The following is a 41,449-nucleotide window of genomic DNA, read 5'->3' as shown; positions in this document are numbered from 1 at the left end:
TGGGACGGGAGATGCCCATCTCGGCGGCGACATGGGCGACGGGACGGCCGGAGCGGACACGCTCGACCAGCAGCCGCCTGCCGTGAACGGTCAGGCGGGCATTACGGTGGGACACGAAGGCCTCCGTACGGTGAAGATTCGACACCTCCACCACACACGGGGGCCTTCGCCATGATCAAGTCCGACCCCGCGTTAACAACGCTCGTGATCAATACAGCTAGTGCCGCGGCAGGCAACGTTTGCCCGTCAAGGAGCGGCGTCCGGTGCGTGCTCTCGGCGTGCCGGCCGAAAGCCCTCGTACTGGACGTACTTGGGCCTTCGACCGGTGCGGCGAGTGGGGGTCCCCCCTGCTCGAAGAGCTTGGGGGAGCGTGCCGGACGCCGCGCCGGGGCGAACGTTGCCTGCCGCGGCACTAGATCCGTCAGCAGCGTGAGCGCGGGCGTTGCCGGCAGATCAGTACGCAGGGTGAGGATCGCTTCGTGGATGTCGTCTCGTCGAAGGCCAGGGCCGGGAACGGCGGCCGTGGCAGAATGCCGGCATGGTTCTGATCCGAAAGGGCGATGCCGCGTAGGCGCCCGAGGGCCGTCCGCGCCGAGCGGTGGCGGCCACCCAAGCACATGCCGGTCCGTCGGATTCCGTCCGTGTCAGCTCGAACTCGGGCAGCGGTACGGCGCGTTGAGGCCGACCATCTGTGGCCCGATGCCGTCGCTGACGCTCTGAGCCGTTTCGCGTGGGCTTTCAGACAGCCGGGGCGCTATCTGAGCGGCCCTTACGAGAGTCCCGGGATCGAGATCGAAGACGCCCGGGACGACCTGGAAGTGGCCCTGCGCCATCTGCCCCGAGGAGCCCGGGAAGATCTGGGCCGCCTGGTGGAGCGCGTCGACGCGGAGTTCGAGCGCCGTACTCTCCCGAATCCGGGGTGGGTGAGCGAGTGGACCGCGGGGCGCTGGTGGTGGTGGCGCATTCGGGAACGGTGACAACGGGAGCGGTGACAACGGCAGGTGAAGCGGGCCGACCGAGGTCGGACCTCAGCAGCGCGTCAGGTGGGGCGTCCCACACGGCGGCTTGAGCAGTGAAGGTGGTGATCTTGGGCAGACGGTGGGAGTGATCTTGCCGTTGGTCCCAAGAGGGGGGATGTCGTGACAGTGCCTGTGCGTCGTACGCCGTTTGTGAAGCGCCGCGGGTATGGGTTCGATCTTCGATCGACGGCCCTGTTCTTCGTCTTTCTCGCGGTGGTCCTGAGTCTCCTGGGCCTCGCCGTTCGTATAGCGGCGGGCGCTGTCGAGCGGCGTCCTGCCTGGGTGTTCGTGTTGGTCGTGATAGGTCTCGCGGGCTGCGTGGGTTTGCGGCGCCGGTGGCGCGTGGCGGGAGTGGCACGTCGGGCCGCGGCAGCGCTCGACGACGCGGCCAGGGAAGCGGCCGAGGAGCTGACGGTTCCGACAGTTCCCGCTCACCGGGCGGCCGTTGAGGTCCCCGTCGACTACGAGGCTCCGACGCGGGAGGAGTTCGTCGACTACGACGCACTGACGCCGGAGGAGTTCGAGGAGGCGATCGCCGCGCTCTGCGAACGCGACGGCTGCTCTGGCGTCGAAGTCGTGGGCGGTGCCGGGGACCTGGGCGCCGATGTCGTGGCCCTGACGCCCGACGGGCGCCGGATCGTCATCCAGTGCAAGCACTACAGCGAGCCCCATCGCGTCGGCTCCCAGGATCTGCAGCGCTTCGGCGGCACGTGCTTCACCGTGCACGAGGCCGACGTCGCCGTGCTGGTCAGCACGAGTGACTTCACAGCGCCGGCGGTGGAGTACGCCGAGCAGTGCGGGATCGTGTGCGTGGCCCGGGAGACCCTGGAGGCGTGGACGGACGGCACCGGTCCCCGGCCCTGGGAGGCCGACCCGGAAGGCGGGGCCGCCGGAGGGGAGACGGCTGGTGCCGGGTGCTGAGGTCTGCGGGCAGCCTGCCCGCATGTGCACGGAGACCGGCGGGCTCGGCGTCAATTCGCTTGATCGAGCACCGGGCGGACGTGGCAGGCTTGCGCGGTGATCTCTGTGCTGACCCCCGGGGTTTCTGACCTGGGACGAGGTGGATCCGGCCCGCTACCCCTTCGACGCCGCGTCGGCGGCGCGGGTGGTCCACTCGCTCGGGCCGGCCAGGTGTGTGCCGCGTCGGCCGGATGTCGCCTTCGCCGATCCGGTGATGAGTGCCTGGAGCTGGGGCGAGGCCAAGCTGTGGGCCGATGCCATGTCGCATGCCCTGGTGGAGCACTACGGCCGCTGGGCCTCGGGCTGGCGCTGGTCGCATGACGAAGGGGACTTCGACGGAGGGCCGGTCGGGCACTGGTGCTGCCCACGCGACTCGATCACCACACCCGAGGAGACGCTCGCCCGCGTGGTCGCGGCACTGTGCGAATGGCGCGCATGGCTCGAGAGTCTCGCCGGATGGATCGAGGCGTACCCGCTGGACCTGGACACCGTCGAGGACAACCAGATCCTGTGGGACCGGGCCGCCCGCAACCTGATCCTTCAGGTGACCGACCGCACCGGGTGCGGCAGCGGCTGGCACGGGCACTGCAGCCAGGTGCTCACCTGGTTCCTCGACCGCTGGGCCGTCGCACCCGACGTCGCCGATGACCTGGTCGACCGCGCGATCGGCGGGCGGTTCCTGAGCTGGACCGGCCCCGACGATGCACTGATCGACGATGTCGCGGAGCGGCTCGCGCGGTCCCTGCGGCCGGAGGACCGCGCGCAGACCTGCGAGCCGCCGCTGCCGGACCACCTCGAGCGCTGGCTCGCGGTGCGTGAGAGCGTGCCGTGGCAGCAGGCCCCGGACAGCGGCGCGGACGGAACGGTGACTCCGTATCTCGACGGCGTGGCCGAGGACATCCGGGGCTTCGACGGCGCCCTGGCCCCGGCCCGAGCCCACGGTCTGCGCACTGCCCTGGATCTGCTGCGGACCGACGCCGCGAGCGGCGCCCGCCTCGACTTCGAGCTGTTGCGGCGCTGGCAACAGCACGTCCTGGGCACACCGCAGCCCCCGCCGTTGCGCAGCCGACCCGCCTTCGCGAAGGGCGGCCGGGAACGCTACGGCATCGGCCCGGACACCCGGGCCCGCCTGGATGCCTGCCTGGCCGAGAGCGCCCGCGACGGCGGACGGCCCCTCCCCCTGCCCGCACGCGCCTACCTGGACGTCTGCTTCTTCCACCCCTTCGACGACGGCAACGCCCGCGCCGCCTTCCTCGCACTGATCTTCGTCCTCGCCCGCGAAGGCATCGCCCTCGACGATGTCATCCTGCTGCGCCGTATCGCCTTCCAGGCCGACGAACCCCGGGACGCACTCGCCCTGGCGTCGTACATCGACCTCCACATCTCCGAGACCCGGCGCCGTGCCGTCGCCCCCGATTGAGCCCGCCTCATCCGGATGGCCCTCCCCGTCCGTGGTGATGCGGCGGTAATCCGGGCGCTGCGGGGTAATGGGATGTCGATCAGCACCCTGGTGAGAAGGAGCCGAGGATGACCGACGACGCCTACTTGTTCCTGCTTGACGACGCGTCCGCGCGTCTCGGCGTGACACCGGCGGCCGTCGGTGAACTCGCGTGCATGGAGACTCCCGCGGTTCGCGCCTGGCTCGATGCTCAGGGAAGCACGCCGACCTCACCGCACCTGCGCCTGCTGCCGCCGGAGGAGACGGCGGCCGTGCCCGAGGGAGCGGAACGACTGCCGGTCCCGCTGAGCGAGGAGGAGCTGAGCCGCCTGCGCCACCAGATGACACCGGAGCCGCTGGCCCAGGTCGAGGAGGAACTGCTCGCCTACCGTGACAGCACGGACGGGCGGGACGGCCTGATCGGACGCGCCCTGGCCGCCGGCGTGGCACCGCACCGCATCGTCGAACTGACCGGCGTGGATCCCGCCACGGTGACCGCCGCCGCGAACAGTTGAGGACGCCGAGGGCGGCTTTCGCGCATCGTCCGGTCCCGGCACGCGGCCCCGCCAGGCACGAACCGCCTGCCGGGGCCGCGATCGGGTTCCGGACCACGGACGCCACCGTCCTGAGTGGATCCTGGCACTCGGACTGGTGCCGTGCTCGACTGCCTCTGGTCGAAGTCGCTCTTCAGCCGCGACCCGAGGCAGACCGGGCGAGCCCCCTGCGAAGGCGGAGCGGATCAGCCGCCGCGGGTGAAGACCTTGTTCCGGGTGGAACCGCCGTCGCAGAGCTTCTTCTCGTCGGCCGTCATCTTGCGGGACTTGACCACGACCGCGCTGTGCTTGCCGTCCGTGCCGTTCGGGGCCGGTCCGGTGACCGTGTCGGGTACGAACCAGTAGTAGTGGCCCCACTTGGGGTCGTCGTAGTGGGTCTGCCACGTGCCGGATATCTGCCGCATCACCTGGGCGCGGGAGATCCAGCCCACTTCTCCCGGCTTCACGTTCACGGTGAAGGAACTCGTCTCCGTGTGCGAGCTCTGCCAGGTGTAGTTGTAGGTCGCGGTCACACTGGCCGTGATGATGCCCTCGATACCGCCGCCCACGGTGACCGAGCCTCCCACCGAATGGGAGGAGCCCACGGTGTCGGCCCATGACATGGACTGTGCGGCGGGTGAGTCGGTGCAGTTGAAGAGCAGTTCGGACACCTGACGGGGCTCACCGAGGTAAGCCTCTCCGAGCTGCGGGGAATTGAAGCTGCACTTTCCTTCTCCGGAAGCGCAGTCGGCCATGATCTGCTCCGCTGTGGGCTGTTCCTCGGCCGCGGCCGGCACGGCCGTCGCGATCACCCCGAGTGCGGTCGCCGTCAACGCGAGCATGCGGCTGCCGTACCGCAGGGTGTGGTTCATCGTCATCGTGGGTGCCTTTCACCATGTGCGTGGGGGGAGAGTGACCACAAGTGCCCTTGTTCCGGCAGGGCTTGCGGTCACCGCGTGGTGCCACTGAGGCTCACGTAATCGACAGCCGAGCTACACCAAGAGATGGCAAAGTTGTAATTGATTTCAAAACTGATGAATAGCCAACTTTGCGGTCCACAGATCGTCGTGGGCGCGTTCCGGCAGGTGAATACGGCAAAGCCGCCGGCACCGCGGTCAGTTCGCGGAGCCGACGGCGAGGGGAGAGGTGTCAGTCGAGGGGTTCGAGCGTGAGGTAGGCCTGGCGCGGATTGCCGTCGTGTACGAGTGATTCGTGGTGGCCCACGTCGTCGAAGGCGAAGGCGTACGCCTTTCCGTCCGCCGTCTGGGCATGGATCTTGCGCGCGTAGTGATTGGTGACGTTGTCCTTGTAGAAGTCAGCTGCGCCGGCGTCGGGCTGGTTGGGGTTGACCAGCAGTGTGGAGCGGTTGAAGCCGGCACACAGGGTGCGCGAGATCGGGCCGCGCACCTGGTCGTTCGGGGCGTCGAGCCTCTGGTGGCAGCCGAAGACCGAGGAGGCGTCCGGCTTCTGGAAGCTGGTGACGACAGCGCCGGCGCTGTTGGTGAAGTTCATGACGCCGCCGGCGACCCGGCCGTAGTACTTGGTGCCGGGCCGGTCGCCGAACGGCGTGACCGTCAGGGTCGAGGTGGAGTACTTCTGCCAGACGCGGTTGATGTAGTCGTCCATGACGGTGGCCGGCAGAGCGCCGGTCTCCAGGCCGTACAGCGGTGACAGGGCGCGCAGCACGGTGCCGTCGGGGCGGGTCTGGATCAGGTTGGCCCAGCCTCCGGGCTGCCCCCTGAGGGCGCTGAAGAAGCCCTTGTATCCGCCGGGCTTGAGCCGGCCGGTGCTCGCGGTACTGCCGTCGCCCCGCTGCACTCCCACCGCGTAGGGAGCGGAGAACATGTCGACCTGTGTGCTGTTGATCCACAGGCCCGAGTCGTTGAGCGTGTACTCCGACCAGTTGAACAGGATGTTCCGGTTGGGGTCGGTCGGGTTCTGCACGGCGGGCTGGACCAGGCCTCCGGTGGTCAGTTTGAAGACCAGCTTCTGGCCGTAGGAGAAGTACACGCGGCCGGAGAACTTCGGCATGCGGATCGTGGTCGACTGCCCTGCCGCCGGACCCGGGATCGAGGCGTCGGGGGCGGGAGTAGGCGGGTTGCCGCCCGCCGGCCAGGGGTGGAACGTGCCGCCCGCGTCGGACCAGCCCTGCCGTCCGGTCGAGAGTTCCGTGCCGAGGTTGTAGATGTACAGCTGCTCACCGCGGGCCGAGTTGTTGGTGATCTTCAGAGGGATCGTCGCCGGGACGGCGGCATGGGCCGGCGCACCCGTTCCGGTCGCCAGCAGTGAGCCGGCGAGGACCGTGGCGAGGGACAGCCCCGCGGCCGTGGCCCGGCGCCTGAGAGTTCGCAACACGCTCTGCCTCCGTTCGACAGTTGGCCGATTCGAATTCTGAGAGCGCTCTCAGAGTCACTCTTTGGTCCGTACCTGTCAATGCTCGGGACCGCTCGGTCAGCTTCGGTACCCGTCGCGCGGGGAGGCGCGCAGGCAGGAGAGGACGACCACAAAGGGCCAGACCGACTGAAGGGTCGTCACGGCGCGTTCGGCCACACCGGCCACGTCGTGCAGATGCAACTCGATCAGGAACCAGGCCGCGCCGACCGTCATGACCGCCGTCGCACCCAGAGAGGGGAAGGGTCGCAGGGCCCACGGCACGGCGGCACCGGCCCGGGCGGCCAGGACGGGCCATGCCGCCAGAACCGCGAAGGCCACGGCGGTCACCGAACCATGGCTCAGCGAGCCGCCACTGCTCGGCACCGGGACCATGGCCACCACCAACGCCGATACACCCCCGGCCGCCAGCGCCATCCGCCCCGCGGTCGCGGCCGGGCGCAGGCCCCAGGCCGTCAGCAGGTGACAGAACCCCAGCGCGATGAACGCCGCTGTCATCACCCAGGACCCCGAGTTCCCGGGGGCCGCCAGAACACTGATCGTCTGGGTGGCATGGTCGTAGTGAGGTCCCTGCAGCGACGCCGCCACCAGCCAGCCCACGATCAGGAAGACCGGCGCGCACCCCGATGACACCAGCGCCCATGTGGGAACAGATCGCATCAGCACACCGTAAAACGGTCAATCCTCATCGCGGAGTTCCTTCGAGCGGACCGCGCCACGTGGCGTAGTCGCACAACCCGCTCCGCCTGGGGAGCGCACGATGGAACCGTGTGGCTGGGCGTCGAAAGGTGATCGGGCATGGAGCTCACTCTCGTGGTGCTGATCATCATCGTGGGTCTGACGTTCGACTTCACCAACGGCTTCCACGACGCCGCGAACGCGATCGCCACCTCCATCTCCACCAGGGCCCTGACGCCGCGCGTGGCACTGGCCATGGCCGCGGTGATGAACTTCTTCGGCGCTTTCCTGGGGACCGGGGTCGCGCAGACCGTCGGTAGCGGCATCATCGGGGCGCCCGAGGCGACCTCGGGGCTGTTGCTCGTCCTGTGCGCGCTCCTCGGCGCCATCGGGTGGAACGTCTTCACCTGGTGGCGGGGGCTCCCCACCTCGTCCTCGCACGCCCTGATCGGCGGGCTGGTCGGTGCCGCACTCGCCGCGTCCGCCACGGTGCACTGGTCGGGCATCCTGGACAAGGTCATCCTGCCGATGCTGCTGTCACCGCTGGTCGGCGTGGTCCTCGGGTACCTGTTGCACACGGGCATCCTGTGGGCGTTCCGCCGTTCGACACCCCGGCGCGTCACGCGGCGGTTCCGTTCGGCGCAGACCGTCTCCGCCGCCGCCATGGGACTGGGGCACGGGTTGCAGGACGCGCAGAAGACCATGGGGGTCATCGTGCTGGCGCTGGTCACGGCCGGCTGGCAGGACGACTTCTCCGTGCCGGTGTGGGTGATCGCCGCCGTGGCGGCCGCCATGGCCGCCGGCACCTACACCGGCGGGCGTCGCATCATCACCACCCTGGGGCGGCGCATCGTGCACCTCGATCCGCCGCGCGGGTTCGCCGCCGAGACCGCTGCCGCGGCCGTCCTCTACACGACCGCGTTCCTGGTGAAGGCACCGATCTCCACCACGCAGACGATCACCGCGGCCATTCTGGGTGCCGGTGCCACCCGGCGCTTCTCCGACGTACGCTGGCAGGTGGCTCGTTCGATCGGTACCGCCTGGATCCTCACCTTTCCCGGCGCGGGGATTCCGGCCGCGGCGCTCTATCTCCTCCTGCACGCCGTCACCGGTCTGTGATCACGGCCGGAGGCCGTCCATGACCGCTCTTCCTGACCGTCGTGTGTCCGTGAAGTCCCCTGCCGGGGTCCCGGACGGCCTTCCGGTGCCCGGGCGTTTCGCCCATCTGCACCCGGAGGACGGTGCCTGTCTGATGGAGGTCGCCGCCCTGCTGGCCTCCGGCCGTTTGACCGACAGCCCGCCCGGGACGCATCCGGCGCTCGTGGCCCTGGCCCGGGTGGTCAACGACAGTGTCGGTGACGACGCCCGGCACGCCTTGTGGCCGCTGGCCGCCGATCTCGCCGACGCCCGCCCCGCGGGCCGTGGCTACGCGCCGCTGCTCGTCGGCACGGTGGTGGACGCGGCGCGCCTGGTGCGTCCCGCGTCGCGGCGTCTGGCGTGGCATGGCCGTGCGTGCCGGCGGAGGGCGGAGAACCTCGCCCACGCGCCCGCGGGTGGTGTGGCGGACCGGATCGCCGATCTGCTGTGGTGGCGCGGGCCGGGGCGCCGGCACCTCGAGCAGGCGCTCCGGGTGCTCAGCGCCGCGCCGGACGCCGACCAGCGGCTGTCCCGGCTGCTGCGGCAGGCCGTGGCTCAGGCGCGGGAGTACGCGGGCGGCCGGGCTGCGAGCAGGGAGGTCGGCTGCAACCGGTAGGCGCACGGGGCCGTCCTACAGGGCACCATGATCCCTGCAAGCATCGCCGGCCCCCTGGCCGCACCGGTACGCCAGTTGCTCGCATTCGCCTGGACACAGACGCGGGCCTGCGCGTTCGCCATCGCCCTGCTGTCCGGCGTGGCCGTCTCCGCGCTGCTGCCCGAACTGCCCGTGGCGCGTTACGACGTGCTGGTCGCCTACGGTGTGCTGCTCACGCTGGTGTTCTGGGCGCGCGGCTGGGAGAGCGGGCGGGACGTCGCCGTCATAGCGGTCTGCCATGTCATCGGCCTGGCCTTCGAGCTGGTGAAGGTGGCCCTCGGCTCCTGGAGCTACCCGGAGCCGGCCGTGCTGAAGTTCGCCGGTGTGCCGTTGTACGGCGGGTTCCTGTACGCGGCCGTGGGCAGCTATGTCTGCCGGGCCTGGCATCTGTTCGATCTGGGGCTCGTGCGCTATCGGCCGCGAGCGACGGCCGTGGTCGCCGCGGCCATATACGTCAACTTCTTCAGCCACCACTGGCTGCCCGACATGCGCTGGGTGCTGGCCGCGCTGCTCGTGGCCGTCACGCTGGGGACGTCGGTGCGGTTCACGGTGCGGGAGGTGCGCCGACGGATGCCGCTGGCCCTGTCGTTCGTGCTGATCGGGTTCTTCCTGTGGGTGGCGGAGAACCTGGCGACCTGGGTCGGAGCGTGGCGCTACCCGTATCAGGAGCACGGCTGGGAGCCGGTGGGGGTGGAGAAGTTCGGGGCCTGGGCGTTGCTCATCAGCGTGACGTTCGTGCTGGCGGCGGTGGGGCGGCGTACCGAGTCCGAGAAGGCGCGGGGAGGGCGGTGAGGGGCTGCCGGGGAGCGTGAAGTCGTCGCGGAGGCGTTCGTCTGAGTATCATCCTATGGACATAAATCGGGTGATTTGCCTTTCGAGGGTCGTCACCTACCGTGGCCATCCTCGCCGGAGTGATAGATGTCCCGCACCGGCACGACGGACGACGGCGACGAGCTGCTGACCAGGCTCGGGGCCCTGACGGCTCAGGCGCGTGCGCAGGCCGAGATGCAGCGCTCCCGGGTCGAGCTGGCGATCGCACTGCAGCGCGGCATGCTGCCGCGGGACCTGCCCCTGGCGCGTCGGCTGCATCTGGCGGTGCGGTACACGCCCGCCTGCCAGGGCCTCAACGTGGGCGGCGACTGGTACGACGCCTTCACCCTGGGCGACGGCCGGATCGGTCTGTCCATCGGTGACGTCCAGGGCCACAACATCGAGGCCGCGGCCTTCATGGGGCAGGTGCGGGCCGGGATTCGGGCGCTGGCCTCGGTCACCGGCGAGCCGGGCGAGGTGCTGGCCCGGACCAACGATCTGCTGCTGTCCCTCGGCTCCGATCTGTTCGCCACCTGCACGTTCATGCGGCTCGACCCGTGTGCCGGCGTGCTGGAGAGCGCGCGGGCCGGGCATCTGCCCTGCGTCTGGGCCACCGCCGACGGGAAGTCCGGTGTCACCCAGGACGAGGGCGGGCCACCCCTCGGGGTGCGGGCGGGGACGCCGTATCCGGTGACCCGGTACGAGCTGACGACGGGCGGCGTGTTCGTGCTGCTCACGGACGGTGTCGTGGAGGGGCCGTCGATGCGGCTGGAGGAGGGCCTCGACCAGGTGACGCGGCTCGCGGGCATCGCGGCGGTGGCGGGCATGGACGTGGACGCGCTCGCGGCCGCCGTGATCAAGGGTGCCGACCGGGTGGGGCACGACGACGACGCCGCCGTCCTGGTGGTCGGCCTCGACGGGCCGGACGCTCAGCCATAGGGCCGCACGACGCCCGCCCCCGTCTCGCCGAGGCGGCGGCCTCGGTGTCTCATGGCTGCTGTGGTGGGTAGCCGGGATCTGCGTACGCCGGTCGTCGTCGCTCTGCAGACGCTGGCCGTCGCCGCCTGCTACTACGCGTCGGCGCAGCTGGGGCTGTTGCGGGAACTGGTCGTCGAGGGCGCTGTCGTCACCCCCATCTGGCCTCCCACCGGCGTCTCGGTCGCCTGTCTGCTGCTCCTCGGGCTGCGCTGCTGGCCCGGGATCGCCCTGGGCGCGTTCCTCGTCATCCTGTCCCTCACCCCCCTGACGCCCTCGGCGCTCTGCGTCCTGGCGGGCAACACGGCCGCCCCCGTCGCCGGGTACCTGCTGCTGCGGCGGGTCGGCTTCCGCACCGATCTCGCACGGCTGCGGGACGGTCTCGCCCTGGTGTTCCTGGGCGCGTTCACCGCCATGCTGATCAGCTCGACCACCGGCGCCGGCATCCTGATCGCCACGGGCAAGCTCGAATGGCCGGGCTTCTGGGCGGTGTGGCTGGCCTGGTGGGTGGGTGACGCGATGGGCGTGCTGATCGTCACGCCGGTGCTGCTCCTGCTGTCCCGCCTGCGCCTGCCGCTGCCCCTGTCGCGCTGGAAGGAGGCCATGGGGCTGGCGGTCATCGCCTGCTGTCTCGTGCCGCCGGCCGCGCGAAGCTCGGTCAGTCTGCTGTTCCTCGTCTACCCCCTGCTGATCTGGGCGGCTCTGCGCTTCCAGCTGGCCGGCAGCCTGTTGTGCGCTCTGTTCGCCTCGGTCATGACCACGGTGGCGGCGACCGACCGGGTCGGGCCGTTCGAACGGCTCAGCCGGGTCGAGGTGATGATGAAGCTACAGGCCTTCAACGGGGCGATGGCGCTCACCGCCCTGATCCTGTCCGCAGTGATCACCGAGCAGATCTACACACGGCGGTCCGTGGAGCGCGCATGCCAGGAACTGGTCGAGGTACTGGAGCACCTCACCGCGGGCGAGGCGGCGGACGGCCGGGCGCGGGTGGAGGAGGGCGGGCTCGGGCGGCGGCGGGAGGAGTGACGGGCTGAGGCTTCGGGCCGGTCGACGCCGGTCACCCGCACGTAGGGTGGGCGTCATGCCCGAGGTGGAGGTGCTGCAACTGCTGGTGTCGCCCGCGCACCGACTTGCCGGACGGCCGTCCGACGGGCCGTCCGCGGGTCCGTCCGACGAGCGTGTCACCCGCGTGGAGGTACGCCGCGAGCTGGGGCTGGTCGGCGACCGCTACTACGCCCGGCCCGCCCACCGGAACGCGGCGGTGACCATCATGGCCTCGGAGAGCCTCCCGGCGGACGCCGACCTGCGGCACACCCGCCGGAACATCCTGCTCAGGGGCGTCGACATCGACTCCTGCGTCGGTGCGACGATCTCGCTCGACTGCGGCACCGGGCCGGTGGTGTTCGCCGTGCGGCGTCCCGCCCGGCCCTGCGCCTGGATGGACGTGACCATCGGCCCCGGCGCACAGCGTGCCCTGCGCGGCCGGGGTGGCGTGCGGTGCACGCCGCTGAGCGACGGGGTGCTCACGCTCGGCCCGGCCACGTTCCGGGTCGTGGCCGGGGACGACGCCCTGTCGTGAAGCGCCCCGGGGCGGTCAGCCGCCCGACGGCGGCGTGCGGATGGCGGCGATGTCCAGCTGCAGACGCACCTTCTCGCTCACCATCGCACCGCCCTCGGCGAGCCTGCTGTTGTACGTCAGGCCCCAGTCCGAGCGGTTGATGGTGGTGGTGCCGTCGAAGCCGACCCGGTCATAGCCGAAGGGGTCGGTGACATTTCCGATGTAGGTCATGTCGAGTACCACGGGGCGGGAGACGCCTTTGATGGTCAGCTCGCCCGACATGCTGAACAGGTCGGCGCCCGTCTGCTCCACCGCCGTACTGGTGAAGCGCATACGCGGATAGGTCGCGGCGTCGAGGAAGTCACGGCCGACCAGGTGCGCGTCGCGTTGTTCCACTCCGGTGTCGACGCTGGCGGTGAACAGAGTGATGTCGGCCCGTGACCGTGTGGGGTCGTGCGTGTCGAAGTAGAGCCGGCTTTCGTACTCCAGGAAACAACCGCGCACGGTGGTCACCATGGCATGCCGGACGGAGAAGCCGATCCTGCTGTGCGCGGGGTCGACGACCCATTCACCGGTGAGATTCGCCAGGTTGGGGTCCGACAGCACGGCAGTGGAGGATGCCGGTGCGCCGGCGGGGCGCTGTGGGGGGAGCGGTGCCTGCCGGCGGGACGGCACAACACGGTTGAACAGGTTCATGATTCATCTAGGTACTTGAGTTTGCTTATGGCCGCAAGTCCCCTTCCGATTTGCGGCTGTTGAGAACGAGCCCCTGACCGCTTTTGCCTCCGCTTCGCACAGAATCCACACATGGCAGTCGCGGTGCATCACCGAAACGGCCATCCGGAACTCCAGGAATTTTCATTTCGGGCATTTCGGCGGATGGGTCTTACGTCACCTCTATCGCGAGGTCGTTGTCGACGGTGTAGTAAGGGCGGAGAGTCGATCCGTCCGCCTCGATCGCCGGGTAGACGTACACGTGCTTGCGGTCCGCCACGTCGTCGAGCAGCCGGCCCACCCTGATCGGCGGCGCCTCGGCGGTGGGCCGGACGAAGACGTCCCAGATCCGGGCCGCTCCCCCACCGTCGTCCGTCAGCTCCCCGGGGCCGGCGGTGAAGGACAAGCCCCTGCCGTCGTCATCGATCCGGGGGCTGAGGCTTCGTACCGTGTCCGTGCCCCGCAGGCGCAGACGCACGGTGGCGTCTTCGCGGAGCTCGGCACCGTGCAGGCGGGCCGTGACCGTCACGGCCCGGTCCGTGACGTCGATGGCGCGGGCCTCCGCGTGGGCGGTGCGCCGCCATGCCCTGACGGCGAGGAAGCCGTCCTTGGTGGCGTAGGGGATGCGGACCGTGACCGGCGAGGGGCGGTCGCGCAGGTGCCCGTCGACGAGGGTGCGCAGGTCCCGCAGGCCGGGTCGCAGCCGTCGGCGTTCGGCTCCGGGTTCCGGCAGCAGGTACACGTCCCAGCGGCCCTCGTCGAGGACCGGATGCGGTTCCAGGACGGCGTGCCGGTGGCCGTCGGCCCGGGCGGGTTCCAGGTCGAGGACGTGACGGGTCGTCTCGGGCCTGCCCTTCTTGGGCCGCAGCCGAAGGAGCAGCTGGGGGTGTGCGCCAGGGGTCGCCGACAGGCGGAAGGTGATCCGGCCGTCCGTGTCGATCGCGCAGTCGGCGCGCAGGCGGGTGTCCCGCTGCGGGCTCATGGCCGCACTCTCCGGCGTGCTCGTCGTCTTGCCTTCCGATGTGCTCATCAGCGTCCCTTCCGTATCGAGCGCAGTACGCCGGAGGCAGCCGCATGGGCGGCGTCGCGGGCGGCGTGGCCCCGGCCGGCCAGGGCGCTGTGGGTGCGGTGGTGCTGTGCGGTGGCCGTACGGCCGCCGGTTCTGGCAGCGGCTGCGGATTCAAGGAGGCGTTCGGCCTGGGCGACGACAGGACCCGGGGCGAAGCGGCGGGCGTTGTCCAGGGCGGCTCGGCTCATGCGGCGGCGCCGCTCGTCGTCGCCGACGAGTTCCAGCAGGGCCGCGGCGAGCGCGTCACGGTCCCCGACCGGCACCAGCCGGCCGTCGGTTCCGTCCTGGATGATCTCGCCGGGGCCGTAGGGACAGTCGGTGCTGACGACGGGCAGTCCGCACCGCATCGCCTCGACGATGGTCATGCCGAAGGGCTCGAAGTTGGACGCGGCCGCGCCGATCGAGCCCTTGGCCCATTCGGCCTCCATGGGAGTGGCGGCCCCCATCAGGAACGCGTTGTTCCACAGCCCGAGCCGCTCGATGAGCTCCCGCAGCCTGGGCTGCTCCTCGCCCTTGCCGTAGATGCGCAGCTGCCAGTCCGGGTGCACGGCGGCGACCCGCGCGAACGCCTCGATGAGGAGGTCGTAGCGCTTGACCGGAACCAGGCGGCCCGCGGCGATCACCACTTTGGCGGTGCTGTCGGCGGGAGGCAGGGCGGGGTCGGGGACGCTGTTCGGGAGGGCCTCCACATGGACTCCGGGCAGCCACATCTTGCGCCGGTAGGCGGCGGCGTCCGCTTCCGTGACGGTGGTGATCACGTCGAGGTGGCGATAGGCGCGGCGCAGGGCGGTGCGCAGTCGCGGCGAGTGGTTGTCGAGCGTGAGGTGCTCCTGGCCGACGCGCAGGACGCGCTGCGGCGCCTGGCGGGCGATGTGCACGTTGAGGCCCGGGCGGGTGCCGATGACGACGTCGGCGTCGAGCGCTGCGAGGCACTCGCCGATGCGCTGGTCGGTCAGCTCGCTGTACTGGTGGTGGCGGTACTCGGCGGGTGGGAACACCTTCGCCGGTCTCTGGTGCAGCGGATGGTCCGCCTCCTTGCGCAGGTCCACCAGCGCCCGCAGCCGCACGCGTGGATCCAGGACGAGATTGGGGTGCTCACGGTGGCGTAAAGCGGAGACGATCTCCACGTCGTGCCGCTCGGCCAGGGCCCCGGCCAGGTTGTACGTGGTGGTGATCGTGCCTCCGATTCCGTAGGCGTTGTGAATGAGGAAAGAGATCTTCATGGTGGCCTAGACCGCGTCAACGGCCCGTTCGTTGTTCGTCGTTACCACTCTGTGGCCGTGCCCGGCGGCCGGTCCGGTCCGGCCGATTCCGGAATGATCTCGGACATAAGTGGTCTGGGCCATACCGTTTCGCCCCCGATGTATGGATAGCTTGATGCGTTTGCCCGCGCCTCGTCGCGTCATCGGGTGCACCCGCGTATCGATCTTCAGGAGACCCATGCGCCCCCGTATAGCCTCCGTCCCACGCGTCACCTCCCTCCCGCCCGTCGCCCTGGCCGGCGGCGCGCTGGCCGTCGGGGTCGGCGGCCTGTATCTCGACGGGCTGCTCCTCACCGGCGGCCAGATCGACTCCGGCACGACCGTGCACGGGGTGGAGATCGGGGGGCTGAGCCGCGCGGAGGCGGTGCGGAAGCTGGAACGGGAGCTCGGCGCCGCCGGCGCCCGGGAGATTCCCGTGACGGTCGGTGACCGCACGGGCAGGGTCGATCCGCGGCGCGCTGGTCTCTCCTACGACGTCCAGGAGACCGTCGACCGGGCGGCGCGCACCGGCGTCGATCCGTTCAGCGTGTTCGGCGGGCTCTTCCGCTCGGGCGGCGCCATCGAGCCGGTCGTGAGCCTCGACGAGGGCAAGGCCCGGGCGGCCCTCGGGCAGCTGGCGACGGGGCTCGACCAGAAGGTCAGGGACGGCGCCGTCACCTTCGACGACGGGCGGGTGAAGGCCGTCGCACCGCGGACGGGACACGCGCTGGACGTGAACGGCGCGGTCCGGCCCCTGCGCGACTCCTTCCTGCGGGGTGACACCGGCACGGCCACTCCCCTGCCCACCCGCGAGACGCGACCGAAGGTCACGGCCGACGAGGTGCAGCGGGCGGTGCGCACCTTCGCGGAACCGGCCATGTCGGGCCCCGTCACGCTCACCGCGGCCGGCAAGCGGTTCACGGTCGGCCAGGACGCGCTGGGCGAGCATCTGACCATGCGGCCCGACGGCAGCGGCGAACTGAGACCCGAGCTCGACGCGAAGGGCCTGCGCACCGAGCCGGCCGTGGCCGGCCCGCTGGACGACATCACCACGACCGCCGAGAACGCGAAGCTGCGGCCGGAGGGCGACAAGGCCGTGGTGGCCGAGGACGCCACGATCGGCCAGTCGGTCACCGACAAGGCACTGGGCAAGGCCGTGCTGCCGCTGCTCACCAAGTCGGGCGCCGACCGCGGCGGCGAGGTGGAGGTGCACCGGACCCAGCCGGAGGTGACCCGCGAGAACGCCGCGGAGCTGGGGCTGACGGAGAAGATGTCCTCCTTCACCGTCAACTTCGAACCGGCCGAGTACCGCACGAAGAACATCGGCCGGGCGGTGGAACTCATCAACGGCTCCGTCGTCATGCCGGAGGAGACCTGGAGCTTCAACCGGACCGTCGGTGAGCGCACCGAGGCCAACGGCTTCATGGACGGCATCATCATCCTCGACGACAAGTTCACGAAGGCGGCCGGCGGTGGCGTCTCGTCCGTGGCGACGACCGTGTACAACGCGCTGTTCTTCGCCGGGGTCAAGCCCGTGGAGCACGGAGCGCACTCGTTCTACATCGAGCGCTACCCGGAGGGCCGCGAGGCGACGGTCGCCTGGGGCAGCCTGGATCTGCGGTTCACCAACGACTCCGGCAAGGCCGTCTACATCCAGGCCGAGTCCACGGACACCTCCGTCACCGTCTCCTTCCTCGGCACCCGCGAGTACGACGAGATCAAGTCGGTCACGGGCCCGCGCACCGAGGTGAAGAAGCCGGAGAAGAAGGTGAGCGACGACAAGGAGTGCGTGCCGCAGACACCGCTTGAGGGGTTCGACGTCACCGTGGAGCGGGTCTTCTACAACGACGGCCGGGAAGTGAAGCGGGAGCCGTACCGCACGCACTACACGCCGCGTGACGAGATCGTCTGCGAGTGATCCACTCCCCGGCCGCCCTCCTGCGCAATTCTCCCTTCCGAACAGAGCGTTGACCCGGCCCCGGAGCGCCAGCACAATGAGCGCGCACTGTTGAGAGCGCTCTCAAGGGAGATCCATGACTGGCAGACAAGGCCCGGCGTTCAGCCGGCGTTCGCTCATCGGTGCCGGACTCGGCATCGGCGCCGCGGGTCTCACCGCCGTCGGGCCGGGGCAGGCCTTCGCGGCCGGGTCCGCCGGTGCGCGCCCCGCATCGGCCCCGGCCCGGGGACTCGCCTTTCTCGCCGCCGCCATGGACGCCTACCCCGACCACGGCGGCATCCGTCTGGCGCAGAGCTACACCGACCAGGCCGGCCTGTTCAGCACCGCGTTCACCTACGACAACGCCCTCGCGGTCCTGGCCCACCTCGCGGCCCGCACCCCGGCCGGGCTGACCAGGGCCAAGACGCTGGGCGACGCGCTGCTCCACGCCCAGGGCCACGACCCGGTGTACGACGACGGCAGGCTCCGGCAGGCCTACAACGTCGGGCCGTACACCTTCTACGACGGCTCGCTCCAGCCCGACGGCTTCGTACGGGCGGACGGCACCGCCAACGTCGGGACGCAGTTCGGCTTCACCGGCACGGCCGTGGGAGACATGGCCTGGGCGGGTATCGCGCTGAGCGCCCTGGCCCGCCGCACCGGGGCGCGCCGCTTCCTCGACGGTGCCGTGCGGATCGGCGAGTGGATCGAGCGGACCGGCCGGACCGACGAGCCCCTGGGCGGCTACAAGTTCGGGGTCGACGGGGCGAATCAGAAGCTGCCGTTCACCTCGACCGAGCACAACACCGATCTGGTCTGCCTCTTCGGCCGGATCGCCCTGCTCACCGGCGACCGGGTGTGGCGGGAGCGGCAAGCCCGGGCCGAGGCGTTCGTGAAGCGGATGTGGGAGCCGTCCGGGGGCTTCTTCTACACCGGCACCAACGACGGTGTGACGGTCAACGAGTCCCCCGTCCCGGAGGACACCCAGACCTGGACGCACCTCGCGCTCGGCTCCCGCCGCTACGCCCGTTCGCTGGACTGGGCCGCGGCCGAGCTGGGCGTCCTGGACCACTCCGGCCGCGTCAACAGCACCGTGCCCGCGGGACAGTCGTACGAGGGGGTCACCTTCAGTTCGGCGAGCCTCCTCGCGAACGAGGAGGCCCCGATCGCGACCGGCCAGCCCAAACCCGACCGCAACGGCGTGTGGTTCGAGGGAACGGCTCACCTCGCGCTCGCCCTGCGCGACCGGGGGGCGCGGGGCGACGAGGCGCGCGCCCGACGTCTGATCGCTTCCACCGAGAAGGCACAGGACCTGCTGGGCGACGGTCAGACCATCGGCGGGAAGGCGCTGCCCGAGCGCTGCGGGGTGGTGTCCGCGAGCAGTCCCCTGGATACGGGATTCGGCTTCGGCTACTACCCGTACCGGCACACGGGGGCGACCGCCTGGTACCTGATGGCGGCGGCGCGGTACAACCCGCTGCGGGTCTGACGGAGCGGCCCGGTCCGCTGCCGCGTGCAGCGGACCGGGCGGCGGCTCTCAGGCGAGGCGGTGGACGGCCTGGGTCGTCAGTTCGTAGCGGGCGCCGACGATCGCCAGCTTGCCGGTGCCGATCCTGGCGGCGAGTTCGGGTTCCGCGGCCAGCCGGGAGCGCACGAGCCGGACGTTGGCGCTCACGGTCGCGTCGATCCGGGCGTCCCCTTCCTGGCCGTGGTCTATGGCCGGGCCTATCTGGTCGACGAGGTACTGCATGTGGGCGGGCAGGCGCTCCCCGGACTGCTCCGCCGCCACGGCGGCACGCACCGCGCCGCACGACTGGTGGCCGAGGACGACGATCAGCGGTATGCCGAGCTCCAGGACGCCGTAGGCGACGCTGCCGAGCACGGCCTCGTCCAGGACCTCACCGGCGGTGCGCACGGTCATCAGGTCCCCCAGGCCTTGGTCGAAGACCAGTTCCGGCGGAACGCGCGAGTCGATGCAGCCGAGCACGACCGCGAAGGGATGCTGGCCGGTGGCCAACTCGCGCCGTGTCGCGGGGTTTTCGTGCGGATGGCGTTCCCGGAAGGCGCGCCAGCGGCGGTTGCCCGCTGCCAGCTCCCTCAGGGCCTCGTCCGGGGTGCCGGGTCGCGGTGCTGCGGGGCCGGGGGCCGTGGGGGCGGCGGTGGCCGGGCGCGTGGCGCCGAGGCCGGCGCCCAGGGCTGCTGCCCCGGTCAGCGCGGTGCGCAGAAGGGTGCGGCGGACGGTGCCGCCGGTGGTCGGCCGTGGACCGGCAACGGGGTGCGGTTCAGGGCCGGTGCCTCTGTGGGCGGTGGCAGGTGAGTTCACGTCCAGAACGTATGCCCGAATGCGCCCCCAGCCGCGGTTCTTACCGTTTCATGGTGAGAGTTGGGCAAGTGATGTTCTTACCTTGAACGCCCTTTGACGATCCCTCAGTCAACCAGCGGGACGCCCGGGCCTGCCGGCCCGGGCGTCCTGTCATGCGGAGGTGATCAGACCAGGTCGAACCGGTCCAGGTTCATGACCTTGACCCACGCCGCGACGAAGTCGTTGACGAACTTCTCCTTCGCGTCGTCGCTCGCGTAGACCTCGGCGAGAGCGCGCAGCTCGGAGTTCGAGCCGAAGACCAGGTCGGCGCGGGAGCCGGCCCACTTGACCTCGCCCGTGGCGGCGTCGCGGCCCTCGAACGTGGTCTGGTCCTCGGACGTCGACTTCCACGTGATGCCCAGGTCGAGCAGGTTCACGAAGAAGTCGTTGGTCAGCGAGCCGGGCGTCTTGGTGAGGGCGCCGAGCTGGGACTGCTGGTAGTTGGCGCCCAGCACCCGCAGGCCACCGACCAGGACGGTCAACTCGGGGGCGCTCAGGGTGAGCAGGTTCGCGCGGTCGAGCAGCAGGAACTCGGCCGGCAGCCGGTTGCCCTTGCCGTGGTAGTTGCGGAACCCGTCGGCGGTCGGCTCGAGCGCCTCGAACGACTCGGCGTCGGTCTGCTCCTCCGTCGCGTCCACACGGCCCGCGGCGAAGGGGACCTCCACCTGGAAGCCGGCTTCCTTGGCGGCCTTCTCGACCGCGGCGCTGCCGCCGAGGACGATCAGGTCGGCCAGGGAGACCTTCTTGGCACCGGAGTTGAACTCCTGCTGGATACCCTCCAGGACCCGCAGGACCTGCGCCAGCTCGTCGGGCTCGTTGACCTCCCAGCCGCGCTGCGGCTCGAGGCGGATACGGGCGCCGTTGGCACCGCCGCGCTTGTCGCTGCCGCGGAAGGTGGACGCCGAGGCCCAGGCGGTGGACACCAGCTGCGAGACGGACAGACCCGACTCGAGGAGCTTGGCCTTGAGGGTCGCGATGTCACCGGCGTCGATGGGCTCGCCCTCGGCCTCCGGCAGCGGGTCCTGCCACACCAGGGTCTCCGCCGGGACCTCGGGGCCGAGGTACAGCGACTTCGGGCCCATGTCACGGTGGGTCAGCTTGAACCAGGCGCGGGCGAAGGCGTCCGCGAACTCCTGCGGGTTCTCGTAGAACCGGCGGGAGATGGGCTCGTAGATCGGGTCGAAGCGCAGCGCCAGGTCGGTGGTGAGCATCTTCGGACGGTGCTTCTTCGTGGAGTCGTGCGCGTCCGGGACGATCTCCGGGGCGTCCTTCGCCACCCACTGGTTGGCGCCGGCCGGGCTCTGCTCGAGCTCGTACTCGAACTCGAAGAGGTTCTTGAAGAAGCCGTTGCTCCACTGGGTCGGCGTGCTGGTCCAGGTGACCTCCAGGCCGGAGGTGATGGCGTCGCCGCCCTTGCCCGTGCCGTAGGTGCTGCGCCAGCCCAGGCCCTGCTCCTCCATGGAGGCGGCCTCGGGGTCGTCGCCGACGTTGTCGGCGGGGCCGGCACCGTGGGTCTTGCCGAAGGTGTGGCCGCCGGCGATCAGGGCGACGGTCTCCTCGTCGTTCATCGCCATGCGGCGGAACGTCTCACGGATGTCGCGGGCCGCCGCGATCGGGTCCGGGTTGCCGTTCGGGCCCTCGGGGTTGACGTAGATGAGGCCCATCTGGACGGCGCCGAGCGGGTTCTCCAGCTCACGGTCGCCGGTGTAGCGCTTGTCGTCGAGCCAGGTGGTCTCGGGGCCCCAGTACACGTCCTCCTCGGGCTCCCAGACGTCCTCGCGGCCGCCGGCGAAGCCGAAGGTCTCGAAGCCCATCTGCTCCAGCGCGACGTTGCCGGTGAGGATCATGAGGTCGGCCCAGGAGATGGACTGGCCGTACTTCTTCTTCACGGGCCACAGCAGGCGGCGGGCCTTGTCGAGGTTGCCGTTGTCCGGCCAGCTGTTGAGGGGGGCGAAGCGCTGCTGACCGGCGCCGGCACCGCCGCGGCCGTCGCTGATGCGGTAGGTGCCCGCGCTGTGCCAGGCCATACGGATCATCAGCGGGCCGTAGTTGCCGAAGTCGGCCGGCCACCAGTCCTGCGAGGTGGTGAGGACCTCGGCGATGTCGCGTTTGACGGCGGCGAGGTCGAGGGCCTGGAACGCCTCGGCGTAGTCGAAGTCCTCACCGAGGGGGTTGGCCACCTCGGGGTTCTTGGCGAGGATCTTCAGGTTGAGCCGCTCGGGCCACCACTGGCGGTTGCCGCCGCCCTGGGTCGGGTGCAGGGCGCGGCCGTGCGCCACGGGGCAGCCGCCTCCCGCCTCCTCCGACTTCGAGTCGGTGACGATCGCGTCGTGGTTCTCAGTCATGGAAATCCTTCCGGACGGGGTGGATCACAGTGCTCGGGTGGATCACGGTGCTCGGGTGGATCACGTGCTCAGGAACTGCGGGCGGTGGAGCAGGCGGGGCACTGGCCCCAGTAGATGACCTCGGCCTCGTCGACGGCGAAGCCACGGTCGTCTGACGCGGTCAGGCAGGGGGCGTGGCCGACCGCGCAGTCGACGTCGGCGACGGCGCCGCACGACCGGCACACGAGGTGGTGGTGGTTGTCGCCGACCCGCCCCTCATAGAGGGCCGGGCTGCCGGGTGGGTCGAGGCGGCGTATGAGTCCCGCCGCGGTGAGTGCGTGCAGCCCCTCGTAGACGGCTTGGACGGAGATGTGGCCCACGCGGCCGCGCACCTCGGAGGCGATCGCCTCGGCGCCGAGGTGGTCACCGTCCCGAACGGCCTCGAGCAGCGCGACGCGGGCGGCCGTCACCCTCAGGCCGGCACCGCGCAGCTCCTCGGCGGTGGTCGGGTTCCCGGATGCGGTCATGCGGCCAACCTAGCCACACAAACACGAATGATTCAAGAAAATGAACGGTTCAATTTTGGTGTCGTGCGCGTGAGGCCTTGCGGGGCGGCGCACTTGAGGGATGTGAGCTCAATCACAGTCGCCATGATCGCGCCTCGAGGGGCACCGGGCGCCGCGCAGCGCCGGGCCGGTCCGGCGATCACACGTCCGGCGAGGCCAGGCGTTCGAGCTGGGCGGCGGCCGTCGCGGCCTTGCGGCCGGCCTCGCGGACCCGGCGGTCGGCCGTGCGCGCCCGTTCCCGGGCCGTCCGTTCGGCGAAGCGGGCCTGCTGGTGTTCGTTCCTGGCGCTTTCCAGTTCCCCGGTGAGCTCCTCCACGCGCCGCTGGAGGCCGTCCACCTGCTGTTTCGCCTCGGCTGCCTCCTGGCCCGCGGCGGCCGCCTCGTCCTGCAGCTTCCGCAGCTCGCGCTCGGCGGCTTCGGCGTCCTTTCGGGCCTGGGCCAGCCGGCGTTTCTGCTGCCCGCTCGGCTTCTTGCCCGGACGTGAGGGGGCGGGGGCCGGGGCGGGGCGCTGCGCCCGGGCGCCCTCGGCGGCGGGGAAGCCGACGGCCGCGCTCAGCGGCTTGGCCAGGCGGCCGCCCGCCCAGACCCGGGCGGCCTCGGGGTCGGCCAGGACGGCGTGCAGGGTGTTCTCGACCTCGCGCTGCACGCTCTCGCCGATCGGATGTCCGGCCTCCTTCGCGAGCTGCCGGGCTTGCAGGGACAGAGCGCGGATCAGCGCGTGCTGCCGGCGGCTCAGTTCGCGCAGCTGCGTGCCGTCCAGGTCCTGGTGGGCCTGCCGCAGCCCCTCCCCCAGGCGCAGCAGGGGCGCGACCTCTCCCGGACTGCTGCGGACCAGCAGATTGCTGACCCAGGCGGCGAGGCTGGGCTTGCGCAACGTACGGATCCGCTCGGCGAGCTCCCGGTCGCCGGCGGTGCGGGCGGAGGCCACGGCGGAGGCGCGGGCGGCGGTGAACTCCTCCGGGCGCAGGGCGTACAGCTCGTCGGCGACGGAGTCGTAGTCCATGATCACCCCTTTCGCACGGAAGATCCGCTTTCGATCGTCTCAGGAGCCGCCCTCGGCGGCGCGCGGAGAGGCCGCTGAGCGCTTCGGAGGCACCCCGTTCATGGTCAGGAAATCGACGGTTTAACATATGAGCGCCGCCTAGCTCGAAAGATGGATTCGTGACTGTCAACGACGACTCGTTCACCAACTGGAAGAACCGCGAGGAGATCGCGGAGTCGATGATCCCGATCATCGGGAAGCTGCACCGGGAGCGGGACGTGACGGTCCTGCTGCACAGCCGCTCCCTGGTGAACAAGTCGGTGGTCAGCATCCTGAAGACCCACCGGTTCGCCCGGCAGATCGCCGGTGCGGAGCTCTCGGTCACCGAGACGCTGCCGTTCCTGCAGACCCTCGCCGAGCTCGACCTCGGGCCGTCCCAGATCGACATCGGCATGCTCGCCGCGACGTACCGCGAGGACGACCGCGGTCTGTCGGTCGCGGAGTTCACCGCCGAGGCCGTCGCCGGTGCCACGGGCGCCAACAAGATCGAGCGCCGTGAGGGCCGGGACGTCGTCCTCTACGGCTTCGGCCGCATCGGCCGCCTCGTCGCCCGGCTGCTCATCGAGAAGTCCGGCTCCGGCAACGGCCTGCGGCTGCGGGCCATCGTCGTGCGTGGCGGGGGCGAGCAGGACATCATCAAGCGCGCCTCGCTGCTGCGCCGCGACTCGATCCACGGCCAGTTCCAGGGCACGATCACCGTCGACGAGGCGAACAGCACGATCGTCGCCAACGGCAACGCGATCAAGGTGATCTACGCGAACGACCCGTCCGAGATCGACTACACGGCGTACGGCATCAAGGACGCCATCCTCATCGACAACACCGGCAAGTGGCGCGACCGCGAGGGCCTGTCCGAGCACCTGCGCCCCGGTGTCGACAAGGTCGTGCTGACCGCGCCCGGCAAGGGCGACGTCCCCAACATCGTGCACGGCGTCAACCACGACACGATCAAGCCGGACGAGCAGATCCTGTCCTGCGCGTCCTGCACCACGAACGCGATCGTTCCGCCGCTGAAGGCGATGGACGACGAGTTCGGGGTCCAGCGCGGCCACGTGGAGACGGTTCACTCCTTCACCAACGACCAGAACCTGCTGGACAACTACCACAAGGCCGACCGCCGCGGCCGGTCCGCGCCGCTCAACATGGTCATCACCGAGACCGGTGCCGCCTCCGCCGTCGCCAAGGCGCTGCCCGACCTCAAGGCGCCGATCACCGGCAGCTCGATCCGCGTCCCCGTCCCGGACGTCTCGATCGCGATCCTCAGCCTGCGGCTCGGCCGGGAGACCACCCGCGAGGAGGTCCTCGACCACCTCCGCGACGTCTCCCTGACCTCGCCGCTCAAGCGCCAGATCGACTTCACCACGGCGCCCGACGCGGTCTCCAGCGACTTCATCGGCTCGCGCCACGCCTCGATCGTCGACGCCGGCGCCACCAAGGTCGACGGCGACAACGCCATCCTCTACCTGTGGTACGACAACGAGTTCGGCTACTCGTGCCAGGTCATCCGCGTCGTGCAGCACGTCTCCGGCGTGGAGTACCCGACGTACCCGGCTCCCGCGGTCTGATCCCGGAAAGACGGAAGCGCGGGGCGTGCGGGCCCCGCGCTTCCGTGGCTCAGCGGCGGGTCAGCTCGATCCTGTACTCCCGTTCCTGTGAGCCGTCCTCGCTGGTCACGGAGACGACGCGGGCCCTCTTGCCCCCGGCCCCCTCCTCCCGGACCGTCACCCTCGCGTAGGGGTCACGCGGTGTGGCGGTGATCCGGGCCCGGTCCGGGCGGTCGGCCGCCACCCGGTAGCTCGTCCGGTCCGATTCGAAACCGGCCAGGGGCTCACCGTCCAGTTCGATCGACGCGGCAGCCGCGTCCGAGGAAGCGCCCGGCGCCTTCGTGTAGACCTCGATCTCCCCGAGGGTGATGTAGCCGCCCGGGCGGGCCGTCATCACCACGCGCACGCCCGCCGCCGGGCCGGTCGCCCGCACCGGAACGTCGGCCACGGGCGTCCCCTCGGTGCCGACGGCGACCTGGTCGCTCGCGTCGGACCAGGTGCCGTCGGAACCTCGCACCTGCACCTTCAGGGACTCCGCGAAGCTGACGTTGCCGCCGTCACGGTGGAAGTGGGTCACGACCCGGGTCAGATCGCGCGCTTCCGGCAGGGTGAAGGTGATGGTGTCGGACGGGTTCTTCGTGCCGGACCTCCAGTTCGACCAGGCCTTCTCGGACGTGGTGCCGTTGCGCAGTCCCTCGGCGGAGTAGCCGCTCTCGGTGAAGGTCGCGCCGACCCCTACCCCCTCGTCACGCGCGGAGTTCGTCTCCCTCGGTGCGGTGACCTGGACGCGTACGGTCGCCGCGGCTGTGTCTCCGCCGGGCACTCGCGCGGTGCCGCGCACCGTCACCACGCCGGCGTCGTCGAACGCGCCGTCGGGTGCGGGGTCCCAGGTGACCGGGAGGTCGGCGGTTCCACCGCGCCGTCCTTGGCCGGTGACCGTGGCGGGCAGGTCGGGCCGGCCGCCGGTGTAGGTCTTGACGCGGGCCGGGAGGGTCGAGGCGATGGTGTCCACGGTGACGACCGCCTCGGCCGGGACACTCCGGCCGAGGGCGTCGGTGGCCCGGCCCTTCACGCGTACCGTTCCGGGTTTGCGCCAGCGTGAGTCGGAGGGCAGCGCCCACTCGACCGGGAGCGCGCCCCGGGCACCGTCGCGGAACACCGGCGTCACGGTCCCGGGCAGTTCGGGGACCCGCCCGGGGACGGTGAACGCCTTGGCCGGCTGCGTACGGAGCACCGTCTCGTCGGTCACACCCCAGCGCTGGTTGGCGTTGGAGGTCGGGAGGTGGGCCGAAACGCCGGCGCCGTCCGCGGTCGACTGGCCGACGACGTCCAGCAGGCGGCCCGTTGCGGCGTTGACGAACGTCCAGGTGCCGTCTCCGGTGGTGGACATGATCCACTGCGCGGCCGGTGTGTCCCCGTCTTCGAGTACGGCTTCGTTGTCGCGTACGGCGAGGCGCCTGCCGTTCGCGGCGTTGACGAGGGCGTAGCGGTCGCGGTTGCCCTCGCCGCGGGTCAGCTGCTTCACCCGCCACAGCTGGGACTTGGCGGCCGGATCGGCCGTACGGACGACGACGCCGTTGCCGTCGGCGGCCGGTGCCAGGGACGTGCCGCTCTGGGCGCCCTGGAGGCGGTAGACGTGGCCGGGCTGGACCAGCGCGGCGTCCTCGGCGGTGCCGGACACGCCGTCGACGAGGAGGGTGGTGACCGACTTCGCCGGGACGGTCACGGTGGCCGAGTCGTTCTTCACCCTGACGGGCGTGCCGCGGACCAGCGCGCCGTCGGGGCTGGTCACCACGGGGGTCACGGTGGCGCCGGGGGCGACCCGCCGGAACTTCGAGAGGTCCAGGGTCACCGCGCGCGGGGTCGTGCCGTTGTTGACGTGCACCACCGTCGCCCCGCGGCCGGACTTGCGTACGGCGGCGACGCTGGAGAGGTCGTCGGCCTTGACGAAGTGGTCGCCGGGGCGGATGTGGTGGGTGAAGTTGCGCAGGGTGTGGAACTTGGTGTTGGCCTTGATCGGGCAGGTCTGCAGCGTGTCCTGGGCCGTGCAGTTGAACGGGATGTGGATGCTGCCCCAGTTCTTGCCGGCCTGCGCCTGGGGGATGGAGTCCTCGATCGGCTGCCACAACACCCAGGCGGACGGCTCCAGTTCACGGATGTCCTCGACGACCCGGGTGGCGATGCCGAGCCCCGGTTCCATGCCGGTGAAGTCGGTGCCGGTCCCCCAGGTGCCCTCGACCTCGCTCATCCAGAACGGCCGGTCGGCGGCCTTGGCACTGTCGCGGGCGCTGGTGCGCATGCCGGTGCCGTAGGTGTGCACGTTGAGCTGGTCGACGGCGGCCCGGGCGGAGCTGTCGTAGGCGTTCCAGTTGCGGACGAAGGTGCTGGGGTTGGTCTCGTCCATCGCGGAGATCGTGGCGCGGGTTCTCGCCTTCTCCAGTGCGCGGTGCAGGGCCAGGACGACCTTCTGCTGGAGTTCCGGGCCGGCGTGCGCGCCCTCCTGGCGGCCTCCGGTGGGCTGTCCGTCGGGGCCGATCTGGGTGCCCCAGTAGTTGGTGTTGGGCTCGTTGAGCGGGGCGATGGTGTCGAACGTGATGCGGTGCTTCTTCTCCAGCTGGTCGGTCACCTTCACCAGGTAGGTGGCGAAGTCGTCGACGCGGTCCGCCCGTATCTGGTCGGTGTTGGCGTCGAAGCCGCCGGAGACGTAGCCGCTGACGGTCTGGAACCAGGGCGGCGAGTTGCTGAACGCCTCCCACCGGGTCACCTTGCTCTTGACGCGGTCCACCCACCAGCGCTGGCCCGCGTCGGCGGACCAGTCCCAGTGCCCGGGGTCGTCCGGGTTCCACCAGTCGGTGTCCTCCCTGGTGGTGCCCTCGGGGGCCTTCCAGAAGCCGTCCATCGTCGCGCCGGTCTTCATGTAGTCCTTGCGGACGTCGGGCGCGTTGCCGCCGCCGATGTTGTAGCGCGCGATGTTGAGGCGGAGCCCGTCCTCGCCGAACAGCATGTCGGCGAGCTTCTGCCGGATGGGTTCGGGGTAGCGGCCGGTGATGTTGGCGAACCAGACGAGGCTCGTCCCCCACCCTTCGAACTCCTGCTGCCGGTAGGACGGGTCGATCCGTACCGTGACCGCACTCGCGGGCGGGTCGGCAGCAGCGGCGGAGGCGGGAGGCGGGGACACGAGGCCCGCGCCGAGTGCCAGGGGGACGGTGATCGCCAGTGCCGCCCGGGCGAGGCGATGTCTGCTGGACATGGATTCCCTTCGGGAGCAAACAGAACCGCACAGAACCAATCGAGCTTCCCGAATGTTTTAGGACGGCAATCAACACGTCAAGAGGTAGAGCGAGTTGGGAACCCGTTATCGGCCGTACACGCGAGCGAAGGGCCGCTGTACGGTGAACCGGCTCCGGGAGCGGCCCATGCGGTCGTGGCCCTCGGTGACGCGCAGCTCGGGCGCGAGGGCCGGCCGGATGCCGGGCCGTCGACGTCGGTGGTGGGATCCGGGGGGGCGAGGAGACGCGGTGCGGTGTCGCGCCGGCCGTGGGCCGCGTCCCGGACGCCGCTCCCGCCGGGCGGCAGAGCGGCACCGGCTGACGCGGCGAGGACCCGTCGATTCGTGCCCCGGACCGCGACCCATGGCCGGCGGTAACCCTCGGGCGCCGGTCCCTCGGCTGCGCTATGACCTCACCGCCCGCAAGAGCATCGTCATCGGCGCGGTGTCGTCCCTCCACTCGCCCGGGGCGCTGCGAGGAGGCGGCACGGTTCACCGGGATGTACGAGAACATCGACCGGTTGCCGGGCGGCTGCGCGACCCTGCTGAGCCGGCGATTCCGCCGGGCCCCCGTGCATGGTCAAACGGGTCGCCGCCCTTCCCTGCGGGGCGGTACACATGCCGGACGGCGGAGCGGGCACCACGCCCGCTCCGCCGTCGCTCACTGCCCTGGTGGCGGTGCCGCGTCCGCCACGGGGACGCGGCACCGCCACGTGACCTCAGTGCTTGAAGACGTCCTTGGTCTTCTCCTTGGCCTGCCGGGCGTCGCCCTTCGACTGCTCCGCCTTGCCCTCGGCCGTCAGGCGCTCGTTGCCCACCGCACGGCCGATCGTCTCCTTGGCCTTGCCCTTGGCCTGCTCGGCCTTGGCCTTGCCCTTCTGCTCTCCAGCCACGGTTCGTTCACTCCAAGTCGTGTCCGACTGCGGTGTCACCGCACGAGTGACCGTGAAGCAGCAGTTCAAACGTGCCGTGACGGTGAGACCGTCACGGTGCCCGTTCGGACCGTGAGGGCCTGGCTCTGATCATGATCGGCGTGATGAGCGCGCGGGCCGATGTGCCGCGCACGATCGCCGACGGAGATCACGGCGCCACGTCGGCTCACGACGCGGAGGCCCTGCTGACTCACGCCGAGCACCACCGGCTGACGCCGGAGCTTCTGATGTCCCTCACCGCCGATCCCGGTCGGCGGAGCGGGACCGGCCGGCCATGACCAGGGCGCTGGAGCGCGCGGGCCTGAACCGGCCGTGACCCCTTGGGGTCAGTGGCAGCACCCGTCGGCCGCGTGGGGATCGGGCGTGGTGTCCAGGCGGCAGAAGCAGGACGCCTGGATCGGCACGTCCGCCAGCGCGGTCGCGAGCTTGAGCTGGTGGGCCACGAGGGACGCCTCGCCGGTCTTGCCCGTCGCGAGCAGGCACTCGTGGAAGCCGTGCAGCGCCCAGACGTTGCCGGGGTGCTGGAGGGGGCGGGGCAGGGTGTCGTCGAGGCCGAGGTCGGCGCGGTAGACGGCCTCGGCCTCCGCCACGCGGCCCTGCTCGAGCAGCAGTGCGCCGTAGGCGTGGCGAGTGGGCTGCATCCAGCCCCAGGGCTCGTCGTAGGGGAGGTTGTCGTCCAGCTCGATGGAGCGTTCCAGGGCGGCGAAGGCGAGGTCGTGTTCGCCCTTGCGGTATGCGAGCTCGCCGTCCAGCATGGCGGCCGCGATGGCGAGGATGTCCTCGCAGGTGTTGTTGAACAGCATCCGCGTCTCCGGCACCCGGCTCACCGCCGCCCGGAAGAGCTCGCGTTCGGTCTCCGCCCGGTCGACGTCGCCGGTGGCGGAGAGGGCGACGCCCCGGGCGTAGTGCCGCATGGCGACGGTCACCGCGTAGAGCTCCGGGTCGGCGGGGGCGGGCAGTTCGAGGATCTCGGTCCAGCGGCCGAAGCGGATCAGGACGTGGACGCGCATGGCCAGGAACCCCTCGAGCCAGTCGGCCATCGGGGGGCTCTGGACGCGGAGCAGGTCTTCGGGGATGGCGGCTTCCAGCCGGGCGGCGGTGTCGAGGGCGACCTGCGCCTGGCCGAGGAACATGGCGCCGTAGATCTTGAAGTGGTGGTTGTGCGCCCGGTACAGGGTGTAGAAGCTCATGGCGCCGGCCTGCCGGTGGTACTTCTCGTCGGCGGCGATCGCGGCGCTGTTGGCCGCGACGACCTGGCGGTAGTCGCCGCACAGGACGTCCAGGTGTGAGGGCATGTGGAGCAGGTGCCCGGCGTCGGGCACGAGGCCGCGCAGGCGGTCGGCGACGGTGAGGGCCTGCTCCGGTGCCGGGGACATCTCCATCAGGTGGATGTACAGGTGGAGGACCCCGGGGTGCCGCACGCCTGCATCGGTGGCGAGGGCGCCTTCCAGCACGGCTCTGGCCTCGGTGGTCCGGGCGCCCTCGGCCGGTTGCCCCGTCTTGAGGTCCCACAGCTGCCACGGAGTGAGGTTCATCTGGGCGTCGGCGTGCAGGGTGGCGATGTCCAGGTCGTCGGGCGCCAGTTCGTACACGACGCGCATCGCGTCCGCGTAGGGCTCGTTCCACACCGCGCAGTCCTCGACGGCCTCCGACTGCGGGTAGCGGGCCCGCAGTGCGCCGATGAGGGCCTGCTCGACCGGGGTGGCGCGGGTGGCCTTCTCGTGGGCCCTTTCCACGGCGGCGTGCGTGCGCTCGACGGTTTGCGCCAATTCCTCGCCGTCGAAGAATTCCCAGGGCTTGTTGTAGTTCGGGCCGAGCGCGTAGGCGATGCCCCAATACGCCATCGCGCACTCCGGATCGGCCTCGACCGCCTTCTCGAAGCAGGCGACGGCTTCCTCGTGGTGGAAGGCGTACGTCCAGACCAGGCCGCGATCGAACCAGAGTTGGGCATCGGCGGAGGACGTGGTGACGGGACGGCTGTGGGTGCCGAGATCGTAATAGTCGTCGCCCATGAGATTCTCCTGGGAAAGCGGCCGGGGCCGTGAGAATAGCGGTTGCGGACACGCCCTCGACTTCCGATCAATTCTGGTATTTCCAGATTAACGGAAGTGCTCACTGGTACCGGCTCAGACGCTGGTCAGAAGCTGTGGCGCCAGGAGTGGATCAGTGGAGCGAGTTCCGTGCGGCCGCCAGGTGCAGGTCACGCAGATCGTTCAGCGGTGATCCGGTCCATGGCCGTGTCCCGGTCGCACTCCACCGGCCGGCCGTCCTCGCGGATCAGCGGCCTGGTGAGCCGGTCCGGGGAGGCGTTCGCCTGCCGGCCGTAGAGGTCCTCGAGGCCGAGGCGCCCGCGGCTCACCCGTCCCGAGGTCCGGCCCCGTACGCCCAGGATGCGGCGGCCTGCACTCACCGACCCACGTCCTGCCCGCCGAGCCGCTCCGCGAGATGCGCGGCGGTCCGGGACGGCCAGGACGTGCCGACGACGCTGCCTGCGCCGGGTCCCCACCCCGGCTCCGGTGGCACACAGTATGCGAATGATTACATAGAGGGCATAACGCGGCGCGGGCGGCGGTCATCTTGTCGTTCGATCGTGGGCACTTCGCCAGTGGGCTGGCACCGCCCAACTCCCGCTCCCTAGGATGTACTTCCTGTCCAGCCAGACCGTTGGCGCGGCACCTTGCAGGGGGAACGATGCACTCCGAGAAGCAGTTGTCCACCGAGATCGACGCGAACGTGCCGACGGCAGCGCGCATGTACGACCACTACCTGGGCGGCAAGGACAACTACGCGGCCGACCGCGCCGCGTGCGAGGAGCTCGACAAGGTCGTGCCCAGCACGCGCCGTCTGGCCCTGAACAACCGGCGCTTCCTCCAGCGGGTCGTGAAGACCCTCTCCGAGGAGTACGGCATCCGGCAGTACCTGGACCACGGATCCGGCCTGCCGACGCAGGACAACGTGCACCAGGTCGCCCAGCGCATCGACCCCACGACTCACGTGGTCTACGTCGACAACGACCCGATGGTGCTGGTCCACGGCCGCGCGCTGCTGGAGCAGGACGAGCGGACGACCGTCATCCACGCGGACATGCGCGAGACTGACCAGATATTCGGCCACGCCGACACCAAGCGGCTGATCGACTTCGACGAGCCGGTGTGCGTGCTCTTCAACTCGGTGTTCCACTGCATCCCGGACAGTGACACCGACGGGCCGCTCGCGGTCGCCCGGCGCGTGCGGGAGCGGCTTGCCCCCGGCAGTTTCATGGTGATGTGCCAGCTGGTCAGCGAGGACCCCGAGGTCCGCGCCTTCGTCACCGACTTCATGGACCAGGCGACCCAGGGCCACTGGGGCCGCGTGCGTGAACCGAAGGACGTGGAGACGTACTTCGAGGGCCTGGAGATCCTTGAGCCCGGGATCGTGGAGGTCTCCACCTGGCGCCCGGACACCGAGGTGGCGCCCCGTCAGCTCACCCACGAGTGGATCGAGTTCGGCGGAGTCGGGCGGCTCCCCCTGGGGAAGTGACCGAGGTGCCTCGCTCGGGACGGTGACCGTCCCGAGCGAGGCACCCGCGCGTCACGGGTAGCGCTGCTCCATCGTCTGCCGCAGCAGCTCCAGCGAGTCACGGGGCTTGAGCGCCTCGTCCGCGAGCCGGTCCAGCGCGATCCGGTACTCCTCGGTCTCATCACGGTCCTCGAGGAAGTTCGCGCTCTTGATGTGCTCCAGGTAGACCACGTCGGGCAGATCGAGGCCGCCGAAGCGCAGATACGTGACCGGGATGGCCGGTGCCGAGGCGTTGGTGACGCTCAGCGGCACGATCTGCAGCGTCACATTGGAGCGTTCGGCCATCTCGACGAGGTGCGCGAGCTGTTCCCGCATCACATCGATGCTGCCCAGGACGCGCAACAGCACGGACTCGTCGATGATCGCCCACAGCTGCGGGGCGTCGGCCCGCGACAGCAACCGGGCCCGGTGCCTGCGCAGTTCGACGCGCCGCTCCACCTCGCCGGCCGGCGCGTTCGGCAGGCCACGCTCCACCACGGCCCTGGTGTAGGCAGGCGTCTGCAACAGGCCGGGCACGTACTGGATCTCGAAGGTGCGGATGGTGGCGGCGGCCTCCTGCAGTCCGACCAGCCGGTCGAACCACTCGGGCATCAGGCGCTTGTCGTAGCGCTGCCACCAGCCGGGCTCGCCGGCGCGCTGCAACAGCTTGAGCAGCACCGAGGCCTCGTACGCGTCGGTGCCGTACAGCTCCAGCAGTGCGCGGACGTCGTTCTCCGTCGGCGGGCGGCGGCCCTTGCCGGACTCGATGCGGGACAACTTCGCGGCACTGAACCCGACAGCGCGCGCCGCCTGGTCCTGGGGGAGTCCGGCGTCCTCTCGGAAGCCGGCGAGCTGCACACCGACCAGCATCTTCAGCAGAGTCGGCGCCGGCTCGGGCCTGTCCAGGTAGGGTTCCAGACGGGAGATGCGATGCGACGCGGCGGACATCCTGACTCCCAGCAGACCGGCACAAGGACGACTTACACTATCGCACTTCACCGGGCCTCCACGCATCCGCCCACAGCACCCCTGCAGAAGTAGGGAGTTGGGCTCCGCTTCACCCTGAGGGCGTCGTGCATGCCGGACAGTGCCGCTTGCTCACAGCAGGTGGTCGAACTCGCCGTCCTTCGCTCCGGCCAGGAAGGCCGCCACCTCCGCCGACGTGTAGACGAGGGCGGGTCCGTCGGGGTCGCGGGAGTTGCGCATCGCGATCCCGCCGTCGACGAGGGGGGCGACTTCGACGCAGTTGCCCTCGGCGTTGCTGTGCCGGCTCTTGATCCAGCAGGCGCTCAACGAGCTTGCCTGCACTCCGTTCTGCACTGGTGGCACCGCAGTCTCCTTGCTGTTCTCGTTCCCCGCCGCGCACGGTGTGCCCGGCCGTCCGGACGAGTGCGGTCGCGTCCCTTCGACCGCACTCGTCCCGGCTTGCGTACCCACAACGGCTTGATTTTCACGCAATTTCTCGTGCAATTGCACGCGGGCGCCTTCAGCGTGGATAATAGCTGCGGCGTCAACCCCCGGGTCGGCGCCGTGTCCTGACGTCGCATCGGGGAGATGCCGTGTCATCACCTGCGCAGCAAGTGCTCCGGCCGCCGATCGGGGCTGCGGCACACGCAGGCGCACCCGCGGCGGCGCACCACGCCTTCCCGGCCGACCCGCTCACGGCCTCGCCGTACGGGGCCCCGCCCTCGGCGCCGAAGACACTGCCGCAGCTCTCGGGCGCCCTGTCCGCCTCGGTCGCGCTGCAAGTCGAGTGCAGTCGGGAGGGGTTCGCGCGAGCCCGGTCCTTCACCCGCGACACCCTGCACGGCTGGTCCCTCGACCACCGCTGCGATGACGCGACCCTCGTCATCACCGAGCTCACCGCCAACGCCGCGACGCACGCGGCTCCGAGAGCCCCGGATGTGCCGGGTGTACCGGAGATCCGGCTCGGATTCCTCCTGAATCCCGGCCACCTGCTGGTCACCGTCTCCGACCCCGACGACCACCCACCCGTGTACCGGCCGGCCGGCACCGGCCTGGAGGAGCACGGCCGGGGGCTGTGCATCGTCGACGCCCTGTCCGAGGAGTGGGGCTGGACCCCCAGCGGCCCGGCGGGCAAGACGGTCTGGGCCAGGTTGTCGACCCGGCCGGCCACGCTCTGTCCACCCATCTGACACAACTGCCGCGGAAAGGCCCCTCGCCATGCGCAGCGCTTCGACGGAACACCCGAGCAGCGAGCGCCCCCAGCGCCCCGACGCCCCGGCCGGGACGACCCGGAACACGCCACTCACGGCACTGGACCGCGTGCCCTGGGGCGACATCCAGGACTCCACCGGCTCGGCGGCGGCCATTCCCCTCCTGCTCAACGGCATCGCGGGGGGTGATGCCGACACCGCCCGCTCCGCCCTCGACGACCTGCGGAAACGGATCTGCCAGTTCGGTTTCGTGGTGGAGCAGGCGACCGCGGCCACGGTTCCGTTCCTGTGGGAGCTGGCGCAGCTGCCGCAGGTGACCTGCCGCCCCCAGATCATCCAGCTGCTCAAGAACATCGCCGACGCCCGGCAGTGGGAGAGCACCGCCGCCGTCTACCCGAAGCTGCTGAACCACCGGGAGAACCCGGTGGTGTGGGAGCGTGCGGCGCGCCAGGCGGTGCGATCCCGGCGTGGCGAGCTCGGCAGGCTGATGGCGGACGAGGACCGCGAGATCGCCCGGGCCACGACCGAACTGGCCCGCTCGCTGGGCGCCTGAGACCGCGGTAGGTTCTCCGGTGGGCAGGTCCTACGTTTCGATGGGCGGCGAGCCCCTCGCGCCCGCAGACGTGACGAAACGGTGAGGACCCCCTGTCACCTTGGGTGATGGCCCTCGCCTCCCGGGGCCGGGCAGTGTAGACATGGCACATGGTCCGACTCTTGGGTCGATCCGCGACTCGATCGCCCCTGCGGCCCGGCGCTGCGCCGTCGGCACGGCAGCGGCGGGAGGCGGGCTCGCCACGGTGGCAACCGGTGGCGGGGCTGCGGTCGGTGCTGGGCGGACGCAGCGTCGCCGGACAGGTGTTCCTGCTCGTCGTGGTGATCGTGCTGCTGCTGGTCGTGGCGGCCGTGGTGGCGCTGGTGCTGCAGGTGCGGCACGACACGACGCAGGAGGCCCGCAACCGTTCGCTCGCCGTCGCGGAGACCTTCGCCAACGCCCCGGGCACCGCCGAGGCGCTGCAGGGGCCTGATCCCACCGCCGTGCTCCAGCCGCGGGCCGAGGCCGCCCGTGAGCGGTCCAAGGTCGACTTCATCGTCGTCATGAACACCGACGGGATCCGTTACACCCACCCCAAGCCGGACCGCATCGGGAAGCAGTTCGTCGGGACGATCGCGCCGGCGCTGGCCGGGGAGTCGTTCACCGAGAAGATCGACGGCACCATCGGCCCGCTCGTCCAGGCCGTGGTGCCGGTGAAGAACTCGGACGGCCGGGTCGTGGGCCTGGTCTCGGCGGGGATCACGACCAAGAACGTCGGCGGGACCGCCGACCGCCAACTGCCCCTCGTTCTCTCGGCCGCCGCGGTGGCGCTCGCGCTGGCGACGGCGGGCGCCGCGCTGGTGAGCCGGCGGCTGCTGCGCCAGACCCACGGGCTCGGTCCGCACGAGATGACCCGGATGTACGAACATCACGACGCCGTGCTGCACGCCGTCCGGGAGGGCGTGCTCATCGTCGACGACGGGGGCACCCTGCTGCTCGCCAACGACGAGGCGCACCGCCTGCTCGGGCTGCCCGCCGACGCCGAGGGCCGGCACGTCCTCAGTCTGGGTCTCGACCCGGGCACCGCCGACCTGCTGGCCTCCGGACGCGTCGCCACGGACGAGGTGCACCTCGTCGGGGACCGGCTCCTCGCCGTCAACCAGCGGACCACGGACCGTGCGGGTGTCCCGCCCGGCAGCGTCGCCACTCTGCGCGACTCCACGGAGCTGCGGGCCCTGTCCGGGCGGGCCGAGACCGCGCGGGAACGGCTCAACATGCTGTACGACGCCGGAGTGGGCATCGGAACGAGCCTGGACGTGACCCGGACGGCCGAGGAGCTCACCGAGCTGGCCGTGCCCCGGTTCGCCGACTTCGTCACCGTCGACCTGTTCGACGCGGTACTCGGCGGCGGACAGCCGAACGCGGCGGCCGCACTCAGCCGGACGGCGGTGAGCGGGATCCGCAAGGACGCGCCGCTCTACCCCACCGGCGAGCGGATCAGGTTCGTCGAGTCCTCTCCGCAGGGCCGCAGCCTCGCCACGGGCGGCCCCGTCCTGGAGCCCCGGCTGAGCGAGGCGCCGGGCTGGCGGGCGCAGGACCTCGAGCGCTCCGCGCAGATCGTCGAGTACGGCATCCACTCCCTGATCACCGTGCCGCTGCGGGCCGGCGCCCTGGTGCTCGGCGTGGTCAGCTTCTGGCGCTGCGAGAAGCCGGAGCCTTTCGACGCGGACGAGCTGGCCCTGGCGGAGGAGCTGGTCGCGCGGGCCGCCGTCTCGATCGACAACGCGCGCCGCTACACCCGCGAGCACAGCATGGCGGTGACGCTCCAGCGCAGCCTGCTCCCCCGCAACCTGCCCGAGCAGAGCGCCTTGGAGGTCGCCTACCGCTATCTGCCCGCACAGGCCGGGGTGGGCGGTGACTGGTTCGACGTGCTGCCGTTGTCGGGGGCCAGGGTCGCGCTCGTGGTCGGGGACGTCGTCGGCCACGGACTGCACGCCGCGGCCACGATGGGGCGGCTGCGCACCGCCGTGCACAACTTCTCCGCCCTCGACCTGCCGCCCGAGGAACTCATCGCCCTGCTGGACGAGTTGGTCGGCCGCATCGACCAAGACGAGACGGAGGACGAGGGCAGCGCCCCGGTCACCGGCGCGACCTGCCTGTACGCCGTCTACGACCCGGTGTCCCGGCGCTGCACCGTCGCGCGGGCCGGGCACCCCCCGCCGGCGCTGATCCACCCGGACGGCACGGTGGAGTACGCCGACGTGCCCGCCGGCCCCCCGCTCGGGCTCGGCGGTCTGCCGTTCGAGACGGCGGAACTGGAGCTGGCGGAGGGCAGCCGGCTCGTCCTCTACACCGACGGGCTGGTCGAGGACCGGGAGCGGGACATCGACGAGGGCCTGGAGATGCTGCGCGAGGCGCTGGGCCGGGCGGGGCAGTCGCCGGAGGACACCTGCCGGGTCGTGCTCGACTCGCAGCTCACGGCCCGCTCCAGCGACGACATCGCGCTGATCGTCGCGCGCACCCGTGCGCTGGCCGCCGACCGGGTCGCCGAGTGGCCGGTGCCGGCCGATCCGGCGGCCGTGGGCGAGGTGCGGGCGGCGGTCAGCCGGCAGCTGGCCGAGTGGGGCCTGGACGAGCTGACGTTCAGCACGGAGCTGATCCTGAGCGAGCTGGTCACCAACGCGCTGCGGTACGGCGGCGGCCCCATACGCGTCAGGATGCTGCGCGACCGCAACCTGATCTGCGAGGTGTTCGACAGCAGCAGCACCTCACCGCACCTGCGGTACGCGACCATGACGGATGAGGGCGGGCGTGGCCTGTTCCTGGTCGCGCAGCTCGCGGAGCGCTGGGGGACGCGTTATCTGCCGGCGGGGAAGGTGATCTGGGCGGAGCAACCCCTGCCATAAGCGGGACCATGCACTCCCCATAAAGTAGCCTTATGAGCTCATAGACCGGACCCTCGTACCGACTTAGGCTTGCCTCAGTTTAGGCTTCCCGTCGAGATCGCTTGTCGCCGCTCGAAGGGAACCTGACCATGCCCCGCCCCCTGCGGGTAGCCATCGTCGGATCCGGCCCCGCCGGGATCTACGCCGCCGACGCCCTGCTCAAGTCCGAGGTGGCCGCCGAACCCGGCGTGTCCATCGACATCTTCGAGCGCATGCCGGCGCCGTTCGGACTGATCCGTTACGGCGTCGCCCCCGACCACCCGCGGATCAAGGGCATCATCACCGCCCTGCACCAGGTGCTCGACAAACCGCAGATCCGGCTCTTCGGCAACGTGGACTACGGGACCGACATCGGCCTGGACGACCTGCGCGCGTTCTACGACGGCGTGATCTTCGCCACCGGCGCGACGGCCGACCGGGCGCTCTCCCTGCCGGGCATCGACCTCGACGGCTCGTACGGCGCCGCCGACTTCGTGTCCTGGTACGACGGCCACCCGGACGTGCCGCGCACCTGGCCGCTGGAGGCGGAGAAGGTCGCCGTGCTCGGCGTCGGCAACGTCGCGCTCGACATCGCGCGCGTCCTGGCCAAGACGGCGGACGAGCTGCTGCCGACCGAGATCCCGGCGAACGTCTACGAGGGTCTGAAGGCCAACCGGGCCAAGGAGATCCACGTGTTCGGCCGCCGCGGCCCGGCGCAGGCGAAGTTCAGCCCGATGGAGCTGCGGGAGCTGGACCACTCCCCCAACATCGAGGTCATCGTCGACCCCGAGGACATCGACTACGACGAGGGTTCGATCACCACGCGGCGCGGCAACAAGCAGGCCGACATGGTGGCGAAGACCCTGGAGAACTGGGCGATCCGCGACGTCGGCGACCGGCCTCACAAGCTCTTCCTGCACTTCTTCGAGTCGCCGGTCGAGGTCCTCGGCGAGGACGGCAAGGTCGTGGGCCTGCGCACCGAGCGCACGGAACTCGACGGCACCGGCAACGTCAAGGGCACCGGCACCTTCAACACCTGGGACGTGAGCGCGGTGTACCGCGCGGTGGGCTACCTGTCCGACAAACTCCCCAAGCTGCCCTGGGACATCGACTCCGGCACCGTTCCGGACGAGGGTGGCCGGGTCATGCAGGAGTCGGGCGAGCACCTGCAGTCCACGTACGTCACCGGCTGGATCCGGCGCGGCCCCATCGGCCTCATCGGGCACACTAAGGGCGACGCCAACGAGACGGTGTCGAACCTGCTGGCCGACTACGCGGGCGGCCGCCTGCACACCCCCGCCGCCCCCACCCCCGAAGCCGTGGACGCGTTCCTCGCCGAGCGCGACATCCGCTTCACCACCTGGGATGGCTGGTACAAGCTGGACGCCGCGGAGAAGGCTCTGGGCGAGCCCGAGGGTCGCGCGCGCGTGAAGATCGTCGAGCGCGAGGACATGCTGCGGGCCAGCGGCGCCTGACGTCATACACCCCGCAGGGCGGGTCCGGTGGCCATGTCATCGGATCCGCCCTTCTGCGTACTTGAAGCGTGTACGATCCGGATGCTTCACCGAACCATCACATTGCCTTCACCTGAAGGCCATGCAGGGGGGACGAACGTCCATGCGTATACGCCTTGTCGCCACCACGGCCCTCGCCGCCGGAGCCCTGACCGCCCTTTCGGCGGTTCCGGCCCAGGCCGCCGAGTACGACTCCGCGCTCAAGATCCGGGGCATCCAGTACGACGCTCCCGGGAGCGACTCCAACCGCTGCTCGGGCGGGAACACCGCCCAGGAGTACCTGACCATCAAGAACTACTCGCGCTCCACGACGGTGAACCTCAAGGGGTACGTCGTGAAGGACGCCGCGGGGAACAAGTTCACCTTCACCGCGAGCCACACCCTTCAGCCGGGTGACTACGTGAAGCTGCGCGGCGGCAACGGGGCCGACTCCGACGCGAAGAACGTCGTCTACCGCGACAACTGCAACTTCATGTGGAACAACGACAAGGACACGATCTACGTGTACAAGCCGTCCGGCAGCCGTGCCGACGTGCACTCCTACACCAAGAGCGGCTCCGACAAGGACGGCAACGGGTACATCACGTACCACGGCTGAGCCTTTTGCCGGAACGGCAACAGGCTTCGCGTGCGGCGCGGCGGGCGCTGGATGATCGGTGGACCGAGCGCCCCTTGGGATCGCGGGAGGATCCATGCCGCAGACGTCCGCCGCCGACCGTACGCATCGCCTGGTGCCGTCACCAGCCGGCCGCACCCACCTCGTAGAGCAGGGTGACGGACCACTCGTGCTCCTGCTGCACGGATTCCCCGAGTCCTGGTACACCTGGCGCCACCAGCTTCCGGCTCTGGCCGCGGCCGGCTACCGCGCAGTCGCCGTCGACGTCCGCGGCTACGGACGCTCGTCTCGGCCCCCGGAGCCGGACGCGTACCGGATGCTCGAGCTGGTGGAGGACAACGTCGCCGTGGTGGAGGCCCTGGGCGAGCCGTCCGCGGTGCTGGTCGGGCACGACTGGGGCGCGACCATCGCGGCGACCTGCGCGCTGGTCCGGCCGGACGTCTTCCACGCGGTGGGGCTGCTGAGCGTGCCCTACACCCCGCCCGGCGGGCCGAGGCCGAGTGAGGTCTTCGCGCGGATGGGCGGCGACGAGGAGTTCTACGTCTCCTACTTCCAGGAGCCCGGCCGGGCCGAGTCGGAGATCGAGCCCGACGTGCGCGGCTGGCTAGCGGGCTTCTACGCGGCCCTGTCCGCGGACACCATGCCCGAGGCCGACCCCCATTTCCTGGTCCGCGGCGGCCAGTTGAGCGACCGGTTTCCCGTCGGCCGGCTGCCCGGCTGGCTGAGCGAGGCCGACCTCGACGTCTACGCCGGGGAGTTCGAGCGCACCGGGCTGACCGGGGCCCTGAACCGCTACCGGAACATGGACCGCGACTGGCAGGACCTGGCGGGCTTCGCCGGTGCCCCTGTCACCCAGCCGTCGCTGTTCATCGGCGGCAGCCTGGACGCGTCCACGACGTGGCTGGCGGACGCGATCGAGGCGTACCCGAGGACGCTGCCCGGTCTGAGGGCCTCGCACATCCTGGACGGCTGCGGTCACTTCGTTCAGCAGGAGCGT

Annotated in this window: 35 protein-coding genes and 2 pseudogenes (1 of these 37 only partly in view); 20 read left to right on the top strand and 17 right to left on the bottom strand. The window is 70.6% G+C overall.

The window, feature by feature from the left end:
* Positions 1-115: pseudogene (locus G3I77_RS10950) on the bottom strand (leucine zipper domain-containing protein); the annotation flags it as partial.
* A 1,024-nt stretch (positions 116-1,139) separates the two neighbouring features.
* Here G3I77_RS10950 and G3I77_RS10945 point away from each other — a divergent pair.
* The 3 genes from G3I77_RS10945 to G3I77_RS10935 all read left to right on the top strand — a co-directional run bounded on the left by G3I77_RS10945 (position 1,140) and on the right by G3I77_RS10935 (position 3,932).
* Positions 1,140-1,940 (top strand): restriction endonuclease, encoded by an 801-nt coding sequence (locus G3I77_RS10945; RefSeq protein ID WP_248502576.1) that lies wholly within the window; start codon positions 1,140-1,142, stop codon positions 1,938-1,940.
* 139 nt (positions 1,941-2,079) lie between these two features.
* Positions 2,080-3,399, top strand: coding sequence for a Fic family protein (locus tag G3I77_RS10940; protein WP_248502575.1), 1,320 nt, complete (start codon positions 2,080-2,082; stop codon positions 3,397-3,399).
* A gap of 107 nt (positions 3,400-3,506) precedes the next feature.
* Positions 3,507-3,932, top strand: coding sequence for a DUF6003 family protein (locus G3I77_RS10935; RefSeq protein WP_248502574.1), 426 nt, complete (start codon positions 3,507-3,509; stop codon positions 3,930-3,932).
* Positions 3,933-4,156: 224 nt separating this feature from the next.
* On the opposite strand, the gene G3I77_RS10930 is transcribed toward G3I77_RS10935, so the two are convergent.
* The 3 genes from G3I77_RS10930 to G3I77_RS10920 form a co-directional block, all read right to left on the bottom strand.
* Positions 4,157-4,828: a hypothetical protein gene (locus G3I77_RS10930; RefSeq protein ID WP_248502573.1), complete on the bottom strand. Its 672-nt coding sequence runs from the start codon at positions 4,826-4,828 to the stop codon at positions 4,157-4,159.
* A gap of 271 nt (positions 4,829-5,099) precedes the next feature.
* The gene (locus G3I77_RS10925; RefSeq protein WP_248502572.1) at positions 5,100-6,305 is read right to left on the bottom strand and encodes a glycoside hydrolase family 64 protein; all 1,206 of its coding nucleotides are present in this window, start codon (positions 6,303-6,305) and stop codon (positions 5,100-5,102) included.
* A 96-nt stretch (positions 6,306-6,401) separates the two neighbouring features.
* Positions 6,402-7,001 (bottom strand): DUF998 domain-containing protein, encoded by a 600-nt coding sequence (locus G3I77_RS10920; RefSeq protein ID WP_248502570.1) that lies wholly within the window; start codon positions 6,999-7,001, stop codon positions 6,402-6,404.
* A 138-nt stretch (positions 7,002-7,139) separates the two neighbouring features.
* Here G3I77_RS10920 and G3I77_RS10915 point away from each other — a divergent pair, with 138 nt between their 5' ends.
* From G3I77_RS10915 to G3I77_RS10890, 6 genes are all read left to right on the top strand, one after another.
* The gene (locus G3I77_RS10915) at positions 7,140-8,138 is read left to right on the top strand and encodes an inorganic phosphate transporter (protein ID WP_248502568.1); all 999 of its coding nucleotides are present in this window, start codon (positions 7,140-7,142) and stop codon (positions 8,136-8,138) included.
* Between the two features lie 19 nt (positions 8,139-8,157).
* Positions 8,158-8,772, top strand: coding sequence for a hypothetical protein (locus G3I77_RS10910; RefSeq protein ID WP_248502567.1), 615 nt, complete (start codon positions 8,158-8,160; stop codon positions 8,770-8,772).
* A gap of 27 nt (positions 8,773-8,799) precedes the next feature.
* Positions 8,800-9,603 (top strand): DUF817 domain-containing protein, encoded by an 804-nt coding sequence (locus G3I77_RS10905; RefSeq protein ID WP_248502565.1) that lies wholly within the window; start codon positions 8,800-8,802, stop codon positions 9,601-9,603.
* A 126-nt stretch (positions 9,604-9,729) separates the two neighbouring features.
* The gene (locus G3I77_RS10900) at positions 9,730-10,560 is read left to right on the top strand and encodes a PP2C family protein-serine/threonine phosphatase (RefSeq protein ID WP_248502563.1); all 831 of its coding nucleotides are present in this window, start codon (positions 9,730-9,732) and stop codon (positions 10,558-10,560) included.
* Between the two features lie 60 nt (positions 10,561-10,620).
* Complete coding sequence (locus G3I77_RS10895) at positions 10,621-11,622, top strand: MASE1 domain-containing protein (RefSeq protein WP_374385379.1); 1,002 nt, start codon at positions 10,621-10,623, stop codon at positions 11,620-11,622.
* Between the two features lie 55 nt (positions 11,623-11,677).
* Positions 11,678-12,175 carry a molybdenum cofactor biosysynthesis protein gene (locus G3I77_RS10890; protein WP_248502559.1) on the top strand — a complete coding sequence of 166 codons (498 nt, stop codon included), beginning with the start codon at positions 11,678-11,680 and terminating at the stop codon, positions 12,173-12,175.
* Positions 12,176-12,190: 15 nt separating this feature from the next.
* Here the strand turns inward: G3I77_RS10890 and G3I77_RS10885 are convergent, their stop codons facing one another.
* From G3I77_RS10885 to G3I77_RS10875, 3 genes are all read right to left on the bottom strand, one after another.
* Entirely contained in the window at positions 12,191-12,850 is a 660-nt protein-coding gene (locus tag G3I77_RS10885) for a YceI family protein (RefSeq protein WP_248502557.1), read from the bottom strand.
* 190 nt (positions 12,851-13,040) lie between these two features.
* On the bottom strand, positions 13,041-13,850 hold the full coding sequence (locus tag G3I77_RS10880; protein WP_248502661.1) for a transferase: 810 nt from the start codon (positions 13,848-13,850) through the stop codon (positions 13,041-13,043).
* Positions 13,851-13,897: 47 nt separating this feature from the next.
* Complete coding sequence (locus G3I77_RS10875) at positions 13,898-15,160, bottom strand: glycosyltransferase family 4 protein (RefSeq protein ID WP_248502556.1); 1,263 nt, start codon at positions 15,158-15,160, stop codon at positions 13,898-13,900.
* Between the two features lie 217 nt (positions 15,161-15,377).
* Between G3I77_RS10875 and G3I77_RS10870 the strand changes: the two genes are divergently transcribed.
* Together G3I77_RS10870 and G3I77_RS10865 are read left to right on the top strand one after the other, a co-directional pair.
* Complete coding sequence (locus tag G3I77_RS10870; RefSeq protein WP_248502555.1) at positions 15,378-17,096, top strand: VanW family protein; 1,719 nt, start codon at positions 15,378-15,380, stop codon at positions 17,094-17,096.
* A gap of 115 nt (positions 17,097-17,211) precedes the next feature.
* Entirely contained in the window at positions 17,212-18,603 is a 1,392-nt protein-coding gene (locus G3I77_RS10865) for a Tat pathway signal sequence domain protein (protein WP_248502554.1), read from the top strand.
* A 48-nt stretch (positions 18,604-18,651) separates the two neighbouring features.
* Here G3I77_RS10865 and G3I77_RS10860 read toward each other — a convergent pair whose 3' ends face one another.
* From G3I77_RS10860 to G3I77_RS10845, 4 genes are all read right to left on the bottom strand, one after another.
* Positions 18,652-19,437, bottom strand: coding sequence for a carbonic anhydrase (locus G3I77_RS10860; protein ID WP_248502553.1), 786 nt, complete (start codon positions 19,435-19,437; stop codon positions 18,652-18,654).
* Between the two features lie 164 nt (positions 19,438-19,601).
* Positions 19,602-21,821, bottom strand: coding sequence for a catalase/peroxidase HPI (katG, locus tag G3I77_RS10855; protein WP_248502552.1), 2,220 nt, complete (start codon positions 21,819-21,821; stop codon positions 19,602-19,604).
* Positions 21,822-21,889: 68 nt separating this feature from the next.
* Positions 21,890-22,327: a Fur family transcriptional regulator gene (locus G3I77_RS10850; RefSeq protein WP_248502550.1), complete on the bottom strand. Its 438-nt coding sequence runs from the start codon at positions 22,325-22,327 to the stop codon at positions 21,890-21,892.
* A 178-nt stretch (positions 22,328-22,505) separates the two neighbouring features.
* Entirely contained in the window at positions 22,506-23,369 is an 864-nt protein-coding gene (locus tag G3I77_RS10845) for a hypothetical protein (RefSeq protein ID WP_248502677.1), read from the bottom strand.
* 158 nt (positions 23,370-23,527) lie between these two features.
* Between G3I77_RS10845 and G3I77_RS10840 the strand changes: the two genes are divergently transcribed.
* A complete protein-coding gene (locus G3I77_RS10840; RefSeq protein ID WP_248502548.1) occupies positions 23,528-24,973 on the top strand; it encodes a glyceraldehyde-3-phosphate dehydrogenase in 1,446 nt (481 codons plus the stop codon).
* Positions 24,974-25,022: 49 nt separating this feature from the next.
* Here G3I77_RS10840 and G3I77_RS10835 read toward each other — a convergent pair whose 3' ends face one another.
* Together G3I77_RS10835 and G3I77_RS10830 are read right to left on the bottom strand one after the other, a co-directional pair.
* Complete coding sequence (locus tag G3I77_RS10835; protein ID WP_248502546.1) at positions 25,023-28,202, bottom strand: RICIN domain-containing protein; 3,180 nt, start codon at positions 28,200-28,202, stop codon at positions 25,023-25,025.
* A 737-nt stretch (positions 28,203-28,939) separates the two neighbouring features.
* Entirely contained in the window at positions 28,940-29,113 is a 174-nt protein-coding gene (locus tag G3I77_RS10830) for a CsbD family protein (RefSeq protein WP_104782404.1), read from the bottom strand.
* Between the two features lie 143 nt (positions 29,114-29,256).
* Between G3I77_RS10830 and G3I77_RS10825 the strand changes: the two genes are divergently transcribed.
* Positions 29,257-29,430 carry a hypothetical protein gene (locus tag G3I77_RS10825; protein WP_248502544.1) on the top strand — a complete coding sequence of 58 codons (174 nt, stop codon included), beginning with the start codon at positions 29,257-29,259 and terminating at the stop codon, positions 29,428-29,430.
* Between the two features lie 48 nt (positions 29,431-29,478).
* Here the strand turns inward: G3I77_RS10825 and G3I77_RS10820 are convergent, their stop codons facing one another.
* Together G3I77_RS10820 and G3I77_RS41160 are read right to left on the bottom strand one after the other, a co-directional pair.
* On the bottom strand, positions 29,479-31,164 hold the full coding sequence (locus G3I77_RS10820; protein ID WP_248502542.1) for a tetratricopeptide repeat protein: 1,686 nt from the start codon (positions 31,162-31,164) through the stop codon (positions 29,479-29,481).
* Positions 31,165-31,367: 203 nt separating this feature from the next.
* A pseudogene (locus tag G3I77_RS41160) lies at positions 31,368-31,675 on the bottom strand (nitrate reductase); the annotation flags it as partial.
* Positions 31,676-31,843: 168 nt separating this feature from the next.
* Here G3I77_RS41160 and G3I77_RS10810 point away from each other — a divergent pair.
* Positions 31,844-32,671, top strand: a complete 828-nt coding sequence (locus G3I77_RS10810; protein ID WP_248502540.1) for an SAM-dependent methyltransferase — start codon at positions 31,844-31,846, stop codon at positions 32,669-32,671.
* A gap of 51 nt (positions 32,672-32,722) precedes the next feature.
* Here the strand turns inward: G3I77_RS10810 and G3I77_RS10805 are convergent, their stop codons facing one another.
* Both G3I77_RS10805 and G3I77_RS10800 read right to left on the bottom strand, forming a co-directional pair.
* Entirely contained in the window at positions 32,723-33,637 is a 915-nt protein-coding gene (locus G3I77_RS10805; RefSeq protein ID WP_248502538.1) for a helix-turn-helix transcriptional regulator, read from the bottom strand.
* A gap of 150 nt (positions 33,638-33,787) precedes the next feature.
* On the bottom strand, positions 33,788-34,018 hold the full coding sequence (locus G3I77_RS10800) for a DUF397 domain-containing protein (RefSeq protein WP_248502536.1): 231 nt from the start codon (positions 34,016-34,018) through the stop codon (positions 33,788-33,790).
* Between the two features lie 230 nt (positions 34,019-34,248).
* On the opposite strand from G3I77_RS10800, the gene G3I77_RS10795 reads away from it, so the two are divergent.
* From G3I77_RS10795 to G3I77_RS10770, 6 genes are all read left to right on the top strand, one after another.
* A complete protein-coding gene (locus tag G3I77_RS10795; protein WP_374385378.1) occupies positions 34,249-34,845 on the top strand; it encodes an ATP-binding protein in 597 nt (198 codons plus the stop codon).
* A 28-nt stretch (positions 34,846-34,873) separates the two neighbouring features.
* Entirely contained in the window at positions 34,874-35,419 is a 546-nt protein-coding gene (locus G3I77_RS10790) for a hypothetical protein (RefSeq protein ID WP_248502535.1), read from the top strand.
* Positions 35,420-35,568: 149 nt separating this feature from the next.
* Positions 35,569-38,304: a SpoIIE family protein phosphatase/ATP-binding protein gene (locus tag G3I77_RS10785; RefSeq protein WP_248502533.1), complete on the top strand. Its 2,736-nt coding sequence runs from the start codon at positions 35,569-35,571 to the stop codon at positions 38,302-38,304.
* A gap of 128 nt (positions 38,305-38,432) precedes the next feature.
* Positions 38,433-39,797, top strand: a complete 1,365-nt coding sequence (locus G3I77_RS10780; RefSeq protein ID WP_248502531.1) for an FAD-dependent oxidoreductase — start codon at positions 38,433-38,435, stop codon at positions 39,795-39,797.
* Positions 39,798-39,939: 142 nt separating this feature from the next.
* On the top strand, positions 39,940-40,434 hold the full coding sequence (locus G3I77_RS10775) for a lamin tail domain-containing protein (protein WP_248502529.1): 495 nt from the start codon (positions 39,940-39,942) through the stop codon (positions 40,432-40,434).
* 94 nt (positions 40,435-40,528) lie between these two features.
* Positions 40,529-41,449, top strand: partial view of an alpha/beta fold hydrolase gene (locus G3I77_RS10770; RefSeq protein WP_248502527.1) — the 5' portion only. 81 nt of this gene lie beyond the right edge of the window; the window shows 921 of its 1,002 coding nt (coding positions 1-921); its start codon is at positions 40,529-40,531; the stop codon falls past the right edge of the window.

The organism is Streptomyces sp. D2-8 (genome assembly GCF_023184515.1).
Classification (GTDB): Bacteria; Actinomycetota; Actinomycetes; order Streptomycetales; family Streptomycetaceae; genus Streptomyces.
Note: the sequence above shows the minus strand (reverse complement) of the source record. Positions and strands in the feature narration are given on the sequence as shown.

Bases quoted from the DNA above. Each gene is read 5' to 3' on its own strand.
- G3I77_RS10935 (WP_248502574.1), top strand. From the start codon at position 3,507: ATGACCGACGACGCCTACTTGTTCCTGCTTGACGACGCGTCCGCGCGT.
- G3I77_RS10930 (WP_248502573.1), bottom strand. From the start codon at position 4,828: ATGACGATGAACCACACCCTGCGGTACGGCAGCCGCATGCTCGCGTTG.
- G3I77_RS10920 (WP_248502570.1), bottom strand. From the start codon at position 7,001: ATGCGATCTGTTCCCACATGGGCGCTGGTGTCATCGGGGTGCGCGCCG.
- G3I77_RS10915 (WP_248502568.1), top strand. From the start codon at position 7,140: ATGGAGCTCACTCTCGTGGTGCTGATCATCATCGTGGGTCTGACGTTC.
- G3I77_RS10910 (WP_248502567.1), top strand. From the start codon at position 8,158: ATGACCGCTCTTCCTGACCGTCGTGTGTCCGTGAAGTCCCCTGCCGGG.
- G3I77_RS10905 (WP_248502565.1), top strand. From the start codon at position 8,800: ATGATCCCTGCAAGCATCGCCGGCCCCCTGGCCGCACCGGTACGCCAG.
- G3I77_RS10900 (WP_248502563.1), top strand. From the start codon at position 9,730: ATGTCCCGCACCGGCACGACGGACGACGGCGACGAGCTGCTGACCAGG.
- G3I77_RS10890 (WP_248502559.1), top strand. From the start codon at position 11,678: ATGCCCGAGGTGGAGGTGCTGCAACTGCTGGTGTCGCCCGCGCACCGA.
- G3I77_RS10885 (WP_248502557.1), bottom strand. From the start codon at position 12,850: ATGAACCTGTTCAACCGTGTTGTGCCGTCCCGCCGGCAGGCACCGCTC.
- G3I77_RS10880 (WP_248502661.1), bottom strand. From the start codon at position 13,850: ATGAGCCCGCAGCGGGACACCCGCCTGCGCGCCGACTGCGCGATCGAC.
- G3I77_RS10875 (WP_248502556.1), bottom strand. From the start codon at position 15,160: ATGAAGATCTCTTTCCTCATTCACAACGCCTACGGAATCGGAGGCACG.
- G3I77_RS10870 (WP_248502555.1), top strand. From the start codon at position 15,378: ATGCGCCCCCGTATAGCCTCCGTCCCACGCGTCACCTCCCTCCCGCCC.
- G3I77_RS10865 (WP_248502554.1), top strand. From the start codon at position 17,212: ATGACTGGCAGACAAGGCCCGGCGTTCAGCCGGCGTTCGCTCATCGGT.
- katG (WP_248502552.1), bottom strand. From the start codon at position 21,821: ATGACTGAGAACCACGACGCGATCGTCACCGACTCGAAGTCGGAGGAG.
- G3I77_RS10850 (WP_248502550.1), bottom strand. From the start codon at position 22,327: ATGACCGCATCCGGGAACCCGACCACCGCCGAGGAGCTGCGCGGTGCC.
- G3I77_RS10845 (WP_248502677.1), bottom strand. From the start codon at position 23,369: ATGGACTACGACTCCGTCGCCGACGAGCTGTACGCCCTGCGCCCGGAG.
- G3I77_RS10835 (WP_248502546.1), bottom strand. From the start codon at position 28,202: ATGTCCAGCAGACATCGCCTCGCCCGGGCGGCACTGGCGATCACCGTC.
- G3I77_RS10825 (WP_248502544.1), top strand. From the start codon at position 29,257: ATGAGCGCGCGGGCCGATGTGCCGCGCACGATCGCCGACGGAGATCAC.
- G3I77_RS10820 (WP_248502542.1), bottom strand. From the start codon at position 31,164: ATGGGCGACGACTATTACGATCTCGGCACCCACAGCCGTCCCGTCACC.
- G3I77_RS10810 (WP_248502540.1), top strand. From the start codon at position 31,844: ATGCACTCCGAGAAGCAGTTGTCCACCGAGATCGACGCGAACGTGCCG.
- G3I77_RS10805 (WP_248502538.1), bottom strand. From the start codon at position 33,637: ATGTCCGCCGCGTCGCATCGCATCTCCCGTCTGGAACCCTACCTGGAC.
- G3I77_RS10790 (WP_248502535.1), top strand. From the start codon at position 34,874: ATGCGCAGCGCTTCGACGGAACACCCGAGCAGCGAGCGCCCCCAGCGC.
- G3I77_RS10785 (WP_248502533.1), top strand. From the start codon at position 35,569: ATGGTCCGACTCTTGGGTCGATCCGCGACTCGATCGCCCCTGCGGCCC.
- G3I77_RS10780 (WP_248502531.1), top strand. From the start codon at position 38,433: ATGCCCCGCCCCCTGCGGGTAGCCATCGTCGGATCCGGCCCCGCCGGG.
- G3I77_RS10775 (WP_248502529.1), top strand. From the start codon at position 39,940: ATGCGTATACGCCTTGTCGCCACCACGGCCCTCGCCGCCGGAGCCCTG.